Annotated in this window: 54 protein-coding genes and 3 tRNA genes (2 of these 57 running past the window's edge); 24 read left to right on the top strand and 33 right to left on the bottom strand. The window is 66.5% G+C overall.

Annotation, left to right across the window (positions count from 1 at the left end):
- Positions 1-621, top strand: the 3' portion of a protein-coding gene (locus tag ACZ522_RS13170) for a riboflavin synthase (RefSeq protein WP_379698755.1). It extends 69 nt beyond the left edge of the window; 621 of the gene's 690 nt are visible here — the last part of the coding sequence; its start codon lies off the left edge, out of view; it ends in the stop codon at positions 619-621.
- A 21-nt stretch (positions 622-642) separates the two neighbouring features.
- Here the strand turns inward: ACZ522_RS13170 and ACZ522_RS13165 are convergent, their stop codons facing one another.
- Positions 643-1644 carry a PrsW family intramembrane metalloprotease gene (locus ACZ522_RS13165; RefSeq protein ID WP_379698757.1) on the bottom strand — a complete coding sequence of 334 codons (1002 nt, stop codon included), beginning with the start codon at positions 1642-1644 and terminating at the stop codon, positions 643-645.
- A gap of 161 nt (positions 1645-1805) precedes the next feature.
- Here ACZ522_RS13165 and ACZ522_RS13160 point away from each other — a divergent pair, with 161 nt between their 5' ends.
- The 5 genes from ACZ522_RS13160 to ACZ522_RS13140 all read left to right on the top strand — a co-directional run bounded on the left by ACZ522_RS13160 (position 1806) and on the right by ACZ522_RS13140 (position 5468).
- Entirely contained in the window at positions 1806-2180 is a 375-nt protein-coding gene (locus ACZ522_RS13160; RefSeq protein WP_379698759.1) for a DUF7532 family protein, read from the top strand.
- Complete coding sequence (locus ACZ522_RS13155) at positions 2177-3619, top strand: ribonuclease FAU-1 family protein (protein ID WP_379698765.1); 1443 nt, start codon at positions 2177-2179, stop codon at positions 3617-3619. The genes ACZ522_RS13160 and ACZ522_RS13155 overlap by 4 nt, the downstream gene beginning before the upstream one ends.
- A 54-nt stretch (positions 3620-3673) precedes the next feature.
- Entirely contained in the window at positions 3674-4702 is a 1029-nt protein-coding gene (locus ACZ522_RS13150) for an LLM class flavin-dependent oxidoreductase (RefSeq protein WP_379698767.1), read from the top strand.
- 104 nt (positions 4703-4806) lie between these two features.
- Complete coding sequence (locus ACZ522_RS13145) at positions 4807-5076, top strand: DUF7571 family protein (RefSeq protein WP_379698769.1); 270 nt, start codon at positions 4807-4809, stop codon at positions 5074-5076.
- Between the two features lie 131 nt (positions 5077-5207).
- Positions 5208-5468, top strand: a complete 261-nt coding sequence (locus ACZ522_RS13140) for a hypothetical protein (protein WP_379698771.1) — start codon at positions 5208-5210, stop codon at positions 5466-5468.
- A gap of 170 nt (positions 5469-5638) precedes the next feature.
- Here the strand turns inward: ACZ522_RS13140 and ACZ522_RS13135 are convergent, their stop codons facing one another.
- The 4 genes from ACZ522_RS13135 to ACZ522_RS13120 form a co-directional block, all read right to left on the bottom strand.
- A complete protein-coding gene (locus ACZ522_RS13135) occupies positions 5639-5980 on the bottom strand; it encodes a NifU family protein (RefSeq protein ID WP_379698773.1) in 342 nt (113 codons plus the stop codon).
- Between the two features lie 75 nt (positions 5981-6055).
- Positions 6056-7570, bottom strand: coding sequence for an LVIVD repeat-containing protein (locus ACZ522_RS13130; RefSeq protein WP_379698774.1), 1515 nt, complete (start codon positions 7568-7570; stop codon positions 6056-6058).
- A gap of 114 nt (positions 7571-7684) precedes the next feature.
- Complete coding sequence (locus ACZ522_RS13125) at positions 7685-8653, bottom strand: ROK family protein (RefSeq protein ID WP_379698776.1); 969 nt, start codon at positions 8651-8653, stop codon at positions 7685-7687.
- Positions 8654-8765: 112 nt separating this feature from the next.
- Entirely contained in the window at positions 8766-9224 is a 459-nt protein-coding gene (locus tag ACZ522_RS13120; RefSeq protein WP_379698778.1) for a universal stress protein, read from the bottom strand.
- Positions 9225-9391: 167 nt separating this feature from the next.
- Between ACZ522_RS13120 and ACZ522_RS13115 the strand changes: the two genes are divergently transcribed.
- Positions 9392-10132 carry an SDR family NAD(P)-dependent oxidoreductase gene (locus ACZ522_RS13115; protein ID WP_379698780.1) on the top strand — a complete coding sequence of 247 codons (741 nt, stop codon included), beginning with the start codon at positions 9392-9394 and terminating at the stop codon, positions 10130-10132.
- Positions 10133-10157: 25 nt separating this feature from the next.
- Here the strand turns inward: ACZ522_RS13115 and ACZ522_RS13110 are convergent, their stop codons facing one another.
- Positions 10158-10541 (bottom strand): DUF5611 family protein, encoded by a 384-nt coding sequence (locus ACZ522_RS13110; protein WP_379698782.1) that lies wholly within the window; start codon positions 10539-10541, stop codon positions 10158-10160.
- A gap of 185 nt (positions 10542-10726) precedes the next feature.
- On the bottom strand, positions 10727-11815 hold the full coding sequence (locus ACZ522_RS13105) for a DUF7093 family protein (RefSeq protein WP_379698784.1): 1089 nt from the start codon (positions 11813-11815) through the stop codon (positions 10727-10729).
- Between the two features lie 140 nt (positions 11816-11955).
- Between ACZ522_RS13105 and ACZ522_RS13100 the strand changes: the two genes are divergently transcribed.
- Positions 11956-12255, top strand: a complete 300-nt coding sequence (locus ACZ522_RS13100; protein ID WP_379698786.1) for a DUF6432 family protein — start codon at positions 11956-11958, stop codon at positions 12253-12255.
- A gap of 49 nt (positions 12256-12304) precedes the next feature.
- A complete protein-coding gene (gene ygfZ, locus ACZ522_RS13095) occupies positions 12305-13417 on the top strand; it encodes a CAF17-like 4Fe-4S cluster assembly/insertion protein YgfZ (RefSeq protein WP_379698788.1) in 1113 nt (370 codons plus the stop codon).
- 1 nt (position 13418) lies between these two features.
- On the opposite strand, the gene ACZ522_RS13090 is transcribed toward ygfZ, so the two are convergent.
- Positions 13419-14501 carry a geranylgeranyl reductase family protein gene (locus ACZ522_RS13090; RefSeq protein ID WP_379698790.1) on the bottom strand — a complete coding sequence of 361 codons (1083 nt, stop codon included), beginning with the start codon at positions 14499-14501 and terminating at the stop codon, positions 13419-13421.
- A gap of 122 nt (positions 14502-14623) precedes the next feature.
- Between ACZ522_RS13090 and ACZ522_RS13085 the strand changes: the two genes are divergently transcribed.
- Positions 14624-15385: a hypothetical protein gene (locus ACZ522_RS13085; RefSeq protein ID WP_379698792.1), complete on the top strand. Its 762-nt coding sequence runs from the start codon at positions 14624-14626 to the stop codon at positions 15383-15385.
- A gap of 4 nt (positions 15386-15389) precedes the next feature.
- Here ACZ522_RS13085 and ACZ522_RS13080 read toward each other — a convergent pair whose 3' ends face one another.
- Positions 15390-16469 carry a beta propeller repeat protein gene (locus ACZ522_RS13080; RefSeq protein WP_379698794.1) on the bottom strand — a complete coding sequence of 360 codons (1080 nt, stop codon included), beginning with the start codon at positions 16467-16469 and terminating at the stop codon, positions 15390-15392.
- Between the two features lie 126 nt (positions 16470-16595).
- On the opposite strand from ACZ522_RS13080, the gene ACZ522_RS13075 reads away from it, so the two are divergent.
- Positions 16596-16793: a hypothetical protein gene (locus ACZ522_RS13075; protein ID WP_379698796.1), complete on the top strand. Its 198-nt coding sequence runs from the start codon at positions 16596-16598 to the stop codon at positions 16791-16793.
- 64 nt (positions 16794-16857) lie between these two features.
- Here the strand turns inward: ACZ522_RS13075 and uvrA are convergent, their stop codons facing one another.
- Together uvrA and ACZ522_RS13065 are read right to left on the bottom strand one after the other, a co-directional pair.
- Positions 16858-19806 carry an excinuclease ABC subunit UvrA gene (uvrA, locus tag ACZ522_RS13070; protein WP_379698798.1) on the bottom strand — a complete coding sequence of 983 codons (2949 nt, stop codon included), beginning with the start codon at positions 19804-19806 and terminating at the stop codon, positions 16858-16860.
- A 313-nt stretch (positions 19807-20119) separates the two neighbouring features.
- Positions 20120-20470: a cell division protein SepF gene (locus ACZ522_RS13065; RefSeq protein WP_379698800.1), complete on the bottom strand. Its 351-nt coding sequence runs from the start codon at positions 20468-20470 to the stop codon at positions 20120-20122.
- Positions 20471-20593: 123 nt separating this feature from the next.
- Between ACZ522_RS13065 and ACZ522_RS13060 the strand changes: the two genes are divergently transcribed.
- Positions 20594-21268, top strand: coding sequence for a DUF1028 domain-containing protein (locus ACZ522_RS13060; protein ID WP_379698802.1), 675 nt, complete (start codon positions 20594-20596; stop codon positions 21266-21268).
- Positions 21269-21334: 66 nt separating this feature from the next.
- Here ACZ522_RS13060 and ACZ522_RS13055 read toward each other — a convergent pair whose 3' ends face one another.
- Positions 21335-21814 carry an RNA-binding protein gene (locus ACZ522_RS13055; protein ID WP_379698804.1) on the bottom strand — a complete coding sequence of 160 codons (480 nt, stop codon included), beginning with the start codon at positions 21812-21814 and terminating at the stop codon, positions 21335-21337.
- Between the two features lie 149 nt (positions 21815-21963).
- Between ACZ522_RS13055 and ACZ522_RS13050 the strand changes: the two genes are divergently transcribed.
- Together ACZ522_RS13050 and ACZ522_RS13045 are read left to right on the top strand one after the other, a co-directional pair.
- The gene (locus ACZ522_RS13050; RefSeq protein WP_379698806.1) at positions 21964-22272 is read left to right on the top strand and encodes a DUF7562 family protein; all 309 of its coding nucleotides are present in this window, start codon (positions 21964-21966) and stop codon (positions 22270-22272) included.
- 156 nt (positions 22273-22428) lie between these two features.
- Positions 22429-23766, top strand: a complete 1338-nt coding sequence (locus ACZ522_RS13045; RefSeq protein ID WP_379698808.1) for a ribonuclease catalytic domain-containing protein — start codon at positions 22429-22431, stop codon at positions 23764-23766.
- A gap of 24 nt (positions 23767-23790) precedes the next feature.
- On the opposite strand, the gene ACZ522_RS13040 is transcribed toward ACZ522_RS13045, so the two are convergent.
- From ACZ522_RS13040 to ACZ522_RS13030, 3 genes are all read right to left on the bottom strand, one after another.
- Positions 23791-24024 (bottom strand): DUF7385 family protein, encoded by a 234-nt coding sequence (locus ACZ522_RS13040; RefSeq protein WP_092538087.1) that lies wholly within the window; start codon positions 24022-24024, stop codon positions 23791-23793.
- A gap of 150 nt (positions 24025-24174) precedes the next feature.
- Positions 24175-24630: a DUF4383 domain-containing protein gene (locus tag ACZ522_RS13035; protein ID WP_379698811.1), complete on the bottom strand. Its 456-nt coding sequence runs from the start codon at positions 24628-24630 to the stop codon at positions 24175-24177.
- A gap of 227 nt (positions 24631-24857) precedes the next feature.
- Positions 24858-25040, bottom strand: a complete 183-nt coding sequence (locus tag ACZ522_RS13030; protein ID WP_379698813.1) for a hypothetical protein — start codon at positions 25038-25040, stop codon at positions 24858-24860.
- Between the two features lie 156 nt (positions 25041-25196).
- On the opposite strand from ACZ522_RS13030, the gene ACZ522_RS13025 reads away from it, so the two are divergent.
- The 4 genes from ACZ522_RS13025 (at position 25197) to ACZ522_RS13010 (ending at position 30060) form a co-directional block, all read left to right on the top strand.
- The gene (locus ACZ522_RS13025; RefSeq protein ID WP_379698815.1) at positions 25197-27827 is read left to right on the top strand and encodes a beta-glucosidase; all 2631 of its coding nucleotides are present in this window, start codon (positions 25197-25199) and stop codon (positions 27825-27827) included.
- A 71-nt stretch (positions 27828-27898) separates the two neighbouring features.
- Complete coding sequence (locus ACZ522_RS13020; protein WP_379698817.1) at positions 27899-28072, top strand: FmdB family zinc ribbon protein; 174 nt, start codon at positions 27899-27901, stop codon at positions 28070-28072.
- 149 nt (positions 28073-28221) lie between these two features.
- The gene (locus tag ACZ522_RS13015) at positions 28222-28944 is read left to right on the top strand and encodes a DNA methyltransferase (RefSeq protein WP_379698819.1); all 723 of its coding nucleotides are present in this window, start codon (positions 28222-28224) and stop codon (positions 28942-28944) included.
- A gap of 492 nt (positions 28945-29436) precedes the next feature.
- Positions 29437-30060, top strand: a complete 624-nt coding sequence (locus tag ACZ522_RS13010; RefSeq protein ID WP_379698821.1) for a class I SAM-dependent methyltransferase — start codon at positions 29437-29439, stop codon at positions 30058-30060.
- 236 nt (positions 30061-30296) lie between these two features.
- Here ACZ522_RS13010 and ACZ522_RS13005 read toward each other — a convergent pair.
- From ACZ522_RS13005 to ACZ522_RS12985, 5 genes are all read right to left on the bottom strand, one after another.
- A tRNA-Ala gene (locus tag ACZ522_RS13005) sits at positions 30297-30368 on the bottom strand.
- A 213-nt stretch (positions 30369-30581) separates the two neighbouring features.
- On the bottom strand, positions 30582-30890 hold the full coding sequence (rpsJ, locus tag ACZ522_RS13000; protein ID WP_092538099.1) for a 30S ribosomal protein S10: 309 nt from the start codon (positions 30888-30890) through the stop codon (positions 30582-30584).
- Position 30891: 1 nt separating this feature from the next.
- The gene (gene tuf, locus ACZ522_RS12995; protein WP_379698823.1) at positions 30892-32157 is read right to left on the bottom strand and encodes a translation elongation factor EF-1 subunit alpha; all 1266 of its coding nucleotides are present in this window, start codon (positions 32155-32157) and stop codon (positions 30892-30894) included.
- Positions 32158-32343: 186 nt separating this feature from the next.
- The gene (locus ACZ522_RS12990) at positions 32344-33300 is read right to left on the bottom strand and encodes a homoserine dehydrogenase (protein WP_379698825.1); all 957 of its coding nucleotides are present in this window, start codon (positions 33298-33300) and stop codon (positions 32344-32346) included.
- Positions 33297-33875: an amino acid-binding protein gene (locus ACZ522_RS12985; RefSeq protein WP_379698827.1), complete on the bottom strand. Its 579-nt coding sequence runs from the start codon at positions 33873-33875 to the stop codon at positions 33297-33299. The genes ACZ522_RS12990 and ACZ522_RS12985 overlap by 4 nt, the downstream gene beginning before the upstream one ends.
- 269 nt (positions 33876-34144) lie before the next feature.
- On the opposite strand from ACZ522_RS12985, the gene ACZ522_RS12980 reads away from it, so the two are divergent.
- Positions 34145-35464 (top strand): APC family permease, encoded by a 1320-nt coding sequence (locus tag ACZ522_RS12980; RefSeq protein ID WP_379698829.1) that lies wholly within the window; start codon positions 34145-34147, stop codon positions 35462-35464.
- Positions 35464-37071, top strand: coding sequence for an ABC transporter substrate-binding protein (locus tag ACZ522_RS12975; RefSeq protein ID WP_379698831.1), 1608 nt, complete (start codon positions 35464-35466; stop codon positions 37069-37071). The genes ACZ522_RS12980 and ACZ522_RS12975 overlap by 1 nt, the downstream gene beginning before the upstream one ends.
- 249 nt (positions 37072-37320) lie before the next feature.
- On the opposite strand, the gene ACZ522_RS12970 is transcribed toward ACZ522_RS12975, so the two are convergent.
- Positions 37321-39510, bottom strand: coding sequence for an elongation factor EF-2 (locus tag ACZ522_RS12970; protein ID WP_379698833.1), 2190 nt, complete (start codon positions 39508-39510; stop codon positions 37321-37323).
- A gap of 230 nt (positions 39511-39740) precedes the next feature.
- Here ACZ522_RS12970 and ACZ522_RS12965 point away from each other — a divergent pair, with 230 nt between their 5' ends.
- Positions 39741-40505, top strand: coding sequence for a DUF5781 family protein (locus ACZ522_RS12965; protein WP_379698835.1), 765 nt, complete (start codon positions 39741-39743; stop codon positions 40503-40505).
- Between the two features lie 98 nt (positions 40506-40603).
- On the opposite strand, the gene ACZ522_RS12960 is transcribed toward ACZ522_RS12965, so the two are convergent.
- The 9 genes from ACZ522_RS12960 to ACZ522_RS12920 form a co-directional block, all read right to left on the bottom strand.
- Entirely contained in the window at positions 40604-41218 is a 615-nt protein-coding gene (locus tag ACZ522_RS12960) for a 30S ribosomal protein S7 (protein ID WP_379698837.1), read from the bottom strand.
- 1 nt (position 41219) lies between these two features.
- Positions 41220-41648, bottom strand: a complete 429-nt coding sequence (locus ACZ522_RS12955) for a 30S ribosomal protein S12 (protein ID WP_092538117.1) — start codon at positions 41646-41648, stop codon at positions 41220-41222.
- A gap of 201 nt (positions 41649-41849) precedes the next feature.
- A complete protein-coding gene (locus tag ACZ522_RS12950) occupies positions 41850-42746 on the bottom strand; it encodes a mechanosensitive ion channel family protein (protein WP_379698839.1) in 897 nt (298 codons plus the stop codon).
- A gap of 90 nt (positions 42747-42836) precedes the next feature.
- Positions 42837-43256, bottom strand: a complete 420-nt coding sequence (locus tag ACZ522_RS12945; RefSeq protein ID WP_379698841.1) for a NusA-like transcription termination signal-binding factor — start codon at positions 43254-43256, stop codon at positions 42837-42839.
- Positions 43257-43265: 9 nt separating this feature from the next.
- Positions 43266-44474: a DNA-directed RNA polymerase subunit A'' gene (rpoA2, locus tag ACZ522_RS12940; RefSeq protein WP_379698843.1), complete on the bottom strand. Its 1209-nt coding sequence runs from the start codon at positions 44472-44474 to the stop codon at positions 43266-43268.
- Positions 44467-47391 carry a DNA-directed RNA polymerase subunit A' gene (locus ACZ522_RS12935; protein ID WP_379699930.1) on the bottom strand — a complete coding sequence of 975 codons (2925 nt, stop codon included), beginning with the start codon at positions 47389-47391 and terminating at the stop codon, positions 44467-44469. The genes rpoA2 and ACZ522_RS12935 overlap by 8 nt, the downstream gene beginning before the upstream one ends.
- Before the next feature lie 33 nt (positions 47392-47424).
- Positions 47425-49254 (bottom strand): DNA-directed RNA polymerase subunit B, encoded by a 1830-nt coding sequence (rpoB, locus tag ACZ522_RS12930; RefSeq protein ID WP_379698845.1) that lies wholly within the window; start codon positions 49252-49254, stop codon positions 47425-47427.
- Between the two features lie 3 nt (positions 49255-49257).
- On the bottom strand, positions 49258-50829 hold the full coding sequence (locus ACZ522_RS12925) for a DNA-directed RNA polymerase subunit B'' (RefSeq protein WP_379698847.1): 1572 nt from the start codon (positions 50827-50829) through the stop codon (positions 49258-49260).
- Entirely contained in the window at positions 50826-51053 is a 228-nt protein-coding gene (locus ACZ522_RS12920; RefSeq protein ID WP_379698849.1) for a DNA-directed RNA polymerase subunit H, read from the bottom strand. Before ACZ522_RS12920 ends, ACZ522_RS12925 begins: the two co-directional genes overlap by 4 nt.
- A gap of 277 nt (positions 51054-51330) precedes the next feature.
- Here ACZ522_RS12920 and ACZ522_RS12915 point away from each other — a divergent pair.
- The 3 genes from ACZ522_RS12915 to ACZ522_RS12905 all read left to right on the top strand — a co-directional run bounded on the left by ACZ522_RS12915 (position 51331) and on the right by ACZ522_RS12905 (position 52579).
- Positions 51331-51403 (top strand) — tRNA-Asp (locus tag ACZ522_RS12915).
- 254 nt (positions 51404-51657) lie between these two features.
- Positions 51658-52314, top strand: coding sequence for a dihydrofolate reductase family protein (locus ACZ522_RS12910; protein WP_379698851.1), 657 nt, complete (start codon positions 51658-51660; stop codon positions 52312-52314).
- A 192-nt stretch (positions 52315-52506) separates the two neighbouring features.
- Positions 52507-52579 (top strand) — tRNA-Asp (locus ACZ522_RS12905).
- Positions 52580-52915: 336 nt separating this feature from the next.
- Here the strand turns inward: ACZ522_RS12905 and ACZ522_RS12900 are convergent.
- The 3 genes from ACZ522_RS12900 to ACZ522_RS12890 all read right to left on the bottom strand — a co-directional run.
- Positions 52916-54658 carry a sensor histidine kinase gene (locus ACZ522_RS12900; RefSeq protein ID WP_379698853.1) on the bottom strand — a complete coding sequence of 581 codons (1743 nt, stop codon included), beginning with the start codon at positions 54656-54658 and terminating at the stop codon, positions 52916-52918.
- A gap of 199 nt (positions 54659-54857) precedes the next feature.
- The gene (locus tag ACZ522_RS12895) at positions 54858-55232 is read right to left on the bottom strand and encodes a fluoride efflux transporter FluC (RefSeq protein WP_379698855.1); all 375 of its coding nucleotides are present in this window, start codon (positions 55230-55232) and stop codon (positions 54858-54860) included.
- On the bottom strand, positions 55229-55488 hold the 3' portion of the coding sequence (locus ACZ522_RS12890; protein ID WP_379698857.1) for a CrcB family protein. Its footprint extends 82 nt past the window's final position; the window shows 260 of its 342 coding nt (coding positions 83-342); the start codon falls outside the window, past its right edge; its stop codon occupies positions 55229-55231. The genes ACZ522_RS12895 and ACZ522_RS12890 overlap by 4 nt, the downstream gene beginning before the upstream one ends.

The raw sequence follows: 55488 nt of genomic DNA, 5'->3' as shown, positions 1-55488 counted from the left end.
CTTCGAATCCGCCCCAAGTTCGAGGGGGACGACCTGCACCACGGGCAGTCAATAGCCGTCAGCGGCGTCTGTCTGACGGTGGAGGCGTTCGCCGAAGATGTAGCCGAACAGGATTCGGCTGCTCGTCGGACGGAGTCGGACGGCGAGTCGTGGTTCGAGGTGTTCCTCGCCCGCGAGACGGTGGAGAAGACGTACCTCGGCGGCGTCGGGGAGGGCGAGGCGGTGAACCTCGAACGCGCCCTCCCCGCGGAGGGGCGGTTCGACGGCCACCTCGTGCAGGGGCACGTCGATACGACGACGACGGTGACCGCCGTCGAACGCGTCGGCGACGACTGGTGGTTCGAGTTCGCCCTGCCCGAGGGGATGGAGCGGTACGTCGTCGAGAAGGGTTCCGTCGCCCTCGACGGAATCAGCCTGACGGTGGCCGAACGGACCGACGAAACGCTCGCCGTCGCGGTCATCCCGACGACGTACGACCTGACGACGCTCTCTTCGAAGTCCGTCGGCGACCCGGTTCACGTCGAGGTGGACGTGATAGCGAAGTACGTCGAGAGCATGGTGTCGGGGTACGCAGAGAGGGTAGCGCCGGGCGCGTCCGCGCCCGCGCCGGACGCCGAGTAGCGTCGCCCGACGGCGGGGGCGTCACTCGAACTCGGTCGATTCGCTTCTCGGGGATTGGTCGCCGTACCCCGTCGCGTTCGCGTTGTCGTAGGCGTCGCTGTACCGCTTGACCTTCCGCAGGAGGTAGAGGCCGAAGATGCCGTCGTAGATGATGATGTACGCGAAGAACGACGTGAGGCTTCCGAGGCCGGTGATGGAGGCGATGAGCGCCGACCCGATGCTCACCGTCGTGTTGTACGTCGCGTGGACGAACGTGGCGATGAGGAGACCCTTGACGATTATCGGCCCGCGAGCGCCGCGGTTGAACTTGGCGAGGCCGAGGTAGTAGCCCGCGATGCCGGCGTAGATGACGTGCCCCGGTCCGGCGAGGGCGCGAACCGCGGTGATGCCGCCGCCCGCGCCGATGAGGCCGAGGCCCAAGTCGAGTCCCTCCGACGGGAGTTCGCGGGTGATGTACAGGGCGTTCTCAATGGTGGCGAAGCCGAGGCCGGCCATCGCGCCGTACACCGCGCCGTCCACGACGGAGTCGAATCGCTCGTCGGTGTAGGCGTACAGGCGGACGGCGAGCAACTTCACCGTCTCCTCGACCGGACCGACGACGATGTAGAAGAACAGAACCGTCCCGACGAACCCGAGGCCGCCGAAGAACGGCTTGAGGACGCCGTTGAGGACGGCGGCGAAGTTCGCCGTGAGGACGCCCAAGAGGAACGTCCCGACGAGGAGAGACAACGGCTCGTTCGTCGTCGCGTCGCTGTAGTAGACGTACGCGGCGAGTCCGAGCGCGGGTATCGCCGAGAGGAGCGTCAGAATCCCCGTCTGCGGGTCGGTTATGGCCGCGAGGCCGCCGATACCGAGTAGGAGGAGGAACGCTATCAACACGACCGCGATGCGGGCCGACCCCGCGAGGATGCGGTAGATGAACACCGCGAGGCCGTCCACCGACGTCCGCTCCTCCCACGTGGAGATGTCGTACAGGTCGGCGTCGTTACCCGACGCCCTCTCGACCGGGTCTCTCTTAGCCATCGTCCGAAGATGCGTCTGACGCCGCCTAATTTCTTCGGCCGTCGGGGTGGGACGAACGGAGTTCGTCGGCCCGCCGGACGGCGTCCGGCGACGGCGGGTCGAATCCGGCTGGACGACCGCAACCACGGTAGTTGAAAGGGTCGGAGGGCGAACGCCGACCCATGCACTTCGACCCACGGACGCAGGCGGCCCTCCGCGAGGCGGGCCTCTCGAACGAGGAGATTCGGGCGGCGTCGGACGCCGTCGCCGAGGCGGTTCGCCGCGACGCGGACGCGTTGGAGGCGTTCTTCGATGAGGGGCCGGTCCACTCCGACATGGACCGCGCACACAGCAGCGGCGATATCCACGAACACGACGTGGAGTACCTCGACCTGTACACCCACGGCGGCGACCTGCGGGGGTACCTCCGGTTCGACTCGTGGGGCGCGTACGTCGAAGACGGCCGCGTCCTCTCCGAGGGGAAGGTCGAACTCACCCTCGGCCCGACGGTCCACGACCGCGTGCGGTTCGCCCGCGACCCCGACGACCTGCGATGAGCGAGGACGCAGACGGCGGGAGTGACCCCGTTCGCGTCCGGGTTCGCGGCATCTACACCACCGCCCTGACGCGCCGCTTTCTCGACGCGGGGTACGAGGTGGTGCAGGCGTCGGAACCCATCCGCGACCGCTTCGACGCCGAGTTCGGCACCGGCCACCACGAGGTGACCGTCGAGACGACGGACGACAGGCAGGGCGTCGGCGTCCACGGCGCTTCCGCCACCGTCGAAACCGTCGCGTCGCACCTCTGCGGCGTCGGCATCGACGCGTTCGCGTGGGACGACCCCGCCCCCCGCGGCGCGGTGTTCGACGCGAGGGTGACCGACACCCGCGGGTCCGGCGCGATGTGCGCCCTCGGGGACGGCGTCGAGGGCTTTCTCCCCTTCCGAGCGACCGACCGCCACGTCGAGGAGGGCGACGCCGTGCGCGTGCAGGTTCGGGAGTCCGAACCGCCGTGGAACGACCGGCGCGCGCGACTCGACACGGGGGTGCGCGCCCGCGGCGGACTCGCGACTCTCGTCCGCGGCGACGACGGCGTGACCGTGAACACGCGCGACGAGGCGGCCGGGCGGGAACTCGCCGGGATGACCGACCTGCTGGGCGTCTCCGCGCCCGACGGGTGGGGCATCGAGTGGTCCCACGCGGCGACGGACGCCGACATGGACGCCCTCCGCGCGTCGCTGGAACGGGCGGCCGAGAGGGCCGAGACGCTCGATTCCGCGCTCGACGGCGAGGACAACGTCGAACCCGCGCGGGAACTCGCCCGCGCCGGGGCGGGCGAGTGGGTGTGGTTCGGCCGCGCGTCCCGGTTCGAACTCGACGCCGACCGCCGCGAGGTGACGACGACGATGCCCGGCCACCACCGCACGAAGGCCGCCTCGGAGACGGCGAGCGCCGGCGTCGATCTGGCGGAGGCCCTCTGCGACCCGTCGGGGGAGTTCCCCTTCGACGTGGTGACGCGGCAGTTCGGCCCCGTCGAGGGCGACACCGTCGGCATCGGCCACGGGAAACCCGATGGGCGGCACATCACCCTCGGCCGCGGCGAGGTGGTCGAGTGGGACGGAGACGGCACCGTCTCGGTGAAGCGACAGTTGACGGGCGGCGGCACGTACGACGCCCTCGACGTCCCGCGGGAGTCGGGCGACACGGCCCTCACGAAGTTCCGCGAGGGTCGGTGGTGGTACCCGACCGTCTACCGGAGCGCGGAGGGCGAGGTGAAAGGCACGTACGTCAACGTCTGCACGCCCGTCGAGTGCTTCCCCGACGAGGTTCGGTACGTCGACCTCCACGTGGACGTGATAAAGCGCGCCGACGGCACCGTCGAACGCGTGGACGACGACGAGTTGGACGAGGCTGTCGCGGAGGGCGAGGTGTCGGAGGCGTTGGCCGAGAAGGCGCGGTCCGTCGCGGCGAGTCTGGAGACGGCGCTCTCGGAGTGAGCGAGGAGTTTCTGCTAGCCCAACCGTTTTCTCCCGGAGTCCCCGAGTTCGGACATGGACCTCTCTATCGTCGACCTCTCTCCGGTCCCCGACGACGGCACCGCGACGGACGCGTACGCGAACACCGTCGAGGCCGCGAAGCAGGCCGAACGGCTCGGTTACACCCGGTTCTGGGTGGCCGAGCACCACGGGATGGCGGACACCCTCGCGGGGACGACGCCCGAGGTGTTGCTCGGCCACCTCGCCGCCGAAACCGACTCGATCCGACTCGGGTCGGGCGCGGTGCTTCTCAACAACTACAGCCCGTTCAAGGTCGCGGAGGTGTTCGGCGCGTTGGACGCCCTCGCGCCGGGGCGCGTCGACGCGGGACTGGGTCGGGCGAACGGATCGCCGGCCGTCGATAGCGCCCTCGGGACGGAACGGCACGTCGAGAACCCCGACGAGGACCACGCCGAGAAGGTCGAAGCCGTCGTCAACCACCTCTACGACGCCTACCCGGAGGGGCACGCCTACGGCGAACTGGAGATTCCGCGCTCGGGCGCGGACGAGCCGGTTCCGTGGGTGCTCGGGTCCAGTCCGTCGAGTGCGGCCATCGCGGCCGAACTCGGACTGCGCTACTGCTTCGCGGCGTTCATCCGGCCGCAGTTCGCCGCCCACTCCTTCGAGGAGTACCGCGAGCGGTTCCGGCCGTCTCGGTTAGCCGGCGGGAGAGACGACCCGCGGGGGATGGTCGCGGTGAACGCCGTCTGCGCGGACACCGACGAGGAGGCGGCGCGACTCCGAGCGGTGGCCGAAGCGTCGTTCAAGCGGATGCAACGGGGCGTCGTCGGCACCACCCCGTCCGTCGAGGAGGCCATCGACGAACTCGGCGGCGTCCCCGAACCGACGCCCGCGACGCTCGACGACGACGAGTGGCCGCGGGCCATCTCCGGGAGTCCGGAGACGCTCTCGGGCCTCTTAGAGCAACTCGCTGACCGCGTCGGCGTCGACGAGGTGATGATTCAGCACGTCGTCTCCGACCACGACGACGCCCTCCGCTCTCACGAGTTACTGGCCGAGGGCGTCGGACTCGCGCCTCGCTGACCGCCCCCTCGGAACGAGGTTCGTCCGACGGGCGACGGCGAGTCCGCCGACTCCCCGAAGCATAGATATATGTGGTGTGATTTCATGTATCACATCGTATCGCCATGAAGCCGTGTCACAGTTGTCAGACGGTCATCGACGAGTACACCTTGGACAAACAACTCGAACCCCTGCGCGACCTCACGGTCGACGACTTCAACGTCTGTGCGGACTGTGCGACCATCGTCGACGACGCGTGCGTCGAGTGCGGCGGCGCGGTGTACGTCCCCCGGAGCGAATCCGACGCGCCCGACTACTGCCCGGCGTGTCGGTCCGACCTCATCGCCCGCACCGGCCGGGACCCCGGTTGGAACTGCGACTCCGTCTCGACCTGAACGGCACATCGCCCCTCGGACGGGTTTTCTTCCGTCGTCCCGCGGTCAGTCGCCGCGCCCTCGGCCGAGAGAGAGATCCGACGGATACGGGCACCACAAAGGAGTTAACGAGAACCGAGCAAGGGGGGCGTATGAGCCTCAAATCGGCGGTCGGCGGCGCGTTCGGCTACCTCCTCCTCCTCGCCGCCCTCGGAGCGGCGGTGTGGGGGGTCTGGGTCGTCGGACTGACGCTGTCGAACGGAGCGACCGCGGGCCGTCTGATGGCGATTCTGTCCTCCTTCGGCACTGCGGCGACGTTCGGCTTCTTCGGCTACTTCGTCCGGAAAGTCGTCGCCGGGCAGATCCTCCCGATAGACGTGGACAAGTCCGTCGCGTACCGCGCCGGGCGTTGAACGGCGTTCGGAGACGAAAGTCGGGAGAGTAGCGTTGTCCGCTGACTCGTGGGGCGGAGTTCTATATCTGTACCGCGAGCGAGGGCGGAGCCTGAGTCTCGCGGCGCTTTTTGGTCCAGATTTTCACGCCGAGGGTGAGCGAAGCGAACCCGAGGCGTAAAAAGGTGGGTTTAGAAGTGATTCGGCGACTCGTTGCCGTACTGGAGTTCGCCCCCGCGCCCCCCTTCGACGGTGCTGCTGCCGTGGTCGCCGGAACTCGGCACCTTCACCTGTACGTCGGTCACCTCGTCGAAGTCCATGATGAGGTCCGACTTGATGTTGTCCGCGGTGATGTTGCTGATTCCGCACCCGGCGCAGGACCCGCCGAGTTCGATGACGACTTCGCCGCTCTCGGGGTCCGCCTTCCGGACGACGCTGTTGCCCCCGTGCATCTGAATGATGGGCATCTGTCCGGTCATCCACGTCTCGATGCGCTCCTTCAGCGACTCCCCGGATTCGCCATCGTCACTCATTGCACGGTACTTCGTGCCGCACGTACGGGTATGTTGCGGTTGTACTCGCGGCTACTCGACTCGAAGCGATGTGTGTCACGAACGACGCGTGTCTTTTCCGCTGTCATCTCCGCCCCCGCCGGTTCGACGCCGGAGAAGCCACCCCGCGAGCGACACTGCCCCCGCGGCGACGACGACGCCGAAGCCGGGCGATTGCGTCGCCGTCGTCGCCGACGACCCCTCCGTCCGGTCCGTCGCGGTGACGACGACGGGTTCGGTCGTCGCCTCGTCGCCCTCGTCGGCGACGAGCGTCGGCGGGTCGGCCTGTTGCCCCGCGTGGTCGGGGAACGTGTAGAGGCGGCCGGGAACGTCGTCGACGCCCATGCTGGAGGCGACGAAGAACCCCTCCCGTGCGCCGGGCGTCGCCAACTGCGCGCTCCAGAAGCACGTCTCCTCGGGGGCGCGCCACCACGACAGTTGCCTCGGGTTCCGCGGATCGGAGACGTCGTGACGCTTCACGCCGCCTTGGTACCAGGACGAGTACAGTCGCCCGTCCCGAATCTCGAAGTTGTGGGCGGTGGTCCAGACGCCGCCGTACGTCGGATCCGGGGTGGGCGGCGGCGCGATGGTCGAGAGGCGTTCGGGCGCGGCGGGGTCCGACACGTCCCAGAGGTCGATTCCCGAGGGCCCGCCGACGGACTCCCCCTCGGCGGTGCCAGTTCCGTCGGCGGCGTCCGTCGCGCCGGCGCGGCGCGCCCACGACTCCTTGCCGACGGCGAGGAGGTCACCGGACTCGTCGGTCGCCGAGTAGTGGTGGTTCCCCGGCGACGCTATCGGTCGGCCGCGCGTCTCCGAGGGCGAGAGCGACGAGAGCGTCGTCGGGTCCGGCGCTTCGACGCTCCCGACGGCGGCGGGGTCGGTCGGGTCCGAGACGTCCACCAGCCACGTGCCGGCGTCCCAGAGTGCGAGGTGGGCCACGTCGCCGCGGACGAACACGTCGTGGAGGGGTCTGAGCGAGGAGTCCACGTCGCCCCACGTCGGGTCCGCGTCCGAGAGCGCCCACCGGCCGAGTTCCTCGCCGGACGCCGTATCGAGGAGGACGAGGGGGTTGTCCGCGCCGTCGTTGCCCGTGAGGTAGGCGACGCCGCCGCGGAGGAAGCAGTTGTGAATCGAGTAGTCAGTCTCGAAGAAGGCGACGCGTTCCGGCGCGGCGGGGTCCGACACGTCCGCGAGGAGGACGCCCGAAACCGCGCCGGGGCGGGAGTTCGCCGGGCCGACGACGGCGAGCCTGTTCGCCTCGGCGTCGAGGTTCACGTCGTATATCTGCCGGAGGGGGCCGGCCTCGTGTTCCGACATCGGGTCGCGCACGTCCGCGAGGACCTGCGGCCGGTCCGGGACGGAGACGTCCACGGCGGCGTACCCCGTCGTCGTCGCGACGTACGCCACGTCGCCGTCGGGGGAGACGACCGCCTCCTTCGCACCCTCCAAATCGATGTGGCCGTACGGTTCGTACGGGCCGGGGTGGGCGGCGGCGGAACCGGTCGCCGCCGACCCGAGGACGCCGACGCCGAGCATCGACCCGGCGACTTTCAGGGCGTCGCGTCGTCGCATGAATCGCACTGAGGTACGCAGAGAGATAAGGAGTGTCTTCGGTTCGAGAGGCGGTCGCCCTACAGACGAGACCGGTCACCCGTACCTGCGGTGACCCCGGCGAATCCTCGCGCCCTACAGACGAGACCGGTCGCCGGTGCCACCGGTCATCGCACTCGCGACTGCCCCCTGCACGACAACCTCGTCTCCGAGCGTCGTCAGTTCTATCTCGGGGACGTTCGACATCACCATCTCGTCCATCCGGTCGCGTATCGGGTCGAGAATCTTCTCGGGGTTGTTGAGGGCCACCGCGCCGCCGACGTAGATGATGATGGGAGCGTACGCGTGGACGATGTTCGCGACGCCCATCGCGTTCCAGTGGCCGACTTGGTCGACGACGTAGGCGGCGAAGTCGTCGTGGTCGGCGTGTTCGAAGACGTCCACCGCGGAGAAGTCGGCGTCCTCTATCGGCATCGACGTCTCGACGTTGTCGTCCTTGTAGAGGTACTCGGCGTACCGAGGGATGTTGTTGCCCGAACAGTACGCCTCCCAGTGTCCGTCGTGGCCGCACCCGCACGTCAGCAGTCCCTGCGGGTCGAGAGTCATGTGCCCGACTTCGCCCGCGTTACCGTCCCACCCGGAGAGAACCTCCCCGTCGACGCAGACGCCCGCGCCGACGCCGGAGGAGATGGTGAGATACACCATGTCGTCGGGGTTCCTGTCGCTGTAGAACCGTTCGCCGATGACGCCCGCGTTCGTGTCGTTGTGGAGGTAGATGCGGTCGGTGTCGAGGAGCACCGAGATCGGCCCGGTCAGCGGAATCCGGTCGATGGTGTCCGGCAGGTTCGCCGGGTTCTCGACCGCCCCTTCCGCGAGGTCCAACGGGCCGATGGAGGCGATGCCTCCGGCCGTCGCCTCGTTCGGTTCCACGCCGGCGTCGTCGCACGCCTCGCGGACGACGCGGAGGACGGCTTCCGTCACCGCGATTCCGGTCGGACCGCGGGGCGTCCCGTCGATGGCGGAACCGATGATCGTGCCCTCGTCGTCGGCTACGACCGCGCGGACGTTGGTGGCGCCCAGGTCGACGCCCACGTAGTAGGCCATTGTTCGGATTGGTGTCTCCGCGGTACTTAACTAAGCGGGTTCTTACCAGCGTTTGGTACCCCTCGTCGGTGCGTACAAATCGGCGTCGAATCGACCGACGGGAGCGCCGTCGTCAGTTCGTGTCCGCCCGGACGAACGTCACCGGACAGGGCGACGAGAGCATGACTTCCTGGGCGACGCTTCCGAACACCGCTTTGCCCGCCGGGGACCGGCGACGGCCGCCGACGACGACCCGGTCCGCGTTCACGGTTTTGGCGAGTTCGACGATGGACTCGCCGTGTTCGCCGACCGCGCCGCGCACCTCGTACTCGACGCCGGCGTCCTCGAAGTACTTCTGCAGTTCCCGGATGGTGGCGTGTCTGGCCGCCACCGCGTCCGCCGAGAGGTTCTCCGCGTCCCGGTCGAACTCCAAGTTGTCGATGGTCTCCTCGTACTCCGCGTCCGTGAACACGTGCCCGAGGACAACTCGTGCCCCGGCGGGTCCCGCCACGTCTATCGTCTCTTCGGCCAGTCGGTCGATTCGGTCTCGGTCGCCGTGTCCGACGGCGAGGAGGATGGTTTCGAGAGCCATACTACGCCTTCCACCTGACGGGCCTTAACAATGTCGGGCATTTTTACTCGTATCAGGATAAATATTTCAATGTCTGTCGGGAAGGGCCGGTTGTCGTGAGGCGTGCTAACAGTATGTAGCTTACGCCGTCCGTGGGTTCTTTCGGCCGCCCCGGCGATGGAGAATCCATGCTCACGCCGGAGTTAGCGGACCGAACCATACTCGTCACCGGGAGTTCCCGCGGCATCGGACGCGGCATCCTCCTCGCCGCGGCGGAAGGGGGCGCGTCAGTCGCCGTCAACTACCACACGAGCGAAGACGCCGCCGAGGACGTCGCCCGCGAGGCGAGAGAACGCGGCGCGCCCGCGGCGACGACGGTGCAGGGGGACGTGACCGACCCCGAGTCGGTGGACGAGATGTTCGCCGCCGTCGAATCCGCGTTGGGGACGGTGGACGTCCTCGTCAACAACGTGGGGAGTTTCGCGCCGAGTCACTGGGAGGATATCCCGTTGGAGAAGTGGCGGGAGGTGATGGCGACGAACTTCGACGGCACGGTGCTCTGCTCGAAGCGGGCGCTTCCGGCGATGCGGGAACAGGGGTGGGGGCGAATCGTCAACGTCGGCTACGCGGGGAGCGAGAAGGCCCTCGTCTACCCGAAGAACTTCCCGTACTTCGTGGCGAAGACGGGCGTCCTGATGTTCACGCGGATGCTCGCGAACGACACGATGGACGACGGCATCACGGTCAACGCGGTGTCGCCGTACGTCGTGGAGACGTCCGACGAGTTCCCCGAGGACGCCCCCCGCGGGCGGTGGGCCACCGTCGAAGACGTCGCTCACGCGGTCATGTTCTTCCTCGACGAGGACAGCGGCTACCTGAGCGGAGAGAACGTCGAAGTCGACGGCGGATGGCTCCCCGAACGACTTTGAACGGACGAACGTCGCCCGCGAGAAATCAGTAGTCGGGCGCGTCGTCTTCGACTTCCCGCTTCATCGAGTCGCGGCGGGACTTGGCGTCGCGGCCGGTCGCTTCCAGCAGGAACTCGTTCTTGGCGTTGACGGCGTCCTGCGCGTGATCTTCGAGTCCCTTGTCGAGGATCTCCTGGGCGTTGCGTTCCTCGAAGTGGACAGCGAGTTTGTCCTTCTTACCGCTGTACTCCGCCGCACCGGCGACGATGCGCGTGAATACGGGGTTCTTCGGTTCTCCGACGACGTAGAGTTCGTGTCCGTCGTACTCTTCGGTCCCCGAAACGGGGCCGAAGTACTCTTCGATGAACCCTTTGAGGTCCGGAACGCGTTCCTCCAGCGTCTCCCCGCGACGCATCTTGTACTGCTTCATGGCCCGTGATTTGACAGGGGATGGTTTACCTGTTTCGTCACTCGGTTCGTCTGCGTCTGTGTGTCAGTCCGCTCAGCGGGCGCGGCGACGGCCGTCGCTCGGCGAGAAACGGTCGGCGCGTCGGCTCCCGGTGACGGCCCGCCGGCGTCGGCGTCGGCGGTGAGAGAAATCGGTCGGTACGACGCCTACAGGTGGCGCTCCGCGATGTACCCCCGCTTGCACTCGGGGCAGATGTCGCCGGCGCGCATCGAGGACGCGCCCGCGGTGCGCGCGTGGTCGCAGTTCGGACAGTAGAACTCCACGCGTTCGTCGGGCACGTCGGCTTCGAGGTCGAGTTCGTTCTCGGCGCGGGCGAACCCGTCGTCGCCGCCGACCGCGCCGTCGGTCTCGCCGTGAGCCTCCGCGTGGCCGTTCGTCTCGGGCGTCAGACCGCCGCCGAACGCCACCTCGGCGGGCGTCCCGTCGGACGGTTCCGCGTCGAACCCTTCGTCCTCGCCGGTGTGTTCGGGCCACGGGGCGTTCGAACCGCCCTCGTCTTCGGGCAGTTCCTCGCGCGCGGGCCACTCGCCGTGGCCGCGGGCCGCCGTGGCGTCGTCCGCGTCCGAACCGGAGTCGGATCGAGAGTCGGTCTCGGGACCGGCGTCGATGAGTTCCGCGTCGTCGGTCACCGGTTCGCCGTCGCCGTCTCTGGGCAGGTCTTCGGGGAGGTCCTCCGCGGCGGCGGACTCCTCGGCCGCCGCGGCGGGGTCGGCCTCCGTCTCCTCGGGCCACTGCGTCGGGTCGCGTTCCCCGTCGTCGTCAAGGATGACGGCGTCGTCCTCCTCGGGGTCCGTCGGCGGTTCGAAATCGTCGTCGTCGTCCGCGAACCCGGTACCGGCGTCAGCGTCGGCGTCGGCTTCGCCCGCCGATCCGTCGCCGGGCGAGGCGTTCGCGTGCGAGGCGTTCGGTTCGGCCTCGGAGATGTGCGAGGCGGGGTCGGCGGTATCGGGTTCCGGACCGCCGGGCGTCGCGCCCGGCGCGGACGCGGAGTCGGACGTCGGTGCCGCCCCTCGGGCCGGTCCCCTCGTCGCCCCGCCTTCGCCGAGTCCGACCTCCGAGGGAGACCGAATCGAGGTCACTTCCTTGTTCTCGCTGACGAGATGCTCGGTGCCGCACCGTTCACAGACCTGCAGTTCCCGAATCGTAACGACGACTTCGTCGCCGTTCTCCTGGCGTTCGCGCTCTAGCTCGGGGTCCCCGTATTCGTGCCCGAGTAGACGGCACTTTAGTCCCATTACCCGCTTTTCGGAAACTCAGCGACTAAAATGTACCCCCTCCGTCGGACGCGCGGCAGACGAACCCGTGCCGGCGGTAGTCACACACTTACCCCGACACGGGCGGTAAGGGTAAACCACCCGCGGACGTTGTACGCGCTATGAGAGCGCGGCGGGAGTTCCAGAACCGACGGGACATCGAGGTGGACGTACTCGATGCGTTAGTAGACCGTGCGGAGGACGGGATGACGGTCTTCGAGTTGCGCGCCGCGGTGGACGCCGATATCGACACCATCGAGGACGCCCTCGCGAATCTGAAAGACGACGACCTCATCTCCGTCGAGAACCAGGGCGAACGGGTCGTCATCCTCCCGGACGAGCGGGTGATTCCCGACCCCGAAGAGGAGAGAAAAGAGGAGCAGAACTTCCTCGACGCCGTCCGCGAGAAGTTGGGGCTGTGAGCGACGCGATACGGGGACGTTTTCAGAGAGGGGAACGGAGTGATACGGGATGACGGTAGTCGAGGAGTTACACGCGGCCCACGGTGCGACGTTCGAGGAGCGAGGCGGCCGGCGAGTCGTGCGCGACTACGGTCGCCCGGCCGTCACGCACCGTGCGGTCCGTAACGGAGCGGGCATCGTCGAGATGGGGTACGGCGTCGTCGTCGTCGAGGGCGACGACCGGATCGAGTTCGTGGACAACGCCGTCTCGAACCGCGTCCCCGACGACGACGGCGAGGGGGTCTACGCCCTGCTCTTGGACCCGCAGGGGCGCGTCGAGACGGATATGTACGTCTACAACGCCGGAGAGCGGTTGCTCTGCTTCACGCCGCCGGACCGCGCGGAACCGCTGGCCGACGACTGGGCCGAGAAGGTGTTCATTCAGGACGTGAGCGTCCGCGAGGCGTCCGGGGAGTTCGGCGTCTTCGGCGTCCATGGCCCGCAGGCGACCGAGAAGGTGGCGAGCGTCCTCAAGAACGCCGCCGCGCCGGAACCGGCGCTGACGTTCGACCGGGGCGTCATCGGCGGCGAGGGCGTCACCGTGATAGCCAACGACGGCCTCACCGGCGACGAGGGGTACGAGGTGGTCTGCACCGCCGACGCCGCGGAACGCGTGTTCGACACGCTGATAACGCAAGGGTCGGGCGCCGCGCCGTTCGGCTACGCGACGTGGGAGAGCCTCACCGCCGAGGCCGGAACCCCCCTCTTCGAGACGGAACTGGCCGGACGCCTGCCGAACGTCCTCGGCGTCCGCAACGCCGTGGACTTCGAGAAGGGCTGTTTCGTCGGTCAGGAGGTCGTCTCGAAGGTCGAGAACCGCGGGCAGCCGAGTTCCCGCCTCGTCGGCCTCGCCGTCGAGGAACTGCCCGCGACGGGCGACGCCGTCCTCGCGGGCGGCGACGAGGTGGGCGAGGTGACCCGGGCGGCGGAGGGGCCGTCCGTGGGGACGCCAATCGCCCTCGCGGTGGTGGAGTACGACCTCGACCCCTCGGCGACGCTCTCGGTCCGCGTCGGCGAGGAGACGGTCGGGGCGACGCGCGAGACGCTCCCGTTCTACGAGGGAAGCGCCGTCTCGGCGCGCGTGCCGACGTACCTCGAAGACGAGGCGTCCGAGACGGAGTAACTCAGCGACCGACCAGTTTCGCGAGGTGGTCCCGCGAGAAGAACGAGGTGGGTTTGTCCATGTGGACGGCGATTTCGCCCGAGAGCGCCCGCAATCCGAGTTGTTGGACCGACTCCGGCAGCGAGTACGCCCGGCGAATCCAGTGGCCGAGGGCGATTTCGCTCGACAGTTCCTCGCGCCACGCCGACTCGTAGTCGCGGAGGGTCGCGGGGTCGTCGGGCGAAATCGTCTCGACGGCGCAGTCCGCGGCGGTCATGCCGTAGAGGATGCCGCCGCCCGTGAACGGTTTCGTCTGCGCGGCGGCGTCGCCGACGAGGAACACGCGGCGCGTCGTCACCCGGTCCGGCGGGCCGATCGGAATCGCGCCCGAGCAGAAGTGGTCCGTCTCCACGTCGTAGGCGCCCGTGAGGGCGTCGAACATCTCGTTGACCTCCGCGCCCGGCGGGGCGGCCAGACCGTACTCGACGCCGGCGTCGCCCCGCGGGATGCGCCACGCGAAGAAGCGCGGCACCGTGAGGAGGACGTCCACGAAGTCGCCGTCGTCCGGTTCGTCGTCGAACGCAAGGACGCCGTGGAGCGTCTCCCCCGGTTCCGGCAGACCGACGGCGCGCCGGACGCGGGAGATGGGGCCGTCGCAGCCCGCGACCATCTTCGCTTCGACGGCGGACGTCTCGCCGCCCGAGGAGACGGTGAGTTCCACGCCGTCGTGGCGTTCCTCGACGCCGGTGACGGTGTGGCCCTCGCGGACGTCCGCGCCGGCGTCGCGCGCGCAGTCGGCGAGCGTCCGGTCGAGTTCCACCCGGTCGATGACGTTCGACACCTCCTCGCGCTTGTAGAACGGGTACGCGCGGGTGTCTGGACCGCCGACGCGGAAGTTCGCGCCGTAGACGCGGTTCTGGAGGAGGCGCTCTTTCGCCTCCTCGGGGACGTACTCCCAGATGTCCGTGCTGACGTGCCCGGAACAGGCGAGGGGAGTACCGACCGACCCTTTCTCGAAGGCGACGACGTCGTATCCCGATTCGGCGGCGCGCCGCGCGAAGCGCGCGCCGGCGGGACCGACGCCGACGACGGCGAAGTCGTACATCGTACTGTCGTATCGGACGACCGGACAAATACCTTCGCGGTCCGTTCGCGGAGTTATGCACCGCTTGACCCGTCGGTACGTCCGCGATAACTATTTTGATGTATGAAAGACACTAGCATATCATGCGCCGAGACGCCGTCCTCGCCGCCGTCCTCGCCCCCGTAGCGTTCACCAGTTACCTCCTCAGCCTCGGTGTCGGCGTCGGCGGCGTCACGGGCGAGTTCCTCCTCGCGACGGCGCTGTACGCCGCCGTGCTCGGCGGAATGGGCGTCCTCGTCGCCGAGACGCACGAGCGGGGGCTGTTGACTCCCCTGCCCGTAGCGACGGCGCTCTCGCTTCTCGTGCCATGGTTGGGGTTCGCCGCGGGCGGGGCCGTGCGCTTCGGCGTCGTCACCCCAGAATCGCTCACGCTGCTCAGTTTCCTGCCGAGCGTCGTCGTCGTGGCGGTACTCGTCCTCGCCATCTCGGTTCTCGAATACGTCGCGACCGAACACCCGCGCGCCGGAGAGAGACTGGACGGTCGGACCGGCGTCGGGTGCATCGCCGTCGGCGTCGTCTACGCGGTGGCGGTGCTGAGCGCGTCCGGCTTCCGCTTCGAGGCGACGCTCCCCTCCGCGGCGCTTCTGCTCTGGATCGCCGGAGGACTCCTCGTCCTCGGGACGGTGCCGGTGTACGTCGGCATCCGCCTGAACCGCCTGTCGCCGCCCGCCGTCGTCGCCGCCGGACTCGTTCTCGTCCTCGTCACCCCCTCGGAGGGGCAGTTCTCCTTCGGCGTGCTCTACGCCGTCGGGTGGGTCGTCCCCCTCGGCGTCGCCCTCGTCGCCGCCGCCGCGGAGAGTCGGCTCCGCCACTACGGCGCGGGCGACCCGCGTCCGCGGCTCTGAGGCGTCACTCGCCGAGTACCAGTCCGCGCGGCGTCTGTCGCTCGAACGCGTCGGCCCACCGGACGTCGAGGCGCGCCCACGAGTCCCCGCCGTCCGTCGTCCGGTAGAGCCCGCGGTTGTGAAGCGCGTAGAACGTCCCCGCCTCGTCGCCGCGGGCGAGAACCGCGCGGAGGACGCCCTCGCCCGTCGGGATACCCCGGTCGTCGAGTCGCTCCCACGGGTCGTCGCCCCGGCGTCGGTAGAGGTACGACTCCGCCCTGTCGGTGTTGTGCGCGACGCGGGCGCTTCGGGCCGACGAGAGGAGGACGAGCGACGGGTCCGCGGCATCCCCGGAACTCTCCGAGTTCTGGTGTGCTCGGGAATCGCTCTGCGATTCCCGAAAGTCGACGGCGACGCTCCAACAGTAGCGGTGGTCGAGTCCCTCCTGCGGGCGGTCCCACACCTCGCCGCGGTCGGCCGTCTCCGCGTACCCGTCGCCCGCGGCGGCCCACGCCCGCCCCGGCGCGTCGGGGTGCGTCGTCAGCGAGTGGTTGTCCCGGCGGGCCGAGGGGACGCGGTCCTCCCACGTCTCGCCCCCGTTACGCGTCCGAACGAGAGCGCCGGCTTCGATGCTGACGTACAGGTAGTCGGGGTCGGACGGGTCCGGTTCTATCCACCGAACGTGGTGAGTGTGGGGCCGCGGCGGGAACGACCACGAGGACGCCGACGGCAGGTCGGTGAGGCCGGGGCGTCGCTCCCACGTCCGCCCGTCGTCGTCGGACCGGTAGACGGCGCTCGGTTCCGTGCCCGCCCACCACTCGCCCGGTCGCCCGCCGGCGGCGACGCTCGTCACCGAGTCGGGGAGTCCCGAAGCGCGCGTCCACGTCTCCCCGCCGTCTTCGCTTCGGTACAGTCCGTCGTCGAACGTGCCGCAACAGACCGTCCCGTCGCGGGCGTCGAGGGCCTCTAAATCGTGTCCGTCAAGGTGCGTCGTCGTGTCGGAGGCGCCGTCGCCGGACGGCGTCCGGTCGGCCGACGAGCGACGCTCGTCGACCTCCGGGATGACGAGGAGGGCGTTTCGGAGGGCGGCGTAGCAGGTCGTCATGTACGTTGATAGCACGCCGAGCGGGAAAAGATGTCACCCCACACTCGCCTCCGCGCGCCGTTCGCGTTATCGTCTGCGATAATCGAAGCCATAGATTAATTCCGGCGGCGTTCGCATCAGAAGGTGATGTCCCCGAACTGGACGGCGAGATACGCCGTTGGAATGGGGTCGCTCGTCGTCGGCGGATTCTGGCTCGCGTCCCTGATGCTGTCGTTCGACGCGGACGCCGGACGGGGCGGCCTCCTCACGAAAGGAGTCGGCGTCTTCGGCCTCGGCGTCTCCCTCTGTGCGGCCACCATCCTCCTCGCGACCGAGGAGGAGTAAGTCGCCGGGCGGAGAGAGCCGACCGCTCGATTTCTCCGCCGCGCGTCGCCCGAGAGAGCGACGCTCAGTCGTCGCCGGTCACTTTCGCGGGCTTGCGGCGGTCCGACCGCGGCCCCTCGATGTCCACCGCGGGGAGCAAGTCGCGGAGGTACCGGCCCGTGTGGGACTCCTCGGTCCGCGCGACTTCCTCGGGAGTGCCCGAGGCGACGACTTCGCCGCCGTTCTCGCCGCCCTCCGGGCCCAAATCGAGGACGTTGTCCGCGTTCTTCACCAAGTCGAGTTCGTGTTCGACGACGACGACGGTGTTGCCGTTGTCGGTGAGGCGTTGCAGGACGTCGATGAGTTTTCGCTCGTCCTCCTTGTGGAGGCCCGTCGTCGGTTCGTCCAGGAGGTAGAGCGTGTCGCCCGTCTGTTTCTTCCCTAACTCCTCGGCGAGTTTGATACGCTGGGCCTCTCCGCCCGAGAGGGTGGTCGAAGGCTGGCCGAGCGTCATGTAGTCCAACCCGACGTCCTTCAGGAGTTGGAGGCGGCGGCGGAGTTGCGAGTTCGCCTCGAAGAACTCCAACGCCTCCTCGACTTCCATGTCCAACACGTCGGCGATGGTCTTGCCCTTGTACGTCACGTCGAGCGTCTCGTCGTTGTAGCGCGCGCCGCCGCACTCCTCGCAGGGGACGTACACGTCCGAGAGGAAGTTCATCTCTATCTTCACGTCGCCTTGCCCCCCGCACGCCTCGCAGCGGCCGCCCTTGACGTTGAACGAGAAGCGACCCTTGTCGTAGCCGCGTTGCTTCGCCAGTTTCGTCTCCGCGAACAGTTCGCGGACGTAGTCGAAGACGCCGGTGTACGTCGCGGGGTTCGACCGCGGGGTGCGGCCGATGGGCGACTGGTCGATGAGGCGCACCGTCTCGATGTGCTCGGTGCCCTCGATGGCGTCGTGGTCGCCGGGGTCCACGGACGTGTTGTCGTTCATCGTCCGGGCGAGTCCCTTGTAGAGGATGTCGTGCATCAGCGTGGACTTGCCCGACCCGGAGACGCCCGTGATGGCCGTGAACTGGCCGACGGGGATGGAGACGTCCAAGTCCTTCAGGTTGTGCTGGCGCGCCCCGCGGACCGTCAGCGCCGCGTCGGAGGTGCGGCGTTCCTCGGGGACGGGAATCTCCTTTCGCCCCGAGAGGTAGTCGGCGGTGACGGAGGCGTCGGCGGCGACGATGTCGTCGAAGTCGCCCTGCGCCACGACTTCGCCGCCGCGACTGCCGGGGCCGGGACCCATGTCGATAATCTCGTCGGCGCGGCGCATCGTCTCCTCGTCGTGTTCGACGACGACGAGGGTGTTCCCGAGGTCACGCAGGCCGCAGAGCGTGTTCAGGAGGCGGTCGTTGTCGCGTTGGTGCAGGCCGATGGAGGGTTCGTCGAGGACGTAGAGGACGCCCACGAGTCCGGACCCCACCTGCGTGGCGAGGCGGATGCGCTGGCTCTCGCCGCCCGAGAGCGTCGCCGCCTCCCTGTCGAGGGTGAGGTAGTCGAGGCCGACTTCCTCCATGAAGCCCAGTCGGGCGCGAATCTCCTTGCATATCTCCTCGGCGATGGTTCGCTCCCGGTCGGTCAGGTTCTCCTCTAGCCCCTCGAAGTGTTCGAGGGCGTCCCCGATGCTCATGCGGTTTATCTCCGTGATGGAGGTGCCGTCGACGAGGACGTGCCGAGACTGCTCTTTCAGGCGCGTCCCGTCGCACTCGGGGCAGGTGGTGACGGCCATGAACTCCTCGATGTGTTCGCGCGTCCTGTCGGAGTCCGTCTCGACGTGGCGGCGTTCGAGGTTCTCGACGACGCCCTCGAACGGTTGCTCCTTCCGGCGGACGCCGTTCTTCGTGGACCACTGGAACACCACGTCCTCGTCGGTGCCGAACAGGAAGGCGTCCCGCACCTCCTCGGGGAGGTCCTCGAACGGCGTGTTCACGGAGACGCCGAAGTGGTCCGCGACGTTGTCTATCTGCCGCCGGTAGTACGTCCGGTTGTACGACCACGGCTCGAAGACGTGCTTCAGCGGTTTCGAGGGGTCCTGGACGATGAGGTCCTCCGACACCTCCTTCGTCTGGCCGAGGCCCTCGCACTCCGGACAGGCCCCGTGCGGACTGTTGAACGAGAACGACCGTGTCTCGACCTCCGAGAAGTGGAAGTCGGAGTTGGGGTTGCCGAGTTCCTCGGAGAACTCGACGACGAGTCTGTCGTCGCCGTCGCCCGCGAGCGACCCGGTCGAACGGGTGTTCGAGGCGAACGGCACGTCCGCCGGCGGGTCGGGGACGATGAGCTTCAAGACGCCGTCGGCCTCCTCCAACGCCGTCTCGACGCTGTCGGTGATGCGCGACCGGGCCTCGGGCGATATCTTCACCCGGTCTACCACCACGTCGATGGTGTGGTCGTAGTTCTTGTCGAGTTCGGGCCGTTCGACCGTGAGGTCGTACGACTCGCCGTCCACCTCGACGCGGGCGTACCCGTCGGCGACGAGTTCGTCGAACAGGTCCTCGAACGCCCCCTTCTGGTCGCGGACGACCGGCGCGGCGATCTTCGCGCGCGTCCCCTCGGGGAGCGAGAGGATCTGCCGGACCATGTCTTGGGCCGACTGTTCGCCGACTTCCTCGCCCGTGATGGGGTCGTACTGCGTCCCCACCCGCGCGTAGAGGAGACGGAGGTAGTCGTGCAGTTCGGTGACCGTCCCGACGGTCGAACGGGGGTTGTTCGCCCCGTTCTTCTGGTCGATGGAGATGGCCGGTGACAGTCCCTCCACGGCCTCGACCTGCGGTTTGTCCATCTGTCCGAGGAAGTTCCGAGCGTACGCCGACAGCGACTCGATGTAGCGACGCTGACCCTCGGCGTACACCGTGTCGAACGCCAGCGACGATTTCCCCGACCCCGAGAGGCCGGTGACGACCGTAAACGACTCCCGCGGAATCCGGACGTCGAGGTCCTTCAAGTTGTGTTCTTCGGCACCTCGAACCTCGATAAAGTCCTTACTCATCTAGATATCGGGAGGGGACGGCGGCGTGAAAACCCGTCGGTTCGCGGGAGACGGAAACACACTTCGTGCTACGGTACGACACGGAGACGGCCGATTCGGGTCGCGCCGGAGGCGACGAAACGCGGTGCGGAGAGAAGGGTGAGAGGGAGGGAAGTACGGAGACCGTCGGGGGCGAAGAGGAGGTGCGAAAGAGAACCGAAGCGAGAGAGGAGAATGAGGAGAGACGCGGAGAGACGGAAGCGAGGGGGCGAACCGGCGAGAGCGTCCGCTCTCCGCGGGGCGGTGACGGAAAACGTCGCGTCGGCGACGCGGACTACAGCTTCTCTCGGGCGACGGTCACGCCGGTCGGCGTGATGATGATCTGGTCGTCGCCCTTCTGGACGATGTCGCCGTCGACCTCGTTCGCGACCTGTCGCAGGTCGTCTACGATGTGTTCCATCGTACTGTCGGAGGTCGTGTGACGGGTGATGTCCGCGATGACGATGTCGCCGTCGTACACGGCGTCCTTGATGGCGATGACGTCCTGTTGACCGCCTATCGCGGCGATGCGGACGCTCGTACCCGCTTCGCCGCGCGCGGTGTCGAACTCGTCTAAGTCCAGCTCGACGTAGTCCTCAGACGTGTGCTGTCCTCCCCCGCTGAGGATTTTGCTCATGATACCCATGCGACCTAAAAGCGCTAGCTCGGGGTTAGTTCTTACGTCAGACGCTCGTCCGACGGCGGGTCGAAGCGGGCGCGGCGTGCCGCCTCACGGAGGTTTTTGCTCGGGTAGTGCGACGACGCCGACGTGACATTCAGCATCTGCGTCCGCGAGGAGTACGACGCCGGCGGGGAGACGCACGACCGGTTCGGCGTCGCCGTGACGACGCGGCTTCCCGGCGTCGGAGTGCTCTGTCCGTTCGCCAGCGAGAACGGCGCGGTCGCCACCCAGAGTTTCACCAACGTCGAGTTGGGGCGGAAGGGCATCGAGTACATCGACGACGGCCTCGCGGTCGAAGACGCGTTGGAGGCGTTGCTGAACGCCGACGAGGGGCGACGTCAGCGACAGCTCCACGGCGTGGACGCCGAGGGGACGTTCGCGTTCTCCGGCGACGACTGCCACGGGTGGTACGGCCACGTCGAGGGCGAGAACTACACCGTCGCCGGCAACCTCCTGACGGGCGAGTCCGTCGTGGACGCCGCCGCCGCGGCGTACGAGGAAGGAGGCAGAGACGCCCCGTTGGCGGAGCGATTGGTCGACGCGTTGGAAGCGGGGCACGAGGCGGGCGGCGACAGGCGCGAGGACTTAGAGGTGCAGAGCGCCGCCCTCGTCGTGGAGACGACGGAGGCGCGCGCGCCGGAACCGTACTACGACGACCTGCGCGTGGACGCCTCGCGGACGCCCGTCGCCGACCTCAGAGAGACGTACGAGGCGGCGAAGGAGGGGTACGAGGCCGCCATCGAGAAGTACCACGGAGAGTGAGCGCGCGCGAGAGAGCGACCGAGAGAGAGTGAGAGAGCGACCGAGACGGCGAGAGCGTCCGGCGACTCAGACGGAGAACTCGTACAGTTCGTCGCCGACATGGTGTATCGAGTCGACGACCTTCCCCGAGTCGCCGACCATCTCGCTCCCGGGTTCGAGTGCGCGGCCGACCGCCAGCACCTTGCCGTGCGTCTCCTCGGCGACGAGGACGAAATCGCCCGACTCGATGGAGTCGTCCGCTTCGACGATGCCGGGGCGCATCACGTCGGCCCCGTCGCTGACGAACGAGATAGCGCCCGCGTCCACGGTGACGACGTTGCGCGACGGCGAGTACTGGTTCGCGCCGCGGACGGTCAACGCCGGGTCGCCGTCGAGGAACATCACGACCGGTTCGCCGTCCACGAGGACGATGTCGTACTCCGAGTCCGCGAGTTCGACCATCTCGTAGGCGTCGCCGTCGAGTTCGACGCCCGTGCGGTCGGCGATGGTGTCTTCGATGTCGGCTATCTCGTCGCTCCGGAGGTGGTGCCGGGACTTCACCTTCATGTTCGTTAGTGCGCCGCGGGCGCGAATAAATCGACCGTTATTCGAAGCGTACGGGTTCGGCCACATTCTCCGTAGACAGACCGTCTACGCCCCGACGAGCCGGTCGAACGGGAATAAACGCTAAGTAACGGCGGCGCTTGGTGAATCGTATGTGGCGCTCCCGGACCAACCGGGACCGGAAGATGGTCGTCTGCATCGCCTGCGGTACCTCGGTCCTCCGCTCGGAGGCGCGAGAGTACGACAAAGAGGGCAACCGTTGGGACCGGCACGGAAAGGAGTTCGAACACCTCTGTAAGGAGTGCTATCGGGGGCTCTGTCACCAACCCCGAGACGAGTTGGAGGGACTCCTCGTGGAGGTGGAACGAGACGGGGCGGACCGTGCGGAGTTCCTCAGTCGGTACTTCGGCGCGGTAGAGGAACGGTACGGGTCCGCCGAAGAGACGAACCGAGAGTCCTGACGCGACGCCCGCGGCTGCCGCCCGATTTTTGAGACCCCCGAAAAAATCCGTCGAGCGGACGCGACGGGCGAGAGACCGAAGGACGGCCCCCTCGCCCGCCGAGGTATCGACCCTGCGTGCGACACGACTAACTACCTCTCCCGTTTAGTCGTGCGCATGTCGAACGACGCGCAGGCGCAGGCCGGGACGGCGGAGGGGCAGGGGCCCGTCGAAATCAGCCCCGACGTCGCCCGGCAACTGCAAGAGAAACGCGAGGAACTCTTCGAGGAGTTCGAGATTCGGGACAAGTTCCCGCCGGAAGTCCTCACTGAGGCCCGGGAACGAACCGAGGGCGTCCACGACGAGATTCAGGACGAAATCGACGAGCGACGCGATTTACGCGACCTGACGACGTGGACGACGGACCCGGTGGACGCACAGGACTTCGACGACGCCGTCAGCATCGAAGAGAACGACGAGACGTACACGCTGTGGGTCCACATCGCCGACGTGAGCCACTACGTCCACCCCGGGTCGGAGATGTGGGACGAGGCGGTAAAGCGCGGCAACACCGTCTACCTGCCCGCGTACACCATCCACATGCTCCCGCCGACGCTGGCGGAGACGGTCTGTTCGCTCGTCCCCAACGAGGACCGCCTCGCCCACACCGTCGAGATGGAGATAGACAAGGAGAACCTCTCCTTCGAGAACATCGAGATCTACAAATCCGTCATCGAGTCGGACGAACGACTCACCTACACGCAGTGCGAGGCGCGCCTCGACGACGAGGACCTGCCGCTTCACGAGGAGTGTAACCTCGTCTTCGAACTCGCGGACCAGATGCACCAACAGCGAAAGGAGGATGGCTCTCTGGTCCTCAACCCGCGGCGCGACAGGGCGCACACCATCATCGAGGAGTGCATGCTGAAGGCCAACAAGGCCGTCACGCACGAACTGATGTGGAACCGCGGCGTCGAGGCGATGTACCGCGTCCACCCGCAACCGACCCCCGACCAGTGGGACAAGGCGCTCCGCGAGATCATGGAACTCGACGGCGTCTCCATCCCGAGCGCGTCGTTCGACGACCCGCGGAAGGCCGTCAACGCCGCTCTCGAAAACTCGCCGCCGCGCGCCCTCAACAAGATTCAGCGTGCCGTCCTGAAAGTGATGCCCCGCGCGAAGTACATGAACGACCCCTTCGGCGGGCACCACGCCCTGAACTTCGACATCTACGGGCACTTCACCTCGCCCATCCGCCGACTGTCGGACCTCATCAACCACTGGATCGTCCACGAGAACGACGTCCCCGAGGACCTCATCGAACTGTGCGACCGGGCGTCGGACCGCCAGAAGGACGCCGAAACCGCCGAGCGACTGTACAAGCAGTTCCTCGAAGAGGTGCATCTTGACCCCTACGCGGTGAACAACCGCGGCCTCCGGACCGTAGACGACGAGGGCAACGTCGTCAACGAGAAGGGTCTGCCGCCCAAGCAAGCGGACCTGCGCGAGGACTGACCGCCCTCCCGTCCGCCCGCGACGCTACTTCTTGTGGGTGAAGAGTAGCACGTCGTCGTCGTGCGTCGTGACGCAGAGGTCCAACAGCATGCTCAGTTCGAGGCTGTTGTACTCCTCCTCGCAGACCACGAGGTCGTCGAACGGTTTCTCGCAGGCCGGACAGGCGATGCTCACCGTGTTGCGGTACGTGGTGACGCCGCCGCTAGACTCGTGCGGCGTCACGGACGAGATGAGGTCGTCGTACGCTGCGTCGTCCATGTTCTGTCGGAGACGACGGGGTGCTGTGTGATAATTTTACTCCTACCCGGGAGGGGTCAACGACGACAGCGAGGGCGTTCTCCGAATCGACTTCCCCGAGACGAGGACTAATCGCGGACGCCGCCGCGTTCGGACGCGGCGCACTCCGCTTCACTCGGCGTCGAACGCGCGGCGGAGACCGAACGCCGCGAGGAGGGCGTGGGCGAGGTTCCCCCACCCGTCCATCGCCATCCCCATCACCAGGTGGACGCCGCGTTCGAAGCCGAACGCGCGCCACCCCGCCGCGAACAGGCCGGCGAAGAGGACGCCGCCGAGTCCCAAGTAGGCGCGGGCCGACGCCTCGGTGCGGCAAGCGAGCAACCCGACTGCGCCGTACGTCACGTGCAGCATCGAGTGTCTGCCGTTGACCGCGACGGCACCGAGAAACAGGCCCGGATCGGTGTTCACGAGTCCGTCGTCGTCGTTCTCGACGGTCGGACCGACCATCGTGAGGAGGCCGGCGGCGAAGTTCAGCGCCGCGAACTCCCGTGCGACGGTCTGGACGTGCGGTTCCCCCGACTCCGTGCGTCGCCTCCGTTCTCCGCGTGCGATCGGTTCGTCGGCCATCGCCCTGAAGTCGCGGCGTACCCGGGAGTCACTTTCGGCCCGGTGACCGACTGCGGTGATCGAGCGACCGGTAGCCGGACGACCCAACCTGTGTTAGCGAGGCGTCGCCTCCGCCGGTTCATTTCCCGCCGGCGGACGGCGAGAACTCGGAGAGACGCGGGGGAACAGGCCGAAGACGGGGCGACGGGAAAAACGCCGACCGGACGCCGGCCGGCGGACCGACCGACTCACGGGAGCGGTTCTGCCCCCGTCGATTCCGTTCCGGTGGCCCGTTCGACGGCGCCGCCGCAGTCGGGACACTTCCTGCGGTCCGACTGGAACGTCCGTTCGCAGACGGTGCACTCGTAGTGGTACGGGTCGGCGGTGCGCCACCGGTCGATTCTCTCCTTGAGGTCGGTGAGGAACGCCATCGGTGCCCACCGTTCGGCCCTAAGCCATGGGTATTGATACCACTTGTCGTTGCGCCGCTCAAGCCGTCGTCGCCCTAGTTCGAGAGAAAGACGCTCGCTCGCAATTTTCGTGAACGACTATGATATTTATTATCATGTGAGTTCACCGCACATTCCGTGTCCGAAGAGGAACACCACGACGTTTCAGGGGTATCGAGGCGGCAGTTCGTCCAGTTAGCGGCCGCGGTGTCGGCCGCCGGGGGTGCGCTCTCGGGGACGGCGGCCGCCGGGGAGGACGGCGAGGGCGGGACCACCGCCGACGGCGACGCTGACGCGGCCGAACTGGTGGAGGAGATGACGTTAGACGAGAAAGTGTCGCGGACGCACGGCGCGGAAGGGGGCCCGGAGGGAATCGCGGGCTACCTGCAGGGGGTCGAACGACTCGGCGTCCCCGGGATGGGGATGGCCGACGGGCCGCCGGGCGCGTCGTTGGGCGAACCGACGACGGACTTCCCGCATCCGATAGCGGCGGCGGCGACGTTCGACCCGGACCTCAACGCCGAGATGGGCGCGGCCATCGCCCGCGAGGTGAAAAGCGGGGGCGTCGAGGTGTTGCTCGCGCCCTCGATGGACACGTTCCGCATCCCCCTCCACGCTCGAAGCGGCGAGACGTACGGCGAGGACCCGGCCCTCGCGTCGGCGATGGCCGCCACGTACACGGGCGCCGTCCAGTCCGAGGGCGTCATCGCGACGCTGAAACACTTCGTCTGCTACAATCAGGCCAGCACGACCGGCGATGTGAACGACTACTTCTCCTTCTCCGAACACGACGTCAGAGTGGACGAACGCGCCCTCCGCGAGATATACTACCGGCCGTTCGAGGCGGCCGTCACGGAGGGCGACGCCGGCGCGGTGATGCCCGCGTACAACAAGGTCAACGGGGAGTTCTGCAGCGAGAACGAGCAGTTACTGCGCGACGTTCTCAAGGGAGAGTGGGAGTTCGACGGCTTCGTCGTCTCCGACTGGTACGGAACTCACAGTACCGTGGACGCGGCGAAAAGCGGCCTCGACGTGGAGATGCCGTCCGAGAACTACTTCGGCGACGCCCTGAAGCAAGCCGTCGAGAGCGGCGAACTCGACGAGAGCGTCGTGGACGAGATGGTGCGCCGAACGCTCGACTCGCAGGCCGAAATCGGCGCGCTCTCCGGCGAACGAGAGGGATCCGAACCCGTCCGCGGGACCGATGAGCACTTCGAACTCGCCCAGCGAATCGCCGAAGAGGGGTCGGTCCTCCTGCAGAACGACTCGGGCGTTCTCCCCCTCGACGAGGACGAGGTGGACGAACTCGCCGTCGTCGGTCCGACGCCCGAGGAGTTCAAACCGAGCGTCGGCGGCAGCGACCACATCGAGGCCATCCGCCGCGTCGGTCCGGTGGCGGGCATCGAGAGCGTCGACGACGACGTGACGGTCACGCCCGTCGCGACGGACCAGTACGAACTCGCCGGACCGGACGCGTTCGCGTCCGAGAGCGGCGACGCGGGGTTCACCGCCGAGTACTTCGCCTCGGACGACTGGTCCGGCGACCCGGTGCGCACGCGCGTCGAAGAGCAGATAGACCTCACCGAGTCGGACCTCGACGGCATCGCCTCCGACAACGTCACCGTCCGATGGTCCGGGACGCTCACCGCGCCGTCGAGTGGGACGTTCGCCCTCCAACTGGCGAGTCAGGGGGAGGGAGCCGTCTACCTCGACGGCGAGGAGGTCATCTGGAGCGAAGGCGGCGGGTTCTCCGGCCCGAAGACCGAGGAGGCCGCCGTCGAACTCGAAGCGGGCGAGGAGTACGAGGTTCGCGTCGACGCGGCGGGCACCGCTCCCGTCCGCTTCGAGTGGACCACCCCCGAGGCGATAGCGGACGCCGTCGAGGCGGCCGAGTCGGCTGACGAGACGGTCGTCCTCGCGCGGACGGACACGTTCTACGGCGACGACCGCCACGAGTACGAACTCCCCGGCAACCAGAACGCGCTGATCGAGAGCGTCGCCGACGCCAACGACCGAACGGTCGTCTTGCTGAACACCGAAGCGCCGGTGGCGACGCCGTGGGCCGACGACGTGCCGGCCATCCTGCAGGTGTGGTTCCCCGGACAGGAGGGCGGGACGGCGGTGGCGAACCTCCTGTTCGGCGAGGCCAATCCGTCCGGAAAGACGCCGGTGACGTTCGCCGAGAGCGTCGAGGACTACCTCCCGGGGGAGGTGGCGACGCTCCCGGACGGCGCGCGGGCCTACCCCGGAATCGACGGGACGGTGTACTACGACGAGGGCGTCTTCGTCGGCTACCGCCACTTCGACGAACACGGCGTCAAACCGCGGTTCCCGTTCGGCCACGGCGAGTCCTACACGGACTTCGAGTACGACGCCCTCCGGGTCACGCCGAAAGTGAAGAACCGGAACAAGGAGACGGTGAAGGCGAAGGTGCGGGTGAAGAACGTCGGCGACTACGAGGGCGCCGAGGTGGTGCAACTGTACGTCGGCGACAGGGACGCGAGCGTCGAGCGACCGCCGAAGGAGCTGAAGGCGTTCGAGAAGGTGCGCCTCTCGCCCGGCGAGGAGACGACGGTGGAGTTCGAGCTCGACGAGGAGGCGTTCTCCTTCTACCACCCCGAGGACGGGTGGACGGTCGAAGCGGGCGCGTTCGACGTTCTGGTCGGCAGTTCCTCGCGGGACGTTCGGGCGAAGGACACGATAGCGGTACAGGCGAAGTCGAAGGGCCGCGGGCCGTCGGGAGGCAAGACGGCGACGGCGGACGACTGAACTGTCGTCGTCCGTGAAGGTACGCGCACCGACGAAAAACGCCTTTCAACGCCTATCGCCTATCTCTTCGGGTGAGCCTCATTAGCACGGTGAAGGAGATGCTCGTCCCGGACACCGAACGCGGGGTTCAGTACGAGTGCGTCGAGTGCGGCGAGCGGTTCGAGAAGGCGCGCAAACGGTGTCCCGAGTGCGGCGAGCGGGAGATTATGGAGGTAGAGGGGTTCGACATGCGGCCGGACACGTGAGCGACTAGATGAGTGTCCGCCCGCGCGTCGGAGTGGCCCGGAGAGCGGAGCGTCAGAGGACACTTACGCTCCGTGAGCGGTGATCTGAGAAGATGAGCGATATCTTCTCGGGGGGCGTTCACGGGGACCTTTCCTACGAGTTAAACGACATGACCGAGTGGAGCGACGTCGACGCGGATATCGCGATTTCCGACCCTCCGTTCGGTCTCGAATTCGGCGGGAAGGCGGGAAACTACAACCGAGACGAATCCCGCGTCGTGGACGGGTACGTCGAGTGGAAGACGGACCGGTACGCGGAGAAGGTCGATCAGTTACTGGACGCTCTCGCGCGGAACACCACCGCTAACGGGCAAGCGATCGTCTTCTCGGGCAAGGACAACAGCCACATCCTCCATCAGACCGCGCTCGACCACGAGACGTGGCGACTGGAGGGGAAGCTGTACTGGGCGTACAACTTCGCCCCCTACTGCAAGAGGCGCCCCGCGCACAACGTCTACGAGTTATTCTGGCTCGTGAAGGGCGACGACTGGTACTACTCGAACGAGTGCTCCTTCGAGCACTGCCAGGAGGGCGAGTCGAACCTCTCGGTGCTGGACGTCAAACGAAACTATCTGAAGGAGATGCCGAAGTACCCGACCCGCCTCCCGTTGGAGGTGGTGGGCGTGTTGCTCGAACACTTCACCGAGAAGGGTGACCTCGTGTTCGACCCCTTGGCGGGGTCGGGAAGCGTCGGAATCGGAGCCAGCGCCCTCGGCCGGGACGCGATACTGGGCGACCTGAACGAGAACGCGAGGGGGGTGTTCGAATCGACGGTCGAGTCGCTGGAAGACGGCGGAAACGTGTTCCCGGACCGTTCGAACACACGTCCCTGAACGAGTTCTAGCGAAGCGTATCAGAGGGTTCGGCAGATCCGAGGGCCGGGCACTTCTCGAACAATCGGTCGGCGACGCGGTTTTTCGTTCGTCGGTAGCCGTGCGAAGTGGGTCACCTGCGAGCACAACCTCTGTTCGAGAAAGGTTATGGAATGTGAATCGAACATCAAATTCTAGCGAGTTCTACGGAGGACACCCCCGGTCCGCTTCAGAACGTCTTGAGCCTCGTTACGGGGATAGCGCTCGGACTGATCGTCGGACAGATGGTGACCACTCTGCTGGGGATAGGCGGAGTCGCAGTAACTATCGTCCCCATCGTGACGGCCGTTCTCTCCACCGTGTTAGTTCTCCTCCTCTACAACCGAGTCTTCCTTTCGTCTACGAACCAACTCAAGGCTCCGCAGGAATGAGAAACTCACATCGTTCAGTACAGAGCTCGAATTGAACACCTTCATGAAAAATTGAAGTGCTATACGCCAGTATCTAATCGGAATGGTTGATAAGGACGTTGTTCGACGCAGTTACGATAACTTAGCCGAGACGTATGCCGCAGAACGGTCTGAAGGCGGTCACGGGATGGACATACTCGACCAGTTTCTCAGACCGCTTTCGGAGTCTGCGCGTGTTCTCGATGCTGGTTGCGGACAGGGGGCACCAGTCCTCCGCCAGTTGAGTGCATCGACGACCGCAGCCGGGATGGATTTTTCCCGTACACAACTGGAGTTGGCCACGGAAAACGCTCCTCGTGCGTCGCTCATACAGGGCGATATGACAAATCTTCCTGTCCGCGACAGCCTGTTTGATGCGATCACTGCATACCACTCGTTGATTCACGTTCCACTGGAAGAACACCAAGCGGTTATCGACGAGTTCGCGCGCATCTTGCGTCCCGACGGGCGGTTGCTCCTCTCCGAAGGCCCTGATGAATGGAGTGGGTCAAATCCGAATTGGCTTGGGAGCGGTACCGAGATGCAGTGGCATATCGCCGGAGCAGAAGCCACACGAGAACACCTACGGAACGCTGGTTTCACTGTCGTAGATGAGTGGGGAACCGCCGACACGTTAACCGAAGATGGTGGGCGTTGGGTGTTCTTCTCGACTCGCCCCGATAAATAGGCACTCCTACTTAGCGGCTGTTTCTACTGTTTGAGGGATAAACTTATCTTCGAACGTTCCTGGTTGCATCCATGGAATCCCCTCACGGCGAGGACCGGACGCGAACCTCGATTCAACTCACCGGGACAAGAATCACCGCGAACTCGCATGGACTCACCGCTCTCGGTTATAAAGAGCATAGGAGAATCGCACAGCGGGAAGGAGTTGCGTTCCTTCGGTGTCGCGCGAAGCGCGAATGGACTCGCGGGGATTTGAACCCCGGGCCTCTTCCTTGCGAAGGAAGCGATCTGCCACTGATCTACGAGCCCGCACTTCGTTCGAAGGCGTGCGGTCATTTGTACCTTCTGTTTCGAATCGGCAAAGCGAACGCGTCGCACACCCGCGAACGGAGAGAGCGGTCGCTGGCGGGTCGAGAGTCGAAAGTGAGAGAGAAGGCGCGGACGCCTCAGCGTCGTGGACCGCACACGGGACGCGAGACGACCCCTAAGATGTGCGCCTCGTCCGAACGGTCGGCCTCGTAATCAGTCTTCGAGGACGATTTCGATGCTGACGTCGTTCGGCACCTGAATGCGCATCAGTTGGCGCAGGGCGCGTTCGTCAGCGTCGATGTCGATGAGACGCTTGTGGACGCGCATCTCCCAGTGTTCCCACGTGGCCGTCCCCTCTCCGTCGGGGGACTTCCGCGTCGGAACTTCGAGCGTCTTCGTCGGCAGCGGAATCGGCCCGCTGAGATTGACGCCCGTCTTGTTGGCGATTTCGCGGACGTCGTCGCAGATGTCGTCGAGGTCGTCCGGGCTGGTCCCGGCGAGACGAACGCGTGCCTGCTGCATTCTATCGCTCGTTGACCTCGAGCACCTTGCCGGCCGCGATGGTCTGACCCATGTCGCGGACGGCGAAGCTGCCGAGTTCCGGGATTTCGCCCGACGGCTCGATGCTGAGCGGCTTCTGCGGTCGGACCGTCACGACCGCAGCGTCGCCGGACTTGATGAAGTCGGGGTTCTCCTCGGCGACTTCGCCCGAGGAGGGGTCGAGCTTCTGGTTGATCTCCTCGATGGTACACGCGACCTGCGCCGTGTGGGCGTGGAAGACCGGCGTGTACCCGGCCGTGATGACCGAGGGGTGCTGCATGACGACGACCTGCGCCTTGAACGTCTCGGCGACGGACGGCGGGTCGTCGGCGGGACCGCAGACGTCACCGCGGCGGATGTCGTCCTTGCCGACGCCACGGACGTTGAACCCGACGTTGTCACCGGGGCCCGCTTGGTCGACCTCTTCGTGGTGCATCTCGACCGTCTTCACTTCCCCGCCCACGTCGGAGGGCTGGAAGGAGACGTTGTCGCCGGGGCTCATCACACCGGTCTCGATACGTCCGACGGGGACGGTACCGATGCCGGAGATGGTGTAGACGTCCTGAATCGGCAGTCGAAGCGGCGCGTCCGTCGGCGGCTCCGGCTCCGGCAGGTCGTTGAGCGCTTCCAGCAGCGTCTGACCGTCGTACCACGACGTGTTGTCGGACGCTTCCGCGATGTTGTCGCCCTCGAACGCCGAGATGGGGACGAACGTCGCGTCCTCGGAGCGGAAGCGAACCTGCTTCAGGAGGTTCTGGACTTCTTCCTTGACCTCCTTGTAGGTGTCCTCGCTGTAGTCGACGACGTCCATCTTGTTGACGGCGATGATGAGTTCGCCGATGCCCAGCGTGCGGGCGAGGAAGACGTGCTCACGGGTCTGGGGCGCGACACCGTCGTCGGCGGCGACGACGAGAACCGCGTTGTCCGCCTGCGAGGCGCCCGTGATCATGTTCTTCACGAAGTCGCGGTGACCAGGACAGTCGACGATGGTGAAGTAGTACTCGTCGGTGTCGAACTCCTGGTGGGCGATGTCGATGGTGACACCGCGCTCGCGCTCTTCGGCGAGGTTGTCCATGACGTAGGCGAACTCGAATCCGCCCTTGCCCTTGGACTCGGCCTCTTCTCGGTGCTGCTCGATTACGTGCTCGGGGACGGACCCTGTCTCGAACAGGAGTCGGCCCACGAGCGTACTCTTTCCGTGGTCAACGTGGCCGATGATGGCCAAGTTTTGGTGCGGTTTGTCACTCATTGGTGGGTCACGCGCTAAGGCGCTCTGTGGAAGGGTGTTTAACCTGAAACACCTAAAACGATTTCGATACGCTATACGGCCCGGAGCGCCGCCGTACCGCGATTTGTGCGAGGAGATGTCACACCGCATCCCGGAGTTTCCGGTCGAACGTGCAATTCCGGTGACGGGAACGCCGGGCGTCGGCGCTCAGTCGAGCCGTTCCACGTCGGCGAGAACGGCCGTCGCCGTCTCCGGGCCGCCCGCGCCGCGTCCGCTGATGTTCAACTGGCCGGCGTGGGCCGTCTCCAGTTGGACGATGTTCCGCGTCCCGGTGACCGACAGCGCGGCGTTCTTCGGCACGAGGCGCGGACCGACGCGGACGCCGCCGTCGGCCGTCGCCTCGCCGATGAGGCGAATCGTCCGCCCGTCCTCGGCCGCCAGGTCCAGCGCGCTCCCGGGTATCTCCGTGATGCCCTCGACTTCGGCGTCTTCGAGGGTGTACTCGCTGTCGTCCGAGAGCACGTTCGCGAGGATGACGCACTTCAGCGCCGCGTCGGTCCCCTCGACGTCGAAGGAGGGGTCGGCCTCCGCGACGCCGAGGTCCTGCGCCTCCGCGAGGACGTGTTCGTAGCCGAGGCCCTCGGCGGCCATCCGCGAGAGGACGAAGTTGGCCGTCCCGTTGAGGACGCCGCGCGCGGCCTCGACGTGCGAGGGACCGAGGTCCTCGACGGTCGAGAGGACGGGAATCGCGCCGCCGACCGTCGCCTCGAACCGAACGTCGCCCGTGCTCTCGCGAGCGAGCGACATCAACTCGCCGTAGCGCTCCGCGACCGGCCCCTTGTTCGCCAGCACGAGGTGCCGGTCGCGTTCGAGGGCCGCGCGCGCGTGGGAGAATCCGGGTTCCGCGTCGCCGAGCGTCGTCGGCGTCGCCTCCACCAGCACGTCGTACTCGGCGTCTACGGCGTCCTCGGGGTCGTCGCTCCCCACCACGCCCTCCGTCCGCTTCCGGGCGAGGACGGCGTCGGGGTCGAGGCCGTCCGCATCGACCGCCGCCGACGAGGAGTCGGCGAAGGCGGTGACGGTGTGACCGTACTCCGCGGCGAGTTCGACGACGGACCCGCCGACCGCACCCGCGCCGACGACGGCGAGGCGCTTTCCGCTCATGCGCTCCCCTCCGTGAGGGGTTCGACGACGTGCAGGTCCTTCTCGTCGGCTATCGTCCGAACGGCGTCTATCGCGGCCTGCGTCTCGCCCGCGCGGGTGGCGAGGCGGAGGCGGGCGCTCGAAACGTCCTCTCTACCCTCCGGCGCGTTGAGCGAGATGTCCGACAGCGACGCCGAACTGCACTCCTCGATGCGCCGGAGCGTATCCGAGAGGTCCGTATCGACGAGGTGGCCGATGAGGACGACCGAGAGTTCCTCGCCGTAGCGCTCCGCGCCCGCTTGGATGACGTTGACCCCCTCGTCCCGGAGGGCCTCGACGATGGTGTCGAAGCGGTCGGGCGGACACTCCAAGTCCACTTCGACGGGGATGCGGCCGCGGGGCGTCAGGTTCCCCCGTTCGTGGAAGATAGAGAGGAGGTTGCCGCCGTTGTCCGAGATCGGACGGAGCGCGGCGAGCAGTTCGCCCGGTTCGTCCACGAGTTCGAGGCGAATCGTGTGCGGCTGCGGCCGTTCGCCGCCGTCCGTCTCGGTGACCTCCTCGGGGTCGGCCGCCGGAGCGGACTCCTCGTCGCTCATCGTTCCACCCCCCGGACGCGTCGCTCGCCTGTTGTCGACAGGGAGCGGTCGGACTGTTGCTCCGTGTCGATGCGGCGCGGGAGGGAGGTCCCCGTCTGCATACTACCGACAACTCGTTGCTCGGCTTATAAGCCTTCGTCGATTGCAAATCTGTCCGGCGTCGGCCGAGCGTTCGCACGCGTGACGGATTCGGACGGGGGATAGCCTGAGAAAAACAACTCTGACGACCGGCCGTCAAATACTCCGCGCTGCACGGGCGACCCTCGTGCATGGGAAGTTTGGGCCTGAAGGAAGCGGTGGCGATGGCGCTGGGAGGGATGATCGGAGGCGGAATCTACTCCGCGTTCGGCATCGTCGTCGCCATCTCGGGGACCGCCGCGTGGGTCGCCTTCCTTGTCGCGGGGACGGTAGCGATGTGTGCGGGGTACAGCTACGTGAAGTTGAACGAACACGCGGAGGGCAACGGCGGCGCGCCGACGTTCATCCGGGAGTACGTAGGACAGGACACCCTCGCGGGGATGACCGGATGGACGCTCCTGTTCGGTTACATCGGGTCGATGGCGCTGTACGCCTACGCGTTCGCCGGGTTCTTCTCCGAGTTACTCGGCCGACTCCACTTCCTCGGCGTCCCGGTGGCGAACGTCGTCGCCGCCATCCTCATCGCCGTCTTCGTCGGCCTCAACCTGATGGGCGCCTCGGAGACGGGGAAGGCCGAGGACGTGCTCACGGCCTTCAAAGTCGCGGTCATCGGGGTCTTCGGCCTGTGGGGCGTCTGGTACGCCTTCAACGGCCGCACGCTTACGTTCGGGTTCGACCAGGTGCTCACCCCCAGTCCGGTCGTCGGCGCGGCGATGTCGTTCGTCGCCTTCCAAGGCTGGCAGTTGCTCCTCTACGACCAAGGGCAGTTCGACGATCCGGTCGAGAACATCAAGAAGGCCATCTACGTCTCCATCCCCACCGCGACGGCGTTGTACGTCCTGGTGGCGTTGACGACGGTGAGCCTCCTACAACTGTCGGTCATCGCCGTCGCGCCGGAGGTGTCGCTGCTCTACGCGGGCATCGAGTTCATGGGCCGCATCGGCGCGTTCGTCATCGGCCTCTCCGCGCTGTTTTCGACCGCGAGCGCCGTCAACGCGACGCTCTTCAGCAGCGCGCAGTTCTCCCGTGACCTCATCGACATGGGACTCCTCCCCGAGCGATTCGGCGGCGGCGGCGACGACGACATCCCGAAGAACATCGTCGTCGTCCTCGGCGTCCTCTCGGCCGCGTTCGCCGTCTACGGGAGTCTCTCCAGCATCACGTCGTTCGCCTCGCTGGCGTTCATCGCCGTCTTCGGCGGTATGAGTTGGCTCGCGTTCCACAAGCGCGACGACTTCGACGACCTGTACGCCGTCGTGCCCGCCGTCGGCGTCGTCGGGTCGGTGGTGTTCTTCCCCCTGCTCCTCTACAACCTCTACGTCAACAGTCCCGGCGTTTTCTACACCGTCATCGTCATCTCGATACTCGTCGTCGGGAGTGAACTGTTCTACTTCGAACGCGAACCGATCGAAGACCTACTGCCGTGGATGTCCACCAAGGGTGACAAATGATGACCGAAGAGAACCCGACGCTCGGTAGACGCGACGCACTCAGGGGTATTGCCGTCGCCGCGGGAACGGCGCTCTCGGGGTGTTCGGCCGAAGCCGTCCCCGGTAACGACTCGGGCGAGCAACTCCGGTACTCGATGGTTCTGCCGCCCATCACGCTCGACCCAATCGAGATGACCGACGCGTGGTCGGCGAAGGCGGCGAACCTCGTGTTTCAGGGGTTGTACGCGTACGACCGAGGGATGAACCGCGTCCCCGTCCTCGCCGCGGGGGAACCGACGGTGAGCGACGACGGGAAGACGTACACCGTCTCGCTGGCCGAGGGCGCAACGTTCCAAGACGGGACCGACGTGACGGCGGAGGACGTGAAGTACACGTACGAGGCGCCGATAGCCGAGGAGTCGCCGAACGCGTGGCAGGTGGAGATGCTGGAGTCGATAGAGACGCCGGATGAGCGAACCGTCCGGTTCGAACTCTCGCACCCCTACCCCGCCTTCGAGTACGCGCTGACGCGCAAGGTGGTACCGAAGAGCGTCCGCGAACAGAACGCGACGATGTTCGGGAAGCGACCCGACTCGACGGTCGGGTCCGGCCCCTACCGACCGAAGGTGTTCAAGCGCGGGAAGTACGTGTACCTGAACCGCTGGCACGACTTCTGGGGCGACGGCGGCGCGAAGATAGAACGGGTCAAACTCATCAACACGCACGCGGGCCTCGCGCGGTCGATGGCGCTGAAGACGGGTCAAAGCGACATCGCGGAGCGAATCCAGCCCAAGTTGTGGAAGGCCACGCGGAAGATGCCGAGCGTCTCCATCGTCCAACGGCCCAGTTTCAGTTCCTACTTCCTCGCGTTCAACTGCGGGACCGAACCCACCGCCGACCCGAAAGTCCGCGAGGCCATCGACTACCTCGTCTCGATGGACAAGTTCGTCGAACACATCGTCGGCGAGGGCGGCGAACGCCAGCCGAGTCCGCTCCCCAACCGCCTCGCGAAGGCGTGGAACTTCCCGCTCGACGAGTGGCGGGCCATCCCTCACGACAAGAACGCCGAGAAGGCCAAGGTGCTGTTCGAGGAGGCGGGCGTGAAGAACTGGTCGCCGAAGATAGTCGTCCCCCACAACGACAAGATGCGCGAGAAGTTGGCCAACGCCGTCGCCCACGGCCTGAAGAACGCGGGCTTCCGGCGCGCCCGCGTCGTCAAACACCACTGGAAGAAGTTCCGCGAGACGGTCACCTCCGGGAACAAAACGGAGTACGAGATGTACGTCGGGTCGTGGGCCGGCGGTCCGGACCCGGACACGTACCTCTATCCGCTCTTCCACTGGAGTCAGGAGGACGCCACCAACGGGACGTTCTACCACGAGGAGTCGGTGATGGAGAACATCCGGCGCGCCCGCCGGACGAGAAAACGCGAGAAGCGACGGACGCTGTACGAGGAGGCCATCACGACGCTCCTCGAAGACCGGGTCCACCTCCCGGCGTTCACCCTCGACAACAGTTTCGGCGTGAAGCGGCACGTCCGCGACTTCGAGGTGCATCCGATGGCGCAGTACAACCCCAGCCTCCTGGGCGGGCGCGGCGGCGACGGTCCGGTGCGCCTCCGCGACTGAGGACTGTCAAAGGCGGGGGCCGAGAGCGTCACCGCCGCGCCGCCGCCGTCGCCCCCGTCGAACGCGATATCCCCTCGGTGCGCTTCGGCGACGGTCTCGGCCGTCCAGCGAGACCGCTCCCGTGCGCGAGTCGGGGTACTCGTCGGGAGATTCTCGGGGGATACGGACGGCGAGAGCGGAGTTCGACGCGGAGCGGTCGCTCCGGGTCGGCGACGAAGAGAGAAGAACGTCGGAGACGGCTGCCGACGCTTAGATGTAGTCGATGGACTGCGGGAGTTCGAGCTTCATTCCCTTCCGCTCTCGGATCTCCATTATCTTCTCGCGCTGGAGGTTGTCCGAGAGGACGCGGAAGCCGGCGTTCTCGGTGTTCCAGGAGGCGCGGCCCTCGGTGGCAGATCGGATGTCCGAGGAGAAGCCGATCATCTCTTCGACGGGCGCGATGCCCTCGATGACCATGAGGTCACCCTCCTGGTACATGTCGTCGACGCGGCCGCGGCGACCCTGAATCTCGCCGGAGGCCGAGCCCATGTGCTCGGAGGGAACGTCGATGCGGACGTCCTGGATGGGTTCGAGGAGCTTGATGTCCGCGTCGATGAGCGAACGGTGGACGGCATCGCGGACGGCGGGGATGACCTGCGCCGGACCGCGGTGGATGGTGTCCTCGTGGAGCTTCGCGTCGTGGAGGCGGAGGAGCGACCCCTGCACGGGTTCCGCGGCGAGGGGACCGTCGTCGAGCGCCTCTTCGAGACCCTCGATGACGAGTTCCATCGTCTCGTTGAGGTGCTGGATACCCTTCGTGTCGTCGATGAGGATGTTCGTGCCGTGGATGTGTTCGACGTCCTGCGAGGTGTCCTTGTCCATGCCGGCCTCCTGCAGCGCCTCGCGGCGCTCCAGTTCGGGCATGTCCATCGAGACTTCGCCGCGCTTGATCTGGTCGACGATGTCCTCGCTGAGGGGTTCGACCGTGATGTAGAACTTGTTGTGGCGGTTCGGGGAGACGCCCTCGACTTCGCGGGACTGCGACTGCGGCATCTCGCGGTAGACGACGATGGGTTCGCCGGTGACGACCGGGATGCCCTGGTTCTTCTGGATGCGCTGGGTGATGACTTCGAGGTGGAGCTCGCCCTGTCCGCTGATGAGGTGCTCGCCGGTGTCCTCGTTAATCTCGACGCGGATGGTCGGGTCCTCCTTCGCGACCTGCTGGAGCGTCTGGATGAGCTTCGGCAGGTCGTCCATGTTCTTCGCCTCCACGGACTTCGTGATGACGGGCTCGGAGATGTGCTCGATGGACTCGAACGGCGTCATCTCGACCGAGGAGACGGTCGAACCCGCGATGGCGTCGCGGAGGCCGGTGACGGCCGCGATGTTCCCGGCAGGGACGCCGCGGTCGAGTTCCTCCCGTTCGCCGCCCATGAAGATACCGACGGACTGGACGCGGTTCTTCCCCGCCGTCCCGGAGACGTAGAGCTCTTGGCCCTTCTTGATGGTGCCGGAGAAGAGGCGACCGGTCGCGATTTCGCCCGCGTGGGGGTCCATCGAGATGTCGGTCACCATGAAGACGACTTCGCCGTCGTCGTCGACGTCGCGCATCTGGTGTGCGAGGTCCAACTCGTCGTCGCCGCGCCAGACGCGCGGGATACGACGGGGCTGGGCTTCGAGCGGGTTGGGGAAGTGCTCGGCGACCATGTCGAGAACGACGTCCGACAGCGGCGTCTTCTCGTGGAGTTCGCGGCGCTTGTCGGCGCGTTCGAGTTCGATGATGTCGCCGAACGACATGCCCGTCTCCTGCATCGACGGGAGCGAGACGCCCCACTTGTAGAGGGCGGACCCGAAGGCGACGGTACCGTCCTCGACGGAGACGGTCCAGTCGTCGACGTTGTCCATGTCTTGGGTCATCCCGCGGATGAGCTCGTTGACGTCGCCGATGACGTCGGTGAGACGCTGCTGCATCTCCTCGGGACCTTCCTGCAGTTCCGAGATGAGGCGGTCGACCTTGTTGATGAACAGCGCGGGCTTGACGCCCTCGCGGAGGGCCTGACGAACGACCGTCTCGGTCTGCGGCATCGCGCCCTCGACGGCGTCCACGACGACGAGTGCGCCGTCGACGGCGCGCATCGCGCGGGTCACGTCGCCACCGAAGTCGACGTGGCCCGGCGTGTCGATGAGGTTGATGAGGTGGTTCTTCCCCTCGTGTTCGTGCGTCATCGAGACGTTCGCCGCGTCGATGGTGATACCGCGTTCCTGTTCGTCCTCCTCGGTGTCCATCATCAGGCGGGTCGCCTCGCCTTCGTCGGCGATCATCCCTGCGCCCGCAAGGAGGTTGTCTGTCAGCGTCGTCTTTCCGTGGTCGACGTGAGCTGCGATGGCGATGTTCCGGATCTGCTCCGGTTTGTCCATCAGTTTCTCACACTCTTGTACAATCTTCTTTCGTCGGCCCATTATACAGCACCGTACCGGAAGGAGGGTCAAAAGGGTAGTGTTTTGCCGGTGGCGAAACGGCCGGATTCGACCGCCTCTCGCCCCGGTATGTCTATTTCTCACACAATCGTCGCGAGCGACGGGCGCGGCAATCGGGACGGCCGCGAGCGCGCCCCTCCGCCGCGTTCTCCGCTCGCCGCGGCGGCGTCGGCACAAGAGTCATACCCGCCGACCCCGTGATAACGGAACGCATGGATTTACGGATACGAGGGTCCGTACCGGCGGACCCCTTCTTGAGCGCCGTCGACCTCTTCGAGACGGAGTACGACCTCGACCGACCGGTACACGTCGACGTCCGCGAGGACCCCGACGAGCGCACGTGGGCCGCCCACTACGAGGACCGCCACGTCCTCAACATCTCGCGGCAGGCCGCCACGAGTGCGATGGCCCGCGAACTCGTCCTTCACGAACTCTCCCACATGGCTCGCAACGAGGAGCGACACGCCTCCCACGTTCAGTCCACGGAGGAAGCCATCTTTCTGGCGCTGTCGGGGAGTTCGGTCGAACGACGAAAAGTCGCACACTGCTATCAGATAGCGAATCACATGAAGGACATCTACGCCGACGACATCACGCTGTCTGTCGCCCCGGCGGAGAAGCTCGTCCACTTCCTCGAGTCGGAACTGGCGCGGGCGCTGGCGGCCAAACCGGGGCCGTCGCCGTGGCCCGACTCCAGGCTCGTCACCGCCGACGCCGACCCCGAGATAACCGCCGTCAACGCGGCGTTCGCCCTCGCCCTCGTCGAACGGCACGACCTGGTCGACGAGAGCCACCGGCTGTACGACCTCGCGCACGCGGCCGCCGACGACGCGCCGACGGTCGAACTGGAGACGTTCAAACGCGAGTTCAGATCGCTCGCCGCCGACCCCACGGAGAGCGACTACCGAAAGGCGCTCGTCGACGTGACTCGACAGTACGCGGTCGAGACGGCGAACCGAGCGACCGCGGCGGACTGAGAGGCGGCGAACGGCGTCGCAAGCGTCGCGAACGCCGCGTCTACCACTGTCGAGGCGCGAAGAGAGAGAGAGGGGAGACGGAGAGTCGAACTCGGAGTTTAGCGGGCCGCTTCCGCGACGCGCTCGGACTCTTCCTTCTGGTTGATAGCGTACGACTGCACGTCGTAGTCCGCGGCGGCGACGAGCTGCTGGGCGAGCGCTTCCGCGGCGCTCGTCTTCGACTTGTAGGACGCGTTCTTCGTCCCCTCGGCGATGAACATCAGCGCCTGATCGACGCGACGCTGGGGCGCGACGTCGACGGCCTGCGGGACGGAGATGCCGCCGTACTTCAGGCGGACCGTCTCCTCGCGCGGGGCGGCGTTCTCCACGGCGCGGACGAGAATCTGGATGGGGTTCTCGTCGGTGCGGTCGTGGACGATCTCGAAGGCGTCCTTCGTGATCTTCATCGTCTTCTGCTTGTCGCCCGTGTTGTCCTCGGTCTGCATGAGGCGGTTGACGAGGCGTTCGACGATGCTTATCTCGGACTTCTTGAACTGCTTCGAGGCGTGACGGCCCATCGTGTGGGCGATGGGAGTGACGTTGATGTACCGCTCCGTCGAGGGGTCGGTGTACTCGATCTCGGTCACGTCCCAGACGCCGAACAGTTGCGCGTTCGATGCCGCTTCCTCGCTGTCGGCCGGCGCGTCCGGCTCGGGTGCGTCGCTCTCAGACATGTTAGCGCACCGGCTTCTCTGCGTTACCGCGGACGAGTTCGAGCATCGCCACGCCGTTGACCTTGTCGACCTTGTAGTTCACGCCCGAGAGGTCGCCCATCGCGCGACCCTTCGCACCGCCGATACCGGCGATGGTGACCTCGTCGTGCTCGTCGATGAACGAGATAGCGCCGTCACCGGGGCAGAACGCGGTGACCTGCTTCCCGTTCTTGATGAGCTGAACGCGGACGCACTTTCGAATCGCCGAGTTCGGCTGCTTTGCTTCGATACCGACCTTCTCCAGCACGATACCGCGAGCCTGCGGTGCGCCTTCGAGGGGGTCGGACTTCTTACGGAGACCACGTTCGCGGCGCGCGTACTCGGAGTCGGACCAGCGTCGCTTCTGCCGGTCCTGCTTGAGTTTGCGCGCGGCGTATTTGCCGTTCGCCATAGTGGACGTGTCTTCCCGATGGAGATACTTAAGCCTCCCTTTTCGAACCGTGCGAGACGCCCGCAGGTTCGATTAGCACCCCCTAAGAAGGGATCTGAGGGCGTTTCGCCGATCGGAGTTACGCGCTCTCCGGACGGCGTAGGTCGAAAGCGCTTCGGAGAAGTCGTCTCGTCGGGGTCGGTGGGGGACGTTGGGGTTCGACTAGTTGTCGCCGGACCACCTCGAACGACTCTCGGTGTCGCCGTGCGTCACGTCCACGGGGTCTACCACCCGATGGTCGGCGGGCGGCGACACCGGCAGGTCCCACTCGTCGCAGGCGCGCTTGAGTCGGTCCGCCACCTCGCCCTGCACTTTGGGGACGTTCGCCTCGCGGGGGTCACCGACCCAGTACGTCACCTCGACCCACACCGAGTCCTCGGAGAACTCGTCGACGTTGGCGGTGGGACGCGGCCGTTCTCGGACGCCCTCCGCGCCGAGTGCGGCGCGTTCCAATACCGCCGCCGCTCGATCGACGTCCACGACGTACCCGAACGGGAGTCGCTCGGTGAACGCGACGCGCCGCCGGTTGTACGGGCGGACGACCGTACTCGCGGAGAGTTCGCTGTTCGGGATGGTCACTTCGTGCCCCTCGATGGTCCGCAGTTGCGTCGTCCGGTACCGGATGGCGACGACGACGCCGGTGTACTCGTCCCACTCGATGTGGTCGCCGACGTTGAAGTCCCTGTCCGCGACGAGGAAGACGCCGCTGACGAGGTTGCCTATGGCGTCCTGCCCGGCGATGCCGAGTGCGACGGACGCCCCCGCGACGACGATGGCGGACCGGGTGAGCGAAGGACCGTACCCCGCGACGGAGACGGCGGTGACGAACGCAACGATGGCGACGAACGCGACGAAGTAACGCCCCGTCGCCGCGGTCAACGTCTCGTTGTTGGGGTTGCGCCGACGGACGACGCGCACGACGGCCGGGGTGACGACGTACCGCCCGACGAGGTAGACGACGGCGAACGCGACGACGGCGAGGACGTACTGGTCCACCGCCTCCGTGGCCTCCTCGACGGGGACGTCCGGCGTCGCCTGACCGACGGTCGCTCCGAGCATACCGCTCAGTTCACGAGCGAATCACAAAAGTGCGGTCGCAGAAGAGGAGTCGCGGGACGACGCCGCGAAGGCGAGGCGGGCGGCCCCGCCTCAGGTGAGTTGGATGTCGTCGATGTCGTAGTGCCGTCGCGCCAGCGTGCGCGCCGTCTCGATGTTCTTCCCCTCCTTCCCGATGGCGACGCCGCGGTCCTCGTTCGCGACTTCGACGTAGGCGACGCGGTCGTCCTGCTGAGAGATGGTCACGTGTCGAACCGCCGCGGGCGCGAGGGCACTCGCGACGAACGCCTCGGACGTGTCGGCGTCCTCGACGAGTTCGACCGACCGACCGATCTTCTCTTCGACCTTCTTGACGTTCTGCCCGCCGGGGCCGATGGCTTGGCCCATCTCGCCGGCGGCGACCAGGATGACCACCCGGTCGTCGAACGTCAGGCAGTCTCTCGCCGTCGCGCCCGTCTCGTCCTCGAAGAGGGCGATGTACCGGCGTTCGGCGTCCGACAGCGTGACCTTCATCTTTCGTCCTCAGTCGTCCGCCGGGTTTATCGAACCCATGCGCAGGTCCACGTCGCCGGTCCCGATGGATATCGGCTTGCCGACGATGACGTTCTCGATGACGCCGTCCAAGTCGTCCTCCTCGCCGTGGATGGCCGCGTCGAGCAGGTGGTTGACCGTCACCTCGAACGCCGCGCGGGCGAGGACGGAGTCCTTCGACCCGGAGATGCCGTGGCGGCCGATGGACTCTATCTCGCCGCGGTTCGTCATGATGTCCGCGACCAGCATCAGGTGGCGGACGTTCACGTCGTCGAGACCCTGTTCGCGCAGGGTGTCCATCGTCTCGTTGATGATGGCCTCGCGGGCGGCCTCGATGCCGAGTTCGCGGTGGACCTCGTGGATGTTGTTACTCGTCGTGCGGGAGGCGTCCACGCCCTCGATGTCGAGGACGTCGCCGAAGGCCGACCCCTCGGTGTAGAGGACGAACTCCTCGCGTCCGGTCTCCTCGTTCTCCTCCTTGCGGATGACGACGCGGGAGATGTCCTCGATGCCCTTGAAGACGATTTCGCGCAGTTCCTCCACGAGTTGGAGGAGTCGGCGGTAGCTCGGCGCTTCGGGGCCGAACTCGATGACGGTTCCCTGGCGGTTCGTGCTTACGCCGAGGGCGTCCTCGATGGTCTCGGCGATCTCCTGGGCGACGGTGTCCACGTCGTCCACCGTGGGCCACCGTTCCATCAGGGTGTCCTCGTTGAGGTCGACCTGCACGAGCATGTCCGCGACGTTCGTCGAGACGTCGCCGAGGGCGAGAATCTTCGTGGCCTCCATCGACCAGACGACTTCGTGGGCCTTCTCTCGCTCCGTGGCGTACTCGCCTTCGAGCGGGACCGTCATCATCGGCGTGTCGGGCGTCTTCCGCGCGTCCACGAGTTCGATGAGGCGCGGAAGCCCCTGCGTCACGTCGATCTCGGCGACGCCCGCGTAGTGGAACGTGTTCATCGTCATCTGCGTCCCCGGTTCCCCGATGGACTGGGCGGACACCGTCCCGACGGGGTCGAGGGGGTCCACGCGCGTGTCCTGATAGCGGGCTTCGACCGCCCGGGCGATCTCGTCGGCTTGCTCGGGCGTGACGCCCTCGCGTTCGTCGACGGTGCTGTAGATGCGCTCTTTGAGTCGCCGCGGGAGGTCGTGGTCCTCGACGACCGCCTCCACGTCGTCGGTGACGAACTCGTACTCAGTCATCGGAGTTCACCCCCGTGGCCTTGTCGAGACCCGGACCGGCGTACTCTGAGAGGTTCGTCGGCGGTTCGCGGGTGCCGAGGAACCGCTCTTTCTCCTCCTCCGTGGCGAACTCCGCGTCGAGGACGCGGTCCGTGATGTTGTCCACGTCGATGCCGTCGCCGGCGTCCGAGGACACCTTCACGGGCGAGGTGCCGTCCTCGCCGAACTCGAACTGGACGATGGTGCCCGAGGTGTCGCGCACCGTGCCGTCGTACTGCGCTTCGAGCTCCGACAGCGCGTTGATGAGGCGGCGCTGGAGGTACCCGGACTTCGACGTCCGGACTGCCGTGTCCACCAGCCCCTCGCGGCCGCCCATCGCGTGGAAGAAGAACTCCCGCGGGGTCAGACCGCTCCGGTAGCTGTTCTCCACGAAGCCGTGCGCTCCGGCGGAGAGGTCCTCCTTCTGGAAGTGGCTGAGCGTCCGACCCTCGTACCCGCGGTTGATGCGTTCGCCGCGAACCGCCTGCTGGCCGACGCAGCCGGCCATCTGGGTCAGGTTCAGCATCGAACCGCGCGCCCCGGACCGGGCCATGACCACGGCCGGGTTGTCGTCGGTGAAGTGGTCTTCCGCGATTTCACCGGCGGAGTCGCGGGCCTTGCCGAGCTGCTGCATGATCTTCATCTCAAGCGTCTCGTCGACGGAGCGACCCGGCAGCGATTCGAGTTCGCCCGCCTCGTATATCTCGATGAGCTCCTGCACGCGGTCGTACGCGTTGCCGATGGCCTCGTCCACCTGCTCGTTGGCCTCCTCCGGAATCGACTCGTCGTCGATCCCGATGGAGAACCCGAAGTGCATGATGGCGCGCATCGCCAGCGAGGCGACCTCGTTCACGAACACCCGAGAGCGGGTCTTCGAGTACACCTTCGCCAGCGTGTCCACGATTTCGCCGCCGAACGCGCCGACGGCGTCCTCGTCGATGGTGCCGGCGACGAGCTGGCCGTCCTCGATTATCACGTCGTCGCCCGTCGAGGAGGTGAACTGGAGGTTCAGGTCGTCGGGCAGCAGTTCCGAGAACAGCTGCCGACCCGTCCAGTACGGCGTGCCGTCCTCGTACTCGCCCGCCGGGTCTGGGAGCGTGTCGATGCTCGTCGCGCGGAGCAGGTCCAGCGCCTGCGTCTCCGTGAACTCGGGGTTGCCGTTCGTCAGCAGGTACGTCCCGGAGATGTGATCCTGAATCGCGCCGATGATGTTCTCGCCGAAGCGCGGGCTCAGAATCTGTTCCTGCACGCGCATGAGGACGCGCGCCTCGGCGCGGGACTCCTCGGTCTGGAGCGCGTGCATGTTCATCTCGTCGCCGTCGAAGTCGGCGTTGTACGGCGGACAGACGACGGTGTTGAGCCGGAACGTCTTGTACGGCATCACGACGACTTCGTGCGCCATGATGGACATCCGGTGCAGCGACGGCTGTCGGTTGAATATGACGATGTCGCCGTCGATGAGGTGCCGGTTGACCTCCCAGCCGGCTTCGACCTTCTCTGCGAGCTCCTCGCAGTTCTTCTCGGTCACCTTCAGACGGCGGCCGTCGGGGCGCTTGACGTAGTTCGCGCCGGGGTGGCCCTCGGGCCCGTTGCGGACGTACTGCTGGGCCTGTTCGAGGTTTCGCTGGGTCACGTTCATCGTCTGGGTCATCTCGCGGGCGACCCGTTCGGGGACGCCGACTTCGTTGAGCGAGAGCGTCGGGTCCGGCGAGATGACGGTACGCGCCGAGAAGTTCACGCGCTTCCCGGAGAGCGACCCGCGGAAGCGACCCTCCTTCCCCTTCAGACGTTGGCTGAGCGTCTTCAGCGGACGGCCGGAGCGGTGACGCGCGGGCGGCGTGCCCGAGATTTCGTTGTCGATGAACGTCGTGACGTGGTACTGCAGCAGTTCCCACAGGTCCTCGATGATGAGCTGCGGGGCACCCGCCTCGCGGTTCTCCATGAACCGCTGGTTGATGCGGATGATGTCGACCAGCTTGTGCGTCAGGTCGTCCTCGGAGCGTTGGCCGTTGTCGAGCGTGATGGACGGACGCGCCGTCACCGGCGGCACCGGCAGGACGGTCAGGATCATCCACTCGGGACGGGCGCGACTCGGGTCGACGCCCAGCGTCTCGATGTCCTCGTCCGGGATGTCCTCGAACCAGTCGCGGATGTCCGAGGGCATCAGCTTGTTCATGTCCTCCTCGGTGAGGTCGACGTCGAGGGCCTTCTCCAGCTTCTTGCGGTCCTCGCCGACGGGGCGGAACTCGCCGGAGAGTATCTGGTTGATTCGGCCCACGTCCATCCCCGCCTCGTCGGCGAGTTCGCTCGGGCCGATGCCCTCGTCGTCCTCGTCGTCGGGGTCCGGTTGCATCGCGTCGGCGATGCGTTCGGAGTAGTCGCCCGCGAGGACGTCTTGGACCTCGTAGTAGGTGGTCGGCTTCTCGTGTTTGATGTCGTGCTGGGGGCTGCCGCAGTGGGGGCAGTTCTTCGCCTTCCGCGCCTGCCGGACGGCCGACTTCAGCACGTTCGTCCAGTCCTCGCCGAGTTCGTGCGTCCGGTCGAGGCCCTCGCGGAACTCCGCTTGCTCCTCCTCGGTGAGTGCGAGGTGGCCGCACTCGCGGCACGTCGCGCGGAGGAGGCGACGGATGAGCTTCGTGAAGCCGACGTGGATGACGGGGGCGGCCAGTTCGATGTGGCCGAAGTGCCCGTTACAGGACCCCGAGTGCTGGCCGCAGGTGCGGCACTGCAGGCCGGGGTCGATGACGCCGAGGCGGGGGTCCATCAGCCCCATGTCGATGGGGTACCCGTCGTCGTCGTAGGTGTCCGCGGTGATGACCTTCGTCGCGGACATGTCTCGGTACGTCTCCGGGTCCATCAGCCCGAACTGGATGGCTCCGATCTCTTTGGGTGTCTGCATTGACATTGTGTGGGTGACTGGTGGTGGGGGTGGTTAGACCGCGTCCTCTAAGTCGAGTCGCGGTCGGATGCCGAGCGCGATCATCTCGTCGAGCAGGAGCTTGAACGCGTAGCTGATCTCTATCTCGTGGATGTTGTCCTCGTCGCCGGTGACGGGGTCATAGATGCGGCGCTGGTCGCGGTCCTCGACGGCGACCATGCCGGTGTCGGCGGAGATGTACACCGTCTCCTTGTCGGAGGAGTCGAGCAGACGCTCCTGCAGGACCATCGCGGCGCCGTGCCCGATGACGGTGTCGCGTTCCATCTCCCCGAGGCGAAGGCCACCCTCGCGGGCGCGACCCTCGGTCGGTTGGCGGGTGAGAACCTGCACGGGACCGCGGGAACGGGCGTGCAGCTTGTTGCTCACCATGTGGTACAGCTTGTGGTAGAAGATGATGCCGACGAATATCTCGGCCTCGATCTTCTCGCCGGTGACGCCGGAGTACATGACCTCCTTCCCGGAGGACTTGAACCCGTGCTCCTCCAAGGCGCCGCGGAGCTTCGACTCGTCTTCGCCCTGGAAGGCGGTGCCGTCCACGCGGCGACCTTCGAGCGCGCCGACCTTGCCGCCGAGCATCTCCAGCACGTGACCGACCGTCATGCGCGACGGGAGCGCGTGCGGGTTGATGACCAGGTCGGGGACGACGCCCTGTTCGGTGAAGGGCATGTCCTCCTGCGGCGCGAGGTGGCCGACGACGCCCTTCTGGCCGTGGCGGGACGCGAACTTGTCGCCGAGCTCCGGGATCCGCTGGTCGCGGACCGACACCTTGGCGAGTTTCGAGCCGTCTTCGCCCTCCATCAGGGTGACGGTGTCCACGACGCCGGACTCGCCGGAGCGCATCGTCACGGACGTCTCGCGGCGCTTCTGCGGCGAGAGACCGCCCATGTCGTCGGGCTCTTCGAGGAACCGCGGCGGCGACGTCTTCCCGAGGAGGACGGAGTTCTCGTCCACACGGGTCTCGGGGTTGACGAGGCCGTCCTCGTCGAGGTGGGTGTACGCGTCTTCACCGCGCGCGCCGCGCACGTCCTGGCTGGGGACCTCGAATCGGTCCTCCTGTCCGCCGGGGTAGCGGCGTTCCTCGCCCTCGTAGGTCCGGAAGAAGTGCGACCGGGCCATCGCGCGGTCCACGGACCCTTTGTTCATGACGAGTGCGTCCTCGATGTTGAACCCCTCGTAGGACATCACGGCGACGGTGAAGTTCTGCGCCGCCGGTCGCTCGTCGAAGCCGATCTGCTCTGTCGTCTGCGTCTTCACCATCGACAACTGCGGGTAGTGCAGGAGGTGCTGACGCGTGTCGGGGCGGATGCGGTAGTTCGCCGCCGGAATCCCGAGCGACTGCTTCATCATCCCCGCGCCCATCGTGATGCGCGGCGACGCGTTGTGCTCGGGGTACGGAATCATCCCCGACCCGATGCTGAAGATGAGCGAGGGGTCGATTTCGAGGTGGGTGTGCTCGGAGGTGAGGTCCTCCTCGTCGACCGCCACGTAGATGTCCTCTTCCTCCTCGGCGTCGATGAACTCGATGTAGCCGCGTTCGACCAAGTCGTCGAACTCAAGTTCGCCCGCGTCGACCGCTTCGATCTCCTCGTCTCCGAGGAGGGGTTCGCCGTCCTCGACGACGATGAGGGGTCGCCGCGCGCGGCCCGCGTCGGCGTTGATGATGACCTCGCGGGTTCGCTCTTTGACGGAGACGTTGACCATCTCGCTGATGTCGCCGCGGCGACGCGCCTCCCGTATCTGCTCCGCGAGTTGGTTAGGGTCGGGGTGAGTCCCGATCAAACTCCCGTTGACGTACACCTTCGCTTCTCGTGTTGCCTGAGCCATGTTTCAGTCGTCCGCAGGCGCCGACGTGGAGTCGGGGCGTTCGATTCCGGGGATGCCCTCGACGCCCATCGACGCGAGTTCTCGTTTGAGTTCCTGTTCGTCCTCGACGTTCTGGGAGAGCTCCATCGCCTGCGCGAAGTTCTTCACCAGCCCACAGTTCGGGCCCTCCGGCGTTTCGGAGGGTCCGATGCGACCCCACTGGGTCGCGTGCAGGTCCCGCGCCTCGAAGTGCGGCTGACTCCGCGACAGCGGACTGCGGAGTCGGCGGAGGTGAGAGAGAACGCCCATGTAGTCCGTCCGGTCGACAAGCTGGGAGACGCCGGAGCGACCGCCGACCCAGTTCCCGGTCGCGATGGGGTGTTCGAGACGTTCCGTGAGCACGTCCGAACGGACGACGGTGTTGACGGTCAGTTGGCGGTTACGCATGTTCGCGCGTTCCAGCTGGTACTTCACGTCGCGTGCGAGCTTGTTGAGCGCCGTCCGGAACAGGTCCTTCATCAGGTCGCCCGAGACCTTGAGACGCTTGTTCGCGTAGTGGTCCTTGTCGTCGGAGTCGCGGCGCTGAAGCGCGAGCTCGAAGCACGCTTCCGCCATCCGGCAGAGGTAGAACGCCTTGTTGATGCGGACTTCCTCCTCCTCGACGCCCTCCTCGTGGAGGTGCGGGAGCAGGTAGCGGTCGATGACGTAGTTGGCGCGCTTCAGCTGGTAGTTCTTGCCCTGCCCGCCGGCGACGCGCTTGCCGAGGCTCTCTATGGCCTCTTCTTCGGTCTGAACCTCGGCCTCCTCTAAGTTCTCCAGCATGAACTTGACGACCTCGGGGTCGTCGGAGACGCGGTGGACGATCTCCTCGTCGGATTCGAGTCCGAGCGCGCGGACGAGGGTGACGAAGTTGACGCTGCCCGAGACGGACGGGAACGACACTTCGAGAATGCCCTCGCGGTTGCGCTCACAGAGGACGAGCGCGCGGTACCCGCGGCGCTGAGAGAACGTCTTCGCGACCTGAATCTCGTCGCCGTACTTCGTGTCGTACTCGGCGAGAATCTTGTTCGGCGCGAGGTCCTCGGAGGTCATGAGGACGCGCTCGGAGCCGTTGACGATGAAGTAGCCGCCGGGGTCTACGGGGTCCTCGCCGATTTCGACGAGTTCCTCGTCGGAGAGGCCGGTGATGTTGCACTTCGTCGATCCGACCATGATGGGCATGCGGCCCACCTTCGTCTCGGTCGTGTCGACGACGACTTCCTCCTCCTCTTCGCCGCCGCGCACGATGGACATCTCCATGAACACCGGCGCGGCGTAGGTGATGTTTCGGAGGCGCGCCTCCTGCGGGAACAGCAGTTCCTCGGACCCGTCGGCCTCGCGGACGCGGGGCGTCTCCACGCGCACGTCGCCCAGTTCGACGTACACGGGTTCTTCGCCCTCTTTGTCGCCGATGTCCGTATCGACGGTCGCCTTCTCGTCGACGACCTCCTGCATACCGCGTTCGAGGAACGCGTTGAACGAGCGGAAGTGGTGTTCTGCGAGCCGTTCCTCCGAGAAGTACTCACGTGATACGACGCGTCGGTCCTGTCGGTTCATTCGATCACCAGTCGGTATGTGACCGCCTTGTCCGTGGTACGGGAGTCACGAACGATTTTCACGACGTCGCCGACGTCCGCGTCGTCGGGCAACGCCTTGTCTGTCCGCTTGATCTTGGGTAGGTTCGTGCGGCTGACGTCGTACTCCGCCAGCACCTCCTCGACTTCGTCCTCTTCGAGGAGCGTGTGCTCTGGAACCAGTTTGTGTTGGCTTACGTCTACCATGGGTGGTTAGCGTGGGTGTGGGTTGGGGAAGAAGTTCTCACGGGATACTACAGCCTCGTTAGGGGAGCAGCCATTTAACGCTTGCCAACTGGACTCGAAAAGCACCGCTCATCGGCACGAGCGCAAAAGTGCGCTCGCACGACGGCTCGTGTTACTTGGACACATTGTATGTCGTGGATAAATGCTTTCCGGCGGACGGACTCGCGGTAGCGCACCCCACGGTACGTCAAGATGATAAGCCTTATTTATAACACCGGGCAACGAAAGGATGGAGCCAGCCCGGGTGGTGTAGTGGCCCATCATACGACCCTGTCACGGTCGTGACGCGGGTTCAAATCCCGCCTCGGGCGCTTTCTCAGCGAACTATTCCGGCGAGCACCGCGTAGCGTGTGCTCGCCACTCGTGAGCGTCGAAAGCGCTTACAGAGGGATTTGAAGCAGGGAGCGACGCGAACGAAGTGAGCGGAGCGACCCGGGTTCAAATCCCGCCTCGGACGTTCTTCTGAAAACTGACCGCCGAGCGAGGCGTCTCGTCGCCGAGCGAACGCCGGATCCAGGGTATGTAGAGGATACAGTTATCGCTCGTTCTCGCGTCCGGTAGACGTATGAGTGAAGGTCAATCTGACGATACGTCCGGAACGCTTGTCGTGGGGACGTTTCTCACTCTCGACGGCGTGATGCAGGCACCGGGTGGCCCCGACGAGGACCGCGGCGGCGGATTCGACCGCGGCGGGTGGTCGGTCAACTACTGGGACGAGAAGATGGGCGAGGTCATGACGGACCAGTTCGCCGAAGCCGACGCGCTGCTGCTCGGCCGAAAGACGTACGAGATATTCGCTGCGCACTGGCCGAACGTCGAGACAGAGGGAGACCTCGTGGCGACGAAACTGAACGACATGCCCAAGTACGTCGCCTCGGAGACCCTCGACGAGGTAGAGTGGAACAACTCGACGCTCCTCTCGGGCGACGTCGAGACGGCCGTAGCGGACCTCAAGACGGAGCGCGGAGACGTGGTCATGGTGCAGGGGAGTCACGACCTCACCCAGACCCTGCTTGCACACGACCTCGTCGACGAGTTCTGGCTGTGGGTCTTCCCGCTGGTTCTGGGGGACGGAAAACGGTTGTTCGGGGACGGTACGGTCCCTGCATCCCTCGAACTGACGAATGCCGAGACGTCGAGCACGGGGGTCCAACTGCTCCGATACGAGCGAGCGGGCGAGATTGATTACGGCTCGTTCGCACTGGACGACGCGACCGAGTGACACCGATCGGTAGTTCGGCGCACGGGCGTCCGCCTATCGGTTGTGTCACTCGCAGGGGTGTCGGACTAGATATCGACAGAGCCGTACAGAGGAATCGAACCGGAGAGAGGGAGTTCGAGTGGCACGGACCGCCACACCGAACCGAACTGAAAAGCCTTAACAACTACTGTGGAAAAGAGATAGGTGAAGCGTGCCCGGGTGGTGTAGTGGCCCATCATACGACCCTGTCACGGTCGTGACGCGGGTTCAAATCCCGCCTCGGGCGCTTTCTCTGATTTCTACTCCCTTAGCGAGGCGTTTTATCGCCGAGCGGACGCGAGTAGAATCTGTAAGCGGTTACGAAGGGATTTGAATCAAGGAGCGACGCGAACGAAGTGAGCAAGCGACTCGGGTTCAAATCCCGCCTCGGGCGTTCTTCTGAAAACTGACCGCCGAGCGAGGCGTCTCGTCGCCGAGCGAACGCCGGTCAGTTCGTGCGAACGGATACGAGGGATATGAACTAAGGAGCGAGCGAAGTGAGCGACCGGTGTTCACAATCCCGCCTCGGGCGTTCTTCCGCACGAGAACCGAAGCCGTCGAGAGACGTCCGATCGAACGCGGGTCACGCCGCGAGGTTCAGTTCCACCACGAACACCGCGCCCCGCGGGTCGTTATCCTCGACCCGGACGGCCCCGCCGTACTGATCGACCAGCGTATCGACGAGGTAGAGTCCGACGCCGCTTCCGGGGCTATCGAGACCCTTCCGGCCGCGACCGAAGACGAGTTCCTTGCTCTCGTCGGGGATGCCGGGACCGTCGTCGGCGATGCGAACCTCGACGGTGTCTCCGGTGACGCGGGCGGCGACGTCGACCCGCGGGTCGACGGTGTCGTTGTGCTGGACAGCGTTGCTGAGGAGGTTGTGGAAGACGGTACCGAGGAGCGGATTCGCTTCGACGGCGACGTCGGGGACGTCACCAACGGTGAACGCGGCGCGAGGGTAGGTGTCGCGGCACCCGTCGAGAGCGTCCTGGAGAACGGTGCGGAGGGCGGTCGGCTCGATTTTGGCCTCCTCGTCGGGGTCGAGGGCCTCGACGAAGTCCCCGAGGGTTTCGGTGAGGTCCATCGTGTGCTTCGTCGTGCGGAGGATGCGGGCGATCATCTCGCCGCCCCGTTCGTCGGCGTGGGTCCGAAGTTCGCCGGCCCAGCCGTTAGCGACGGCCATGTCGTTGCGGATGTCGTGCCGGACGATGCGGTTGACGAGGAGGAGTTCCTCGTTGCGGTCCGCGAGGGTGCGTTCGCTGGCTTCGAGGTCGTTGCTCAGTCGGACCACGTCCCTGAAGATGTAGGCCTGCCGGGCGACGAAACAGACGACGACGAGACCGGCGAGCGCGATATCTCCGCGGTCGAGGGCGTTCGCGTAGCCGAGAACGGCGATCAAGCCGGTGGCCAGAAGGAACGGGAGGAAGGGAAAGGCGAGTTCGTGGAACTCGTACTGGCGCGACCGGACCGGTTCGGTCGGGGCACCGGCGCGGGGGTGGAGGGCGCCCACGGCGATGGTGAGGTAGCCGAGCAACCAGAACAGACCGAGTACGTCGTAGACGTAGCCGTCGCCGAATTCGAGGGCGGCGAACGCGACGTCGCCGACCACCCACGCGAAGACGCCCCCGGCGACGAGGAGAAGCGGCAGACGGCGGGGGCTGCGCGCGTTCATCGAGACGACGAATCCGATGGAGGCGACGACGATGTCGGACACCGGGTATCCGAGGTTGACCCACGTCGCGAACGAATCGAGGGCGCTGGTCGCGAGGAGGGGTTCGAAGACGAAGTGCCAGCCCACGGTGAGCAGGGCGGTGGCGACGACGAGGCCGTCGAGGGTGAAGCGGACTCTCGGTCGGGTGTCGCGGGAGTCGACCGCGAACAGGACGAATCCGGCGGCGAGGAAGGCGTAGCCGCCGAAGTAGAGGACGTCCGGGGGACCGGGATAGGGGACGGTACCGGTGAGAACGCTGTAGGCGTTCCACAGCGCTTCGCCGAGCGCGTCCAACCAGACGCCGACGGCGAGGAGCAGCCACCCTCGGCGCATCGAGACGTCCCGCCGTCGAGCGAGGCGGGTGAGGGCGAGTGCGGCAGCGACGGCACCGAGGGCGACGACGGTGTCCGAGAACACCTGCGTCGTTCGGGGGCCGCCGAGCGCGTACCACACCCACACGAACGAGAACGAGAGAACGAGTAGCGACGCGACGCACGCGACGCGATAGAGCCGTCGCGAGTCGTACGAGCCCGTACGTTCGCGGACGGCGACAGAACCGCCGTCGGTCGCCGAGTGGCGCGTTCTCGGTTCGCGGTCACGCAGCGACGAGTCCATCTGTTCGAGGTTGAGGTACGAGTATATAATCGTGGGTGGTCAGGGGGACCGAGACGGTTCGGCGATGGGCCGCGACGCGTCCGCTCGCCGGACGAACGCCCGACTCATGCGGTCCGTATCTCGAAGGGGGGGTATATAAACGCCGACGGTAACGACACCCACGAGAAACACCGCCACCGCGGGAGGCGGACGGCCGCGGTCAGACTGCGCCGATGAGTGCGGTTCCGACGGCCACCCCGACGAGCGCGGTTCCGAGCGTCACGGCGGCGTACCGAACGGCGTCGTCGGGCCGTCCGTCTCGGGTGTCCTCCGCGACTGCGACGGCGAACGACGAGAACGTCGTGAACGCGCCGCAGAACCCCGTTCCGAGCGCCGTCGCGACGGCAGCCGGGGGCGAGGCGGCGACGACTGCGCCGAGGGCGACGCTCCCCGCCACGTTCACCGCGAGCGTCGCCCGGCGGCCGCCTCCGAACGCCGTATCGACGCCGTACCGCGCGAGTGCGCCCGCCGACCCGCCGAGTCCGACGAGAACCGCCGGCGGGAGGTGGCCCGCGGCGGTAACGGCACCGTTCACCGGTGACGCCCCCCGACGGCGAGTCCCGCGAACGCCGCGGCGAAGCCGAGAGCGTAGTTCGCCCCCGCGTTCGCCGCGCCCCACGTCGGACCGAGCGCGGCCGTCTGGACGGCGAACGTGCTGTACGTCGTAAACGAAGAGAGGAGGCCCGTCCCGAGGAGAACCCGCGCGCGGCGCGTCGGGGCGAACGCGAGCATCGCCCCGAGGAGGAAACTCCCCGCCACGTTCACCGCGAGAGTGCCCGCGGCCCCCGGGA

Source organism: Halopelagius fulvigenes, from assembly GCF_055398025.1.
This window is presented reverse-complemented; position numbering and strand designations above follow the sequence as displayed.

Bases quoted from the DNA above. Each gene is read 5' to 3' on its own strand.
- ACZ522_RS13165 (WP_379698757.1), bottom strand. From the start codon at position 1,644: ATGGCTAAGAGAGACCCGGTCGAGAGGGCGTCGGGTAACGACGCCGAC.
- ACZ522_RS13160 (WP_379698759.1), top strand. From the start codon at position 1,806: ATGCACTTCGACCCACGGACGCAGGCGGCCCTCCGCGAGGCGGGCCTC.
- ACZ522_RS13155 (WP_379698765.1), top strand. From the start codon at position 2,177: ATGAGCGAGGACGCAGACGGCGGGAGTGACCCCGTTCGCGTCCGGGTT.
- ACZ522_RS13150 (WP_379698767.1), top strand. From the start codon at position 3,674: ATGGACCTCTCTATCGTCGACCTCTCTCCGGTCCCCGACGACGGCACC.
- ACZ522_RS13145 (WP_379698769.1), top strand. From the start codon at position 4,807: ATGAAGCCGTGTCACAGTTGTCAGACGGTCATCGACGAGTACACCTTG.
- ACZ522_RS13140 (WP_379698771.1), top strand. From the start codon at position 5,208: ATGAGCCTCAAATCGGCGGTCGGCGGCGCGTTCGGCTACCTCCTCCTC.
- ACZ522_RS13135 (WP_379698773.1), bottom strand. From the start codon at position 5,980: ATGAGTGACGATGGCGAATCCGGGGAGTCGCTGAAGGAGCGCATCGAG.
- ACZ522_RS13130 (WP_379698774.1), bottom strand. From the start codon at position 7,570: ATGCGACGACGCGACGCCCTGAAAGTCGCCGGGTCGATGCTCGGCGTC.
- ACZ522_RS13125 (WP_379698776.1), bottom strand. From the start codon at position 8,653: ATGGCCTACTACGTGGGCGTCGACCTGGGCGCCACCAACGTCCGCGCG.
- ACZ522_RS13120 (WP_379698778.1), bottom strand. From the start codon at position 9,224: ATGGCTCTCGAAACCATCCTCCTCGCCGTCGGACACGGCGACCGAGAC.
- ACZ522_RS13115 (WP_379698780.1), top strand. From the start codon at position 9,392: ATGCTCACGCCGGAGTTAGCGGACCGAACCATACTCGTCACCGGGAGT.
- ACZ522_RS13110 (WP_379698782.1), bottom strand. From the start codon at position 10,541: ATGAAGCAGTACAAGATGCGTCGCGGGGAGACGCTGGAGGAACGCGTT.
- ACZ522_RS13105 (WP_379698784.1), bottom strand. From the start codon at position 11,815: ATGGGACTAAAGTGCCGTCTACTCGGGCACGAATACGGGGACCCCGAG.
- ACZ522_RS13100 (WP_379698786.1), top strand. From the start codon at position 11,956: ATGAGAGCGCGGCGGGAGTTCCAGAACCGACGGGACATCGAGGTGGAC.
- ygfZ (WP_379698788.1), top strand. From the start codon at position 12,305: ATGACGGTAGTCGAGGAGTTACACGCGGCCCACGGTGCGACGTTCGAG.
- ACZ522_RS13090 (WP_379698790.1), bottom strand. From the start codon at position 14,501: ATGTACGACTTCGCCGTCGTCGGCGTCGGTCCCGCCGGCGCGCGCTTC.
- ACZ522_RS13085 (WP_379698792.1), top strand. From the start codon at position 14,624: ATGCGCCGAGACGCCGTCCTCGCCGCCGTCCTCGCCCCCGTAGCGTTC.
- ACZ522_RS13080 (WP_379698794.1), bottom strand. From the start codon at position 16,469: ATGACGACCTGCTACGCCGCCCTCCGAAACGCCCTCCTCGTCATCCCG.
- ACZ522_RS13075 (WP_379698796.1), top strand. From the start codon at position 16,596: ATGTCCCCGAACTGGACGGCGAGATACGCCGTTGGAATGGGGTCGCTC.
- uvrA (WP_379698798.1), bottom strand. From the start codon at position 19,806: ATGAGTAAGGACTTTATCGAGGTTCGAGGTGCCGAAGAACACAACTTG.
- ACZ522_RS13065 (WP_379698800.1), bottom strand. From the start codon at position 20,470: ATGGGTATCATGAGCAAAATCCTCAGCGGGGGAGGACAGCACACGTCT.
- ACZ522_RS13055 (WP_379698804.1), bottom strand. From the start codon at position 21,814: ATGAAGGTGAAGTCCCGGCACCACCTCCGGAGCGACGAGATAGCCGAC.
- ACZ522_RS13050 (WP_379698806.1), top strand. From the start codon at position 21,964: ATGTGGCGCTCCCGGACCAACCGGGACCGGAAGATGGTCGTCTGCATC.
- ACZ522_RS13045 (WP_379698808.1), top strand. From the start codon at position 22,429: ATGTCGAACGACGCGCAGGCGCAGGCCGGGACGGCGGAGGGGCAGGGG.
- ACZ522_RS13040 (WP_092538087.1), bottom strand. From the start codon at position 24,024: ATGGACGACGCAGCGTACGACGACCTCATCTCGTCCGTGACGCCGCAC.
- ACZ522_RS13035 (WP_379698811.1), bottom strand. From the start codon at position 24,630: ATGGCCGACGAACCGATCGCACGCGGAGAACGGAGGCGACGCACGGAG.
- ACZ522_RS13030 (WP_379698813.1), bottom strand. From the start codon at position 25,040: ATGGCGTTCCTCACCGACCTCAAGGAGAGAATCGACCGGTGGCGCACC.
- ACZ522_RS13015 (WP_379698819.1), top strand. From the start codon at position 28,222: ATGACCGAGTGGAGCGACGTCGACGCGGATATCGCGATTTCCGACCCT.
- ACZ522_RS13010 (WP_379698821.1), top strand. From the start codon at position 29,437: ATGGTTGATAAGGACGTTGTTCGACGCAGTTACGATAACTTAGCCGAG.
- rpsJ (WP_092538099.1), bottom strand. From the start codon at position 30,890: ATGCAGCAGGCACGCGTTCGTCTCGCCGGGACCAGCCCGGACGACCTC.
- tuf (WP_379698823.1), bottom strand. From the start codon at position 32,157: ATGAGTGACAAACCGCACCAAAACTTGGCCATCATCGGCCACGTTGAC.
- ACZ522_RS12990 (WP_379698825.1), bottom strand. From the start codon at position 33,300: ATGAGCGGAAAGCGCCTCGCCGTCGTCGGCGCGGGTGCGGTCGGCGGG.
- ACZ522_RS12985 (WP_379698827.1), bottom strand. From the start codon at position 33,875: ATGAGCGACGAGGAGTCCGCTCCGGCGGCCGACCCCGAGGAGGTCACC.
- ACZ522_RS12980 (WP_379698829.1), top strand. From the start codon at position 34,145: ATGGGAAGTTTGGGCCTGAAGGAAGCGGTGGCGATGGCGCTGGGAGGG.
- ACZ522_RS12975 (WP_379698831.1), top strand. From the start codon at position 35,464: ATGACCGAAGAGAACCCGACGCTCGGTAGACGCGACGCACTCAGGGGT.
- ACZ522_RS12970 (WP_379698833.1), bottom strand. From the start codon at position 39,510: ATGGGCCGACGAAAGAAGATTGTACAAGAGTGTGAGAAACTGATGGAC.
- ACZ522_RS12965 (WP_379698835.1), top strand. From the start codon at position 39,741: ATGGATTTACGGATACGAGGGTCCGTACCGGCGGACCCCTTCTTGAGC.
- ACZ522_RS12960 (WP_379698837.1), bottom strand. From the start codon at position 41,218: ATGTCTGAGAGCGACGCACCCGAGCCGGACGCGCCGGCCGACAGCGAG.
- ACZ522_RS12955 (WP_092538117.1), bottom strand. From the start codon at position 41,648: ATGGCGAACGGCAAATACGCCGCGCGCAAACTCAAGCAGGACCGGCAG.
- ACZ522_RS12950 (WP_379698839.1), bottom strand. From the start codon at position 42,746: ATGCTCGGAGCGACCGTCGGTCAGGCGACGCCGGACGTCCCCGTCGAG.
- ACZ522_RS12945 (WP_379698841.1), bottom strand. From the start codon at position 43,256: ATGAAGGTCACGCTGTCGGACGCCGAACGCCGGTACATCGCCCTCTTC.
- rpoA2 (WP_379698843.1), bottom strand. From the start codon at position 44,474: ATGACTGAGTACGAGTTCGTCACCGACGACGTGGAGGCGGTCGTCGAG.
- ACZ522_RS12935 (WP_379699930.1), bottom strand. From the start codon at position 47,391: ATGCAGACACCCAAAGAGATCGGAGCCATCCAGTTCGGGCTGATGGAC.
- rpoB (WP_379698845.1), bottom strand. From the start codon at position 49,254: ATGGCTCAGGCAACACGAGAAGCGAAGGTGTACGTCAACGGGAGTTTG.
- ACZ522_RS12925 (WP_379698847.1), bottom strand. From the start codon at position 50,829: ATGAACCGACAGGACCGACGCGTCGTATCACGTGAGTACTTCTCGGAG.
- ACZ522_RS12920 (WP_379698849.1), bottom strand. From the start codon at position 51,053: ATGGTAGACGTAAGCCAACACAAACTGGTTCCAGAGCACACGCTCCTC.
- ACZ522_RS12910 (WP_379698851.1), top strand. From the start codon at position 51,658: ATGAGTGAAGGTCAATCTGACGATACGTCCGGAACGCTTGTCGTGGGG.
- ACZ522_RS12900 (WP_379698853.1), bottom strand. From the start codon at position 54,658: ATGGACTCGTCGCTGCGTGACCGCGAACCGAGAACGCGCCACTCGGCG.